The 57671-nt window shown below is 38.3% G+C and carries 50 protein-coding genes, 2 pseudogenes and 2 riboswitches (1 of these 54 only partly in view); of the genes and pseudogenes, 8 read left to right on the top strand and 44 right to left on the bottom strand.

Features of this window, described 5'->3' with window-relative positions; translation table 11 throughout:
- Positions 1-490: 490 nt before the first annotated feature.
- The 3 genes from KI343_RS06980 to KI343_RS06970 all read right to left on the bottom strand — a co-directional run bounded on the left by KI343_RS06980 (position 491) and on the right by KI343_RS06970 (position 3479).
- Entirely contained in the window at positions 491-1018 is a 528-nt protein-coding gene (locus tag KI343_RS06980) for a hypothetical protein (protein ID WP_212925716.1), read from the bottom strand.
- Between the two features lie 1010 nt (positions 1019-2028).
- Entirely contained in the window at positions 2029-2811 is a 783-nt protein-coding gene (locus KI343_RS06975) for a FixH family protein (RefSeq protein ID WP_244856785.1), read from the bottom strand.
- 80 nt (positions 2812-2891) lie between these two features.
- Positions 2892-3479 carry a DeoR family transcriptional regulator gene (locus KI343_RS06970; RefSeq protein ID WP_212925715.1) on the bottom strand — a complete coding sequence of 196 codons (588 nt, stop codon included), beginning with the start codon at positions 3477-3479 and terminating at the stop codon, positions 2892-2894.
- A gap of 241 nt (positions 3480-3720) precedes the next feature.
- Here KI343_RS06970 and KI343_RS20540 point away from each other — a divergent pair.
- Positions 3721-3915 (top strand): annotated as a pseudogene (locus KI343_RS20540) (DNA/RNA non-specific endonuclease); the annotation flags it as partial.
- Positions 3916-4017: 102 nt separating this feature from the next.
- Here the strand turns inward: KI343_RS20540 and KI343_RS06965 are convergent.
- The gene (locus KI343_RS06965) at positions 4018-5109 is read right to left on the bottom strand and encodes a flavin-containing monooxygenase (protein WP_212925714.1); all 1092 of its coding nucleotides are present in this window, start codon (positions 5107-5109) and stop codon (positions 4018-4020) included.
- 117 nt (positions 5110-5226) lie between these two features.
- Here KI343_RS06965 and KI343_RS06960 point away from each other — a divergent pair.
- Positions 5227-6383, top strand: a protein-coding gene (locus KI343_RS06960; protein ID WP_212925713.1) for an IS3 family transposase whose coding sequence is annotated in 2 segments (ribosomal slippage) — positions 5227-5485 and positions 5485-6383 — 1158 coding nt in all. Because the reading frame shifts where the segments join, the coding sequence is not laid out codon by codon here.
- Positions 6384-6776: 393 nt separating this feature from the next.
- Here the strand turns inward: KI343_RS06960 and KI343_RS06955 are convergent.
- Positions 6777-9452 (bottom strand): heavy metal translocating P-type ATPase, encoded by a 2676-nt coding sequence (locus KI343_RS06955; protein WP_212925712.1) that lies wholly within the window; start codon positions 9450-9452, stop codon positions 6777-6779.
- 13 nt (positions 9453-9465) lie between these two features.
- Positions 9466-9786: an ArsR/SmtB family transcription factor gene (locus tag KI343_RS06950; protein WP_212925711.1), complete on the bottom strand. Its 321-nt coding sequence runs from the start codon at positions 9784-9786 to the stop codon at positions 9466-9468.
- Between the two features lie 180 nt (positions 9787-9966).
- Here KI343_RS06950 and KI343_RS06945 point away from each other — a divergent pair, with 180 nt between their 5' ends.
- Both KI343_RS06945 and KI343_RS06940 read left to right on the top strand, forming a co-directional pair.
- Positions 9967-10638 (top strand): DsbA family protein, encoded by a 672-nt coding sequence (locus KI343_RS06945; RefSeq protein ID WP_212925710.1) that lies wholly within the window; start codon positions 9967-9969, stop codon positions 10636-10638.
- A 12-nt stretch (positions 10639-10650) separates the two neighbouring features.
- The gene (locus tag KI343_RS06940; protein WP_212925780.1) at positions 10651-11070 is read left to right on the top strand and encodes a disulfide oxidoreductase; all 420 of its coding nucleotides are present in this window, start codon (positions 10651-10653) and stop codon (positions 11068-11070) included.
- Positions 11071-12088: 1018 nt separating this feature from the next.
- Here KI343_RS06940 and rlmD read toward each other — a convergent pair.
- From rlmD to KI343_RS06790, 31 genes are all read right to left on the bottom strand, one after another.
- The gene (rlmD, locus tag KI343_RS06935) at positions 12089-13471 is read right to left on the bottom strand and encodes a 23S rRNA (uracil(1939)-C(5))-methyltransferase RlmD (protein WP_212925709.1); all 1383 of its coding nucleotides are present in this window, start codon (positions 13469-13471) and stop codon (positions 12089-12091) included.
- A 199-nt stretch (positions 13472-13670) separates the two neighbouring features.
- Positions 13671-14285: a ribonuclease H1 domain-containing protein gene (locus KI343_RS06930; RefSeq protein WP_212925708.1), complete on the bottom strand. Its 615-nt coding sequence runs from the start codon at positions 14283-14285 to the stop codon at positions 13671-13673.
- A gap of 135 nt (positions 14286-14420) precedes the next feature.
- Positions 14421-15335, bottom strand: coding sequence for a diacylglycerol kinase (locus KI343_RS06925; RefSeq protein WP_212925707.1), 915 nt, complete (start codon positions 15333-15335; stop codon positions 14421-14423).
- 558 nt (positions 15336-15893) lie between these two features.
- Positions 15894-17324 (bottom strand): Asp-tRNA(Asn)/Glu-tRNA(Gln) amidotransferase subunit GatB, encoded by a 1431-nt coding sequence (gene gatB / locus KI343_RS06920; RefSeq protein WP_212925706.1) that lies wholly within the window; start codon positions 17322-17324, stop codon positions 15894-15896.
- Entirely contained in the window at positions 17324-18790 is a 1467-nt protein-coding gene (gene gatA / locus KI343_RS06915; RefSeq protein ID WP_212925705.1) for an Asp-tRNA(Asn)/Glu-tRNA(Gln) amidotransferase subunit GatA, read from the bottom strand. The genes gatB and gatA overlap by 1 nt, the downstream gene beginning before the upstream one ends.
- An 18-nt stretch (positions 18791-18808) precedes the next feature.
- Positions 18809-19099, bottom strand: coding sequence for an Asp-tRNA(Asn)/Glu-tRNA(Gln) amidotransferase subunit GatC (gene gatC, locus KI343_RS06910; protein ID WP_212925704.1), 291 nt, complete (start codon positions 19097-19099; stop codon positions 18809-18811).
- Between the two features lie 676 nt (positions 19100-19775).
- Entirely contained in the window at positions 19776-20507 is a 732-nt protein-coding gene (locus tag KI343_RS20040) for a tetratricopeptide repeat protein (RefSeq protein ID WP_244856783.1), read from the bottom strand.
- On the bottom strand, positions 20504-21040 hold the full coding sequence (locus KI343_RS20035; protein WP_244856775.1) for a helix-turn-helix domain-containing protein: 537 nt from the start codon (positions 21038-21040) through the stop codon (positions 20504-20506). Before KI343_RS20035 ends, KI343_RS20040 begins: the two co-directional genes overlap by 4 nt.
- A 319-nt stretch (positions 21041-21359) precedes the next feature.
- On the bottom strand, positions 21360-22472 hold the full coding sequence (locus tag KI343_RS06900; RefSeq protein WP_244856774.1) for a CamS family sex pheromone protein: 1113 nt from the start codon (positions 22470-22472) through the stop codon (positions 21360-21362).
- 6 nt (positions 22473-22478) lie between these two features.
- Entirely contained in the window at positions 22479-24488 is a 2010-nt protein-coding gene (gene ligA / locus KI343_RS06895) for an NAD-dependent DNA ligase LigA (RefSeq protein ID WP_212925703.1), read from the bottom strand.
- A gap of 6 nt (positions 24489-24494) precedes the next feature.
- Positions 24495-26732 carry a DNA helicase PcrA gene (gene pcrA, locus KI343_RS06890; protein ID WP_212925702.1) on the bottom strand — a complete coding sequence of 746 codons (2238 nt, stop codon included), beginning with the start codon at positions 26730-26732 and terminating at the stop codon, positions 24495-24497.
- A gap of 22 nt (positions 26733-26754) precedes the next feature.
- On the bottom strand, positions 26755-27444 hold the full coding sequence (gene pcrB / locus KI343_RS06885; RefSeq protein WP_212925778.1) for a heptaprenylglyceryl phosphate synthase: 690 nt from the start codon (positions 27442-27444) through the stop codon (positions 26755-26757).
- Positions 27445-28088: 644 nt separating this feature from the next.
- A complete protein-coding gene (locus KI343_RS06880) occupies positions 28089-28382 on the bottom strand; it encodes a YerC/YecD family TrpR-related protein (RefSeq protein ID WP_212925701.1) in 294 nt (97 codons plus the stop codon).
- Positions 28383-28489: 107 nt separating this feature from the next.
- Positions 28490-30217, bottom strand: a complete 1728-nt coding sequence (locus KI343_RS06875; RefSeq protein WP_212925700.1) for an adenine deaminase C-terminal domain-containing protein — start codon at positions 30215-30217, stop codon at positions 28490-28492.
- Between the two features lie 137 nt (positions 30218-30354).
- A complete protein-coding gene (locus KI343_RS06870) occupies positions 30355-31113 on the bottom strand; it encodes a hypothetical protein (RefSeq protein ID WP_212925699.1) in 759 nt (252 codons plus the stop codon).
- Between the two features lie 479 nt (positions 31114-31592).
- On the bottom strand, positions 31593-32684 hold the full coding sequence (locus tag KI343_RS06865) for a glycerol dehydrogenase (protein ID WP_212925698.1): 1092 nt from the start codon (positions 32682-32684) through the stop codon (positions 31593-31595).
- A 244-nt stretch (positions 32685-32928) separates the two neighbouring features.
- Positions 32929-34173: a phosphoribosylamine--glycine ligase gene (purD, locus tag KI343_RS06860; RefSeq protein ID WP_212925697.1), complete on the bottom strand. Its 1245-nt coding sequence runs from the start codon at positions 34171-34173 to the stop codon at positions 32929-32931.
- A 115-nt stretch (positions 34174-34288) separates the two neighbouring features.
- Positions 34289-35821 (bottom strand): bifunctional phosphoribosylaminoimidazolecarboxamide formyltransferase/IMP cyclohydrolase, encoded by a 1533-nt coding sequence (gene purH, locus KI343_RS06855; protein WP_212925696.1) that lies wholly within the window; start codon positions 35819-35821, stop codon positions 34289-34291.
- Positions 35821-36441, bottom strand: coding sequence for a phosphoribosylglycinamide formyltransferase (gene purN, locus KI343_RS06850; protein WP_212925695.1), 621 nt, complete (start codon positions 36439-36441; stop codon positions 35821-35823). Before purN ends, purH begins: the two co-directional genes overlap by 1 nt.
- Positions 36438-37457 (bottom strand): phosphoribosylformylglycinamidine cyclo-ligase, encoded by a 1020-nt coding sequence (gene purM / locus KI343_RS06845; protein ID WP_212925694.1) that lies wholly within the window; start codon positions 37455-37457, stop codon positions 36438-36440. The genes purN and purM overlap by 4 nt, the downstream gene beginning before the upstream one ends.
- A gap of 32 nt (positions 37458-37489) precedes the next feature.
- Positions 37490-38896, bottom strand: a complete 1407-nt coding sequence (purF, locus tag KI343_RS06840) for an amidophosphoribosyltransferase (RefSeq protein WP_212925693.1) — start codon at positions 38894-38896, stop codon at positions 37490-37492.
- Positions 38872-41100: a phosphoribosylformylglycinamidine synthase subunit PurL gene (purL, locus tag KI343_RS06835; protein WP_212925692.1), complete on the bottom strand. Its 2229-nt coding sequence runs from the start codon at positions 41098-41100 to the stop codon at positions 38872-38874. Before purL ends, purF begins: the two co-directional genes overlap by 25 nt.
- Positions 41084-41770: a phosphoribosylformylglycinamidine synthase subunit PurQ gene (gene purQ, locus KI343_RS06830; RefSeq protein ID WP_212925691.1), complete on the bottom strand. Its 687-nt coding sequence runs from the start codon at positions 41768-41770 to the stop codon at positions 41084-41086. The genes purL and purQ overlap by 17 nt, the downstream gene beginning before the upstream one ends.
- A 2-nt stretch (positions 41771-41772) precedes the next feature.
- A complete protein-coding gene (gene purS, locus KI343_RS06825; protein ID WP_212925690.1) occupies positions 41773-42018 on the bottom strand; it encodes a phosphoribosylformylglycinamidine synthase subunit PurS in 246 nt (81 codons plus the stop codon).
- Positions 42015-42728, bottom strand: a complete 714-nt coding sequence (purC, locus tag KI343_RS06820) for a phosphoribosylaminoimidazolesuccinocarboxamide synthase (protein WP_212925689.1) — start codon at positions 42726-42728, stop codon at positions 42015-42017. Before purC ends, purS begins: the two co-directional genes overlap by 4 nt.
- Before the next feature lie 13 nt (positions 42729-42741).
- A complete protein-coding gene (gene purB / locus KI343_RS06815) occupies positions 42742-44037 on the bottom strand; it encodes an adenylosuccinate lyase (protein ID WP_212925688.1) in 1296 nt (431 codons plus the stop codon).
- Entirely contained in the window at positions 44034-45167 is a 1134-nt protein-coding gene (gene purK / locus KI343_RS06810) for a 5-(carboxyamino)imidazole ribonucleotide synthase (protein ID WP_212925687.1), read from the bottom strand. Before purK ends, purB begins: the two co-directional genes overlap by 4 nt.
- Entirely contained in the window at positions 45154-45645 is a 492-nt protein-coding gene (gene purE, locus KI343_RS06805; RefSeq protein ID WP_212925686.1) for a 5-(carboxyamino)imidazole ribonucleotide mutase, read from the bottom strand. Before purE ends, purK begins: the two co-directional genes overlap by 14 nt.
- A gap of 410 nt (positions 45646-46055) precedes the next feature.
- Positions 46056-46156: riboswitch (purine riboswitch) on the bottom strand.
- 64 nt (positions 46157-46220) lie between these two features.
- The gene (locus KI343_RS06800; RefSeq protein WP_212925685.1) at positions 46221-46835 is read right to left on the bottom strand and encodes a DUF2179 domain-containing protein; all 615 of its coding nucleotides are present in this window, start codon (positions 46833-46835) and stop codon (positions 46221-46223) included.
- 408 nt (positions 46836-47243) lie between these two features.
- Complete coding sequence (locus tag KI343_RS06795; RefSeq protein WP_212925684.1) at positions 47244-47489, bottom strand: hypothetical protein; 246 nt, start codon at positions 47487-47489, stop codon at positions 47244-47246.
- 75 nt (positions 47490-47564) lie between these two features.
- A complete protein-coding gene (locus KI343_RS06790) occupies positions 47565-48107 on the bottom strand; it encodes an MOSC domain-containing protein (protein WP_244856772.1) in 543 nt (180 codons plus the stop codon).
- Positions 48108-48217: 110 nt separating this feature from the next.
- Between KI343_RS06790 and msrA the strand changes: the two genes are divergently transcribed.
- The 3 genes from msrA to KI343_RS20025 are packed head-to-tail and all read left to right on the top strand — an operon-like array spanning position 48218 to position 49203.
- Positions 48218-48742, top strand: coding sequence for a peptide-methionine (S)-S-oxide reductase MsrA (gene msrA, locus KI343_RS06785; RefSeq protein WP_212925683.1), 525 nt, complete (start codon positions 48218-48220; stop codon positions 48740-48742).
- A gap of 24 nt (positions 48743-48766) precedes the next feature.
- Entirely contained in the window at positions 48767-48991 is a 225-nt protein-coding gene (locus KI343_RS20030) for an SRPBCC family protein (RefSeq protein WP_244856770.1), read from the top strand.
- Positions 48988-49203, top strand: coding sequence for a hypothetical protein (locus KI343_RS20025; RefSeq protein ID WP_244856768.1), 216 nt, complete (start codon positions 48988-48990; stop codon positions 49201-49203). The genes KI343_RS20030 and KI343_RS20025 overlap by 4 nt, the downstream gene beginning before the upstream one ends.
- 226 nt (positions 49204-49429) lie before the next feature.
- Here KI343_RS20025 and KI343_RS06775 read toward each other — a convergent pair whose 3' ends face one another.
- The 6 genes from KI343_RS06775 to KI343_RS06750 form a co-directional block, all read right to left on the bottom strand.
- On the bottom strand, positions 49430-50437 hold the full coding sequence (locus tag KI343_RS06775) for an aliphatic sulfonate ABC transporter substrate-binding protein (RefSeq protein ID WP_212925682.1): 1008 nt from the start codon (positions 50435-50437) through the stop codon (positions 49430-49432).
- Between the two features lie 18 nt (positions 50438-50455).
- Positions 50456-51223 (bottom strand): ABC transporter permease, encoded by a 768-nt coding sequence (locus tag KI343_RS06770; protein WP_212925681.1) that lies wholly within the window; start codon positions 51221-51223, stop codon positions 50456-50458.
- The gene (locus tag KI343_RS06765) at positions 51156-52001 is read right to left on the bottom strand and encodes an ABC transporter ATP-binding protein (RefSeq protein WP_212925680.1); all 846 of its coding nucleotides are present in this window, start codon (positions 51999-52001) and stop codon (positions 51156-51158) included. The genes KI343_RS06770 and KI343_RS06765 overlap by 68 nt, the downstream gene beginning before the upstream one ends.
- A gap of 201 nt (positions 52002-52202) precedes the next feature.
- Entirely contained in the window at positions 52203-52910 is a 708-nt protein-coding gene (locus tag KI343_RS06760; RefSeq protein WP_212925679.1) for a gamma-glutamyl-gamma-aminobutyrate hydrolase family protein, read from the bottom strand.
- 253 nt (positions 52911-53163) lie between these two features.
- A complete protein-coding gene (locus KI343_RS06755; RefSeq protein WP_212925678.1) occupies positions 53164-53859 on the bottom strand; it encodes a YehR family lipoprotein in 696 nt (231 codons plus the stop codon).
- 354 nt (positions 53860-54213) lie between these two features.
- Entirely contained in the window at positions 54214-55518 is a 1305-nt protein-coding gene (locus KI343_RS06750) for an NCS2 family permease (protein WP_212925677.1), read from the bottom strand.
- Between the two features lie 175 nt (positions 55519-55693).
- Positions 55694-55794: riboswitch (purine riboswitch) on the bottom strand.
- A gap of 212 nt (positions 55795-56006) precedes the next feature.
- Here KI343_RS06750 and KI343_RS06745 point away from each other — a divergent pair.
- Positions 56007-56131 (top strand): annotated as a pseudogene (locus KI343_RS06745) (spermidine acetyltransferase); the annotation flags it as partial.
- A gap of 105 nt (positions 56132-56236) precedes the next feature.
- Here the strand turns inward: KI343_RS06745 and KI343_RS06740 are convergent.
- Positions 56237-57671, bottom strand: partial view of an IS200/IS605 family accessory protein TnpB-related protein gene (locus tag KI343_RS06740; protein WP_244856767.1) — the 3' portion only. 269 nt of this gene lie beyond the right edge of the window; only the last 1435 of its 1704 coding nucleotides appear in the window; the start codon falls outside the window, past its right edge — the gene reads right to left on this strand; the stop codon is at positions 56237-56239.

Raw genomic sequence — 57671 nt, 5'->3', positions numbered from 1 at the left:
CCCGTTAGCGTAAGTACATTACTTCACAATATATCTGAATCCAACTCCATTTTACCATGTATTCTAACTATAAAACGGAAGGATCTTCTCAATTTTATTAAAGAAATCCGAAGGTCCACCGGCATAGTGTCGGAAAACAATCGGATTGGAAATGTTAATTTTATTTAATGTAGAGAAAGCAAGATAAACGATATCTTTAATGATATTTTCTAGCCATTACCTCTTTCTGTTCTTATAGTCCGAAAAAGAAACAACATTACTTGAAGGTGTTTCATCACTTTTGTCTGTATTGTATCCGCCGAAATAATTAGGTTATTCTCCAACTTATCTTCGATTAATCCTTTAATTAAGTTCATATTTACCCCTCCATTCTATTTTATTAATTTTGTATCCCACTTATTTTTTACTCACCTGCATGTTCTAGCCCGTCTACAATAGATATTTTTTTAGTCCAACATTTTAATTTCACCTTAATGAAACCATACAGGAATTATATATCTTTTAAAAGTAGATATTGTTCCTTCCATTTGTCATAAAGTTCATTATGATGATCCAAAAAATACTCTCTTTCAAACAGTTCTAAAAAACCGAGGTCCTGTTTAGTAGTAGATGGAAAATTAATCTTATAAAACGGAGTTTTATCCATTACGCCTGGTGTTTCAAAATCTGAAAAGAAGTACATATCAACCATATTGGTTAAGATAGCAACTTTAACTGATTCTTCAGTTGAGTAATACTCACTGGTTTGTTTGATATGAGTATCTATGTTTTCTTTGATTCCTTTTGTCTCGAAAAGGATAATTGGTTTTAATTTATGATCTAAGTAGACCCCAGTTGCAGCATTTTCTCCAATATTTGGGCGTTCAAAACGACTTTGACATGGATGAGTATAATCCCAACCTAATTCTTCAAACAAATTGCAGAAGAGTTGAATTTTAACATGTGATTTATGTTCAAAAAGGAGTTCAAAGGAATCCCTTGTTTTGTTAATCTGGTTTACTTTATTGTTAAGTTTCATAATATCGCTCCTTCTTTAAATTTAAAATATTTATTTTGAATCTGTATGTTTGATGTCTTGCCGTTCCTGATTTTAATCCATTTAAGTTCCTCCTCTTGGTCGTATATTTTGTTGATTCCTTAACTCTATATATTTATTTTATCTGTAGAAAAGATTAAAAGGGTTGCCTAGCAAGTCACATTTTGATTGTTTAACATAAAAAGAGACTAATTCACTGGATTAGCCTATGTAAAAGAGTATTGTAACTTTGGAAAAACAGAATTTAAACAGAACCTTTAATTGAATTCATTCATTTCTTTCTCTTATCTCCCCTTTGATTCTGGATGAAATATTACAAGCCTAACTAAATTCTTTCTTCTAACTATGTACAATAAGAATAAACATCTGCTAAAACCACACCCTCCAACCCGCATTCCACCGTTCCAGTCATAATAAAGTTTTCCTACAGAACCCTCATTTTGTGCAATTTCTGATTCAAAAACGACCCATTTTCGTAGTTTTTCTGGCTGCTTTTTCACCTTTTTTTCGAAGTTAAAATAAAGTTCACCGATATAATGGAGAGAAGAATAAGAGAAAGAATAGTTGATGAGAAAAGATAAACATATTGAATCGGTAATGATTTATTATTGAAATTAATATTGAGTGGAATATTGAACAAAACCCAGTATTGACTATGGATAAGGCCATAATATATTTATGAAAAAACTATGGAAAGAATATTGATTTGTACTGAAAAAGGCATTAAAAATCCCGGGATTCTATTGAAGAATACCCGAGAAATTATTGGAATTCGGTAATGTTTATTTTAACGAAATCGAGGGTGGAATCGGAAATGTTTATTTTAACTGAGTGAATTAATTTTTAACTGGACATAGTAGACTAAAGAGTTAAGAAAAAAGAGAAATCCAGTAACAGTCTACAATATACGATTATTGAATAGTCTATTAAACGAGCCATTCTGTTAAAATTCCTATCCTATATCTTTTTAAAGTTTATTTCCATTAAATCCTTTAGCCATTTACTAAAACTTCATACTCTTTATGCTCATGTAATCCATCATCATTTTCAACATGAACTTGAATATTGTAAGTACCGGCTTCTGTGAATTGATGCGTGCCTGTATATTCTCCAGGAGCAACTTCCTCTGCATTTACCCATTCATGTTTATCAGACAGATCATCATTCCAGATTTCATAACGTACATTAGCTTCTTCTAATGGATTACCATCCATTTGCAAATGAACGATAAGCTCTGTTTCAGTATCTGTATCTACGTTCTCTGGTTTAACAAAATGCAGTTCAAACCCATCTGCATGGTGGTTATGTTCATGGGACTCGTGGTCATGCCCTTCAGATTCATCATCCTGGTTTTCTGCTTCCGCATTACTTTCTCCTGTACCAACCGTAATTGACTTTTTAGGCATAGTATGAAGACTCTTAGCTGTTGTGTGTGCGTAAATTTCATACACTCCATCTTTATCAAATGACACTTCGGCAGTGTACGTTCCATCCCCATTGTTATTTCCTTCAATAAATGTACTATCCTCTTCTTTTCCTTTCTCCCAGTATTCAAATTCAACTTCATCGGCATCTGTTACTTTCTCATCTCCGTATGTAACGATAGCCAATAATTCGATTGTTTCTCCTACATCAGCCTTTTCAGGAAGGTTAAATTCAACTTCAAGCATTTTTAGTTCTTCGGATTCATCTTGTTCCTCCTCAGTCCCGTTATTACATGCAGCTAATACTCCTACTATTATGACAAACAAAAACATAAGAAGTTTATTTTTCACTTTTAAATCCTCCATTTCTATTATTGGTGTTAACTCAATCACTATTTAAAAATCTTTTGTAAATCTTCTTCTCTCTTTAATTAATGATGCTCTTTATGGCATGGACTATGTTCATTCCATTTTAGAAAGTTTATTTCAATGGCCTTATTAAAACTAAATACTTCCCCACCAAAGCCCTTCACAAATTTATCTGCATGCTCTTTCCATTCAAATGTTAAAACCTGTGGGTGACAACACCCCATATGTATTGACGTATCCATAACAAACCAAGCTAAAGAAGCACTTATCGTCGTTTGCTTTAAAAAATCAGGACAAATAGCTTGAATAACACTTTCTCCTAATTGACGTTGACGAAGTAATCCACAATGGGCACAACAGGCCACTTCAATTTTGTTATTTGCTAAAATTAGTCGATATGCTAACCTTTCGTTTATTTCCCTACTACAAATTATACATTGCGTAGAATGGTGATGTTCACTTTTCTCATTATTTGCTAAAGTAACTCCACCGAATGTTTTCATTACGAACCCTTCATCTATCAAAGGTTTTATATCTCGATGTATAGTCATTTCTGAAACGTTAAGTTCGTTACTTAATTCTGAAATTTTCATCGTTTGATTTCTCTTTATTAACTCTTTAATTCGCTTTTGGCGTTCCAATGGTAACAATTCTTCACCCCACCTCCTGATGATTTCTAACAAACTATAACATTTTTTAACATTACTTTACTAAAAGGATAGCAATACATCAATGAAAATTGTGTGAAGGTTTAGTGAAAGTTGAAATAAAAAACTAATTCGTGAGGTTTAACTCTTTTTCAAGAAGATGAAAAACCATACATACATTTCATTTGTTATTAGTATGATTAATTAAGTATAGCAAAATAATCAAATTGCTAAAGGTGGTGAAAAAGAAGAAAAGTCGGATGAATCAGAGGAAAAATCCGAATTTGAAAAAGTAGTGAAAGAAGAAACTGCAACTGTTGATGAACAATTTTCAGGATACAAACTCATTGAAGTTGATGGTGGTGACTTGTCTGGTCATCGTGAACCTAACGTTGTCGTTGACATCGGTTTTGGAGATAGGGAATATTGGGCATTTACATTTATTCCCTGAGTATCGTGGGGATTTTGGGGACTTATATTCTACGGTATCTTTACTTACCCTATTAAACTTATCCTACGTCTAAAAATGTTTTACAGACAGCTAAAGAAATTCTGGATAAAATGAGTTTCTATTAGCTGGTTTAGTTGAAAATAGTTGATCTCTAACTATTTGCCTTACAATATATTCTGCATCATAACCTACACCTTGTAGTATGGCTGAACCACGTCGATACTGCCAAGGCAAACCAATAAAATATAATCCCTGAATAGTTGATATACCTCGATAATGTATTACTTTTCCTTCCACATTTATAACGTCATCTATCTTTAACCAAGAAAAGTCCGATTTAAAACCTGTAGCCCATATGATATTGTTAACTTCTAAAGTTGATGAATCTTCAAATATTACTTTGTTTTGTTCACTACCAGTTACTCTTTTTTTTGTGATTACTTCTTTATTATTAATTGCATTTTTTAATTCAAAACCAAATATAGGATCTCCAATTCTTTGAATCAATTTTCCCATCCGTGATTTATGATTTGCTTTTAAAATCCCTAACTTGTCAAACCACCAGTAGATGCTTTTTCTTCCCACTGACAAAGGTAAGAATTTTAATTTCCTACTATAAGCCAAATATGTTTCTCTTTGTTTAGATAATTCGACGGCAATTTGAGCACCACTATTGCCCGCACATACTACAAGAACACTTCCATCGATCAGCTGTATAGGATTCTTATATTCAGAAGAATGAAGTTGTTTTATGTTATTTGGTAAAAATTTCGAGAACGGAGGAATATTTGGTATTTGAAAAGGTCCAGTTGCAATTACAACATTTTTAGACTGGTATTTTTCGCTATTTGTCTTTATGATGTAATTTCCATTCATCTTGAATATATTTACAACTTCTGTATTCAATTTTATAGGAATTTCATAACGATCAGCATATTTTTCTAGGTAAGTAGCAATCTCATCTTTGGTCGGAAAGCCTTGTTCCTCTCCCACAAGAGGCATACCAGGTAATGAGCTATACATTCGAGGCGTAAATAAAGTTAAGGTATCGTATCTTGCTTTCCAACTTTCCCCGACCTCTGTTCCTTTATCAATGAGAATAAAATTTTGTTTAGATTGCTTTAAATAGTAACCTACGGAAAGACCCGCTTGTCCAGCTCCTATCACAATTGTATCGTACATTCTTATCCCCATCCTTAAATAAGAAACGCTCATTATTCATTTGATGATAGTCTAATAATTGGACATACCAAATGGGGATTTTTATACTAAATATAATAATCTCTAGGAGTGTCTAAGATGGCAAAACGATATGATAAAGAATTTAAAGTTTATGCAGTGAAACTGGTAGTGGAAGACGGCAGAAAAGCAGCCGAAGTGGCGAGAGAGTTAGATTTAGTCCCGCAGACGCTGCAAAAATGGGTAACTAAATACAAGGAGGACAAAGATGATAGCTTTGTAGGAAGTGGCAATCGCAGTGCAAAAAATCAAGCTGAGTATGAAAAAGATAAACGAATTCGTGATTTAGAAGAGGAGGTAGCTATCTTAAAAAAGGCTATGGGCATCTTCGCAAAAAACCCGAGATAATCTATGCATTTATCCAAGAACACCGTCACGAATTTCGTGTAGAGAAGATGTGCCAAGTACTAGGTGTTTCCAAGAGCGGCTATTATGAGTGGAGAGATCGTCCTGTCAGCGATCGATCCAAACGCAAACAAAAACTGACAGCCCAAATAAAACGTGTATTTATCGCATCCCATAAAAGATATGGGAGCCCTAAAATCACGCAGGTTTTACGTCGTGAAGGGGTACCTGTTTCTCAAAAAACAGTATCTCGTATCATGAAGGAAAATGGTTTGCGTTCGAAAACAGTGAAAAAATATAAGGCGACAACGAACTCAAAGCATTCGCACCCTGTCTATCCGAATCTATTAAACCAAGATTTCCAGGCAGATAAACCAGGACAAGTATGGGTGAGCGATATCACGTACATTTGGACGAAAGAAGGATGGGTCTATTTAGCAACGGTTATGGATTTGTTTTCCAGACGAATTATTGGTTGGGCAATGAGTCATCGAATGACTAAAGAATTAACACTCACAGCTTTAAGGCGGGCGATTAACCAGCAAACTCCGCAGAAAGGATTAATTCATCATTCCGATAGAGGAAGCCAATATGCAGCTAAGGAGTATCAAGCACTTCTCAGAAAATACCATATCATCACGAGTATGAGCCGGAAAGGCAACTGTTATGATAATGCATGTATCGAATCGTTTCATAGTGTCATCAAGAAGGAATTGATCTTTCATGAAAATTATCAAACAAGAGAAGAAGCCAAGCGTAGTATCTTCTCTTACATCATGACATTTTATAATTACAAGCGAATTCACTCGACTATTGGATATATGTCACCAATAGCATATGAAAAAATGTATCTAAGTAAAATAGCTTCATAGAAAAAAGATAACTAGCCTCTTGGTTAAAAGAAGGGTCGAACTTCCCCTTCTTTTAACCAAGAGGGAAGCAAGCAGAGCGCGGTAGGTATTTGAAAAAATTCACCATTTCTAGTGTCCAATTTCTTGACATAAATCCAACTCAAAGTTTGCCACTTTCTCTGACATATTTGTTTCTATTTCTTTCCCATTTCTTTCCCACAGGCAACAAGAAGTATAGATAGAATAACCATTAGAAAAATTAAACGTTTCATAGAATGTATCCCTTCTTAAAATTCAAAATTCATCGTTTAGCACCCAACTATTACAAACTGAGCACTATATTTTTCTACCATGTAAGTATATAAGAATTAAAATAGAGAGCTATCCAATTTTATTGGACAACTCTCTATGAGTTTATCCTTTGACTCTTAATAGACGTAAGGAATTCAATATTACAATGACAGCAGCCCCTGTATCACTTAGTACAGCCATCCAAAGCGTTAACCATCCTGGAATGATAAGAACTAATGCAATCAATTTAATTATTATAGAAAACCATATATTTTGTTTAATAATTGTTAATGCTTTCCTACTAAGTTTAACTGTATGTGGGAGTTTTTCTAAGTTATCTGCCATTAATACGATATCAGCGGTTTCCATTGCGGTATCGGTTCCTGCTCCACCCATTGCAATCCCTAAATCAGAAGTCGCAAGTGCTGGAGCATCGTTAATACCATCACCAACCATCGCAACCTTGTGACCCTCTTTTTGTAATTGTTTAATCGCATCTACTTTATCTTCTGGCATGAGTTCTGCAAAATAGCGATTTACATTTGTTTCTTTAGAAATCATTTTAGCTGTTCCTTCATTATCACCTGTAAGCATTACTAACTGTTTGACTCCCACTTGCTTCAGACCATTTAATGCCTTAACAGTTGTTGATCGAATCATATCAGAAACAGAGATAATACCCATTACTTCTTGTTTTGTTCCTATGATAACTACCGTTTTTCCTTGACGTTGTATATTATCTACTTTTGGCCTTACATCATCTACATTTATATTAAGCTCTTCAAACAGTTTTAGATTCCCAGCATAATATACTTCATCATCAATGGTTGCTTGAACACCTTTACCGACAATACTCTTAAATAGCTTTCCATTCTTAGCCTGTATACCTTTGTCTTTTGCATATTCCACAATCGTTTTTGCTATTGGATGTGTGGAGTAATCTTCTAATGTAAAAGCTATAGATATTAATTCATCATTTGATGTTGTTAATGCTTCAATTGCTGAAACTTTTGGTTTTCCTTCCGTTAATGTTCCTGTCTTATCAAAAGCAATAGCATTAATAGATCCTGCTTTCTCTAAGTACGTACCACCTTTTATTAGTACACCATTTTTCGCTGCATTACCAATTGCAGATACGATTGCTACTGGAGTAGAGATAACTAATGCACAAGGACAAGCAACTACTAATAATGCAAGCCCTCGATATACCCATTCTCCCCAAGCACCAAAGCCTAAAAGTGGCGGGAAAATGATTACCGCTAATGCTAAAATAAAAACAATAGGTGTATATATGCTTGCGAATTTGTCTATAAACGCTTCGGTCGGTGCTTTTTGTTCCTGGGCTTCTTCAACCATGTGAATAATTTTTGAAAGACTTGTATCATTAACTAACTTAGTAACTTTGATTTCAATAGAACCACTGTCATTAATTGTTCCAGCATATACAGGATCTCCAATCATTTTATCTACTGGAATAGATTCACCTGTAATTGGTGCCTGATTAATACTAGTTTCCCCTTGAGTAATTTCACCGTCTAATGGAATACGATCACCAGGCTTAATTACTACTATGTCACCGACAGAAACATCATCTACTGGCTTTTTAACTAGCTCCGTTCCAGCTTTAATCCACGCTTCTGATGGAGCTAAATCCATTAGATTACGAATGGAGTCTCTAGTTTGTTCAATGGATCTGTTTTGTAGGACGTTTCCAAGAGCAAATAACCAAACTACGGTTGCACCTTCAAACCATTCTCCAATTAATGCAGCACCAATAGCGGCCGCTGACATAAGGACATTCATATCTAATGATCGGCTTTTTATAGCGTAAAAAGCACTTTTGATAGGCTTATAGCCACTTACAGCAATTGCGATAGCATAAAGAATGGTTGATATTAATGGAGAAACTCCATAGTAAGAACCAATAAATCCCAATGCTATTAAAATACCTGAGAAGGTAATTAGCCCGTACCCTTCCTTGGTTTTCTTAATTTCTTTAGCTTTACTGTTATCTGATTGCAAAAAGGCTTTGTAACCAATTTTAGAAACTTCGGCAACAATGTCATCCACACTATTTTCATGCTCTACTTTCATTTTTCCAGTCGAGAAATTCACGCTGACACTATTAACTGCTGAAATGGTACTCAAGTGTTTTTCAATACTTTTAGCACAACCGCTACAATCCATACCGGCTACATCGTAAGTTCTAAAATTATTATTTTGTACCATCGGCTCAGCCGTAAAACCAAGTTTTTGGACTTGATCCGTCACACTGTCGAGAGCAAGAGCACTACTTCCGACTACTTGTAACTTTGCTGTATTATAATTTACTTTTACTTCCTGAATATCCTTTAAGTTACTTAATCCTTTTTCTAAGGTTAAGGCACAAGAAGGACAATCCATGCCAGAGACACGATACTCTACCTTTTCTCCCTTAGTAGTCATTGTCTTATCAGTTGACTTCTCTTCAATGTTACTACTACAGCAACTTGAATTTGACACGTGCGACTCTTCTTCGTTGTTATTGCAACAAGATGATGATTTCTCTTCTTTAGCTAAAGTTTGGCTACTACAGCAGTCGCTGGCTACTTCTTTGATGTTGATAGGTACCACTTTCTCTGATTGATTACAGAAACTTACTTCAGTCGCATTTACTTTTGTTTTTTCACCTAAAGGTTGACTACTACAACAGCTATTCGTTTCTTTAGTAGTTGTTGTTTTATCTTCTTCAGGATGGTTACTACAACAACTTTCTTGAGACAATATACTTTCATTTGAACTGCAACATTTGTCTGACATCAGCTATGCCCCCCTAGTCCAAGTGATTTTCACAACATGCAACATCCTTTTCCACGTCTTCAAGTACCACGTCAAACATTGTAAGTAATTCACGTATCTTTTGATTACGCAGACCATAATAAACGTATTTTCCTTCTTGCCGACCAACTATCAATCCACAACCTTTTAAACATGCTAAATGCTGAGAAATATTGGACTGACTGCCCTGAATATCTTCCACAATTTGTGACACAGTCTTTTCATTGTCTTTTATACATTCAAGTATTTCAACTCTAGTTTTATGCGAAAATCCATGAAGAAACTTAACCTTTGTATCTAGATCAATTTTTAACATGTAATTTCCCCCTTCATATTAGATATTTCTAATATGTTTTGTTATTATCATATTAGCAACCACTAATTTGTGTGTCAAACAAAAAATATTAAAAGTTTTTGAACATTCCATATTGAACTCAATTTAATACATGTTTTAATGATATTATTGACTTCAAACAAAAAATAAAGAGGTGTTTTTATGAAAGGATCCCCAATTAAAATTGTAGTAATAATTACATTGGCTATTGTTGCACTTATCGTTGCTTTGATTGTATTAAATAACAATAATTCCGAATACGGTGAAGAACAGTCATTTGAAAGGCAACCATCAATTGATGGACAGCCCACTATAGGTGATTCAGATGCCCCTGTAACAGTCGTTGAATTTGGAGATTTTAAATGTCCTGCATGTAAAGCGTGGGGAGAAACTGTATATCCACAATTAGTTAGTGATTATGTAGATACAGGAAAGATACAGTTTGCATTTATAAACGTATTGTTTCATGGAGAAGAGTCAAAATTAGGCTCACTAGCTGCAGAGTCTGTTTATAAACAAAATTCAGACGCATATTGGGATTTTCATAACGCACTTTTTGCGGAACAGCCAAGTGATGATCACCATAGCGTGTGGATTACAACGGACAAAACACTTGAAGTTGCAGGCGGTATACCAAATATTGATGTAGAGCAACTAAAGGTAGATGTTGAATCCAATACTGCTATAGAAGAAGTAAACAAAGATACCGAATTAGTAACCGAATTCGAAGTGCAACTTACTCCAACTATTATGGTGAATAATACAGTGATTGAAGATCCATTCGATTATGAATCAATTAAACAAGCTATAGATAATGCTTTAAAAGGTAACTAAGCTATGAGTAGAATAGATAATAGACAGTTATTTCTTTATCTGGCTTGGTTAGTAGCTGTGGTTGCAACACTTGGAAGTCTTTACTTTAGTGAAATAAGAGGTTTTGTTCCATGTGAACTTTGTTGGTATCAACGAATTTTGATGTACCCTTTAGCTGTAATTCTTGGAATAGCGACATTCCAAAATGAACTAACTGTTAAAAAGTATGTACTACCATTATCAATCATCGGCTGGTTCATTTCACTCTATCACTATTTGTTACAGAATGTTCCTGGTTTTGCAGAAATTAAACCCTGTGCTAATGGTGTTCCATGTAGTGGACAATATATTGACTTGCTTGGATTTATTACAATCCCGTTTTTAGCATTGACCGCTTTTACTTTAATAATTTTATTCATGTTATTGATCAAAAAGCCAAAGAATAATCAATAGGAAGAGAGGTGCTATTCTATAAAAGAATTTGCACCTCTTTTACTAATGTTGAAATTAGTATTGGAATTGTTCGAATTCCTATTAATTTGAAACATTGACCTTTTTCCTATTTTCTAAAGAAGTACATTAAAAGACATACCCAAGGTGTAAATTAAATTCTCCCACTTATATCTACTTCCTTAATCTGGTTGAAATATTACAAACCAAGCTAAATTTCTTTTCTCTAATATGTACAACCATTTTATACACCTGATTTTTCCCACCCCTCAAACCCGCATTCTACCGTTGGCGTTAAAATATAGTTTTGCTACAGACCCCTCATTTTTATCCAATTTTGGATTAAAATCGGTCGCTTTTCGGGCTATTTTCGGCTGTTTTTTCATGGTTTTTTCGGAGTTGGAATAAAGTTCTGCCATAATAGAGGGAAGAAAAAGAACTCTTTTCTCCCCCATTCATTCATCTATTATCCGAGTAATTGTTGAGTTTTAGATTGAAAAAGCAAATGTTTATTCTTACAGAATTGTGGTGAAGTTAGCAAGAGTTTATTATGACAAGAAATTGTTTATTCGAGATCTACAACTTGATTTAAGTGTTGAACTTAATCAAATACGGTTTAATGATAAATAGCCTTCCTATTTGCGATTTTAAAAAATCGAATAGCAAGGCTACTTGATATGATGATGTAGTTGTGAGAACGAGATAATTGTCTTATTTAATAAACGCATAAATACTCACCTCTAATTTTCACTTAATGTATCATTTTTCGATGTAGTTTTCAATAACTTTTTTGGTCTATACTGCTTTGTTAGCTAAATAAAATTTCATTATCCCTTTACAAGGGGACAATGTGCTATAAAGGAAACCTCTTCACGAATCTGCTTATGTAATCCTCCCCTGCTTTATAAGGGCAGGAGTGCCGAGAAATTGTTGGATTCACCCGGAAATTGGAAATGTTTATTTTAACGAAATTGGGTCGGAATCAGAAACGTTTATTTTTATTCGGCGATGTTAGTTTTAACTAGACATCAGCTAGTTCAAGCCATGTTATAGTCTCCACGTGCCCCGTATTCGGAAACATATCCACCGGCTGCACTTCTTTCGTCTCATAACCGCCATCTTCCAAAATGCGTAAATCCCGTGCCAGGGTCGATGGATTACAAGAAACATAAACAATACGCTTCGGTTCCATCGCAATCATCGCCTCCAGGAAATCTGGATCACAGCCTTTTCTTGGTGGATCTACGACAATTACATCTGGATTTAAGCCTTCTTGTTTCCAGACAGGCATGACTTTCTCCGCTTGGCCTACTGTAAACTCTACATTATCTATTCCATTACGTTCTGCATTTTTCTTTGCATCTTCAATCGCTTCTGGAACAACTTCAATTCCGTAGACTTTTTTTGCTTTTTGAGCAAGGAAAAGGGAAATGGTTCCGATACCGCAGTAAGCATCAATAACAATATCATCTTCATCAATCTTTGCATATTCTAATGCTTTATCATAAAGTATTTTCGTCTGAACGGGATTGACTTGATAAAAAGACTTGGGTGAGATTGCAAATGTAAGGTCCCCTATTTTATCATGAATATAAGCAGTTCCCCATAACACGTTTGTCTTTTTACCTAGTATCACATTGGTACGCTGGTCATTGATATTTTGCACAATGGAACGGATAAACGGAAACTTATTGGTTAGCTCTTCAATGATTTGCTCTTTTCCGGGGAGCTTTGCTGTACGTGTAACGAAAACAACCATCATTTCATTGGTATAATGTCCTGTGCGAATCATAATATGCCGTAATTGACCTCGATGCGATGTTTCATCATAGGCAGTCACACCATACTTATTCATCAGCTGACGAATAAAAGGAAGCACTTCATTCGTAGCGTGATCATGGATTTGACAGGTATCTTGATTTTCGATGATACGGTGACTACGTTTTTGATAGTAGCCCATAATTAACTCGCCGTTTTTTTCATCAACAGGGATTTGGATTTTATTTCGATAATGAGACGGCTCTTCCATCCCGATAATTGGGTGCACAGGAACATGCTCCAGATGCGCTACTTTTTTCATAACATTATGGACTTGATCCTGTTTCATTTTTAATTGAAGCGCATAGCTCATATGTTGCAGCTGGCAGCCTCCGCAATGTACATGACAGGTTGGCTCTATACGTTCCGGGCTTGTCGTTTTTAGTTCTAACAGCTTTCCAAAACCAAATTTTTTATTGGCTTTGACCACTTTAATAACCGCTTCTTCCCCTGGCAATGTGTTTGGTATAAATAAAGGATAGCCATCTACCTTTCCTACCCCATTGCCTTCATGAGTTAAATCTTCAATGGTAATCGTTATTTGTTCATTTTTTTGGACAGGAGTATTTCCTGTTGTCTTTGCCATTTTCATCTTCCTCTATTTCCGTAATCGATTTTGAATACCTCATTTTATCATAATCATTCAGGGAAAAACAATTGTTCTTATTTATTGTTAACTATTTGAATAGCTCTTGAAGTTAGATTGGTTGATATAAAGAGATTTACTATAGAGGATGTCCAAAAACCAACTTATCTTACACTATGGCGGTAAGAAAGCAATCTACTTAACTGCCGATAAAGGCTCCTTTAGCCAGCTTATCTGCTAAATCGTTTAATTCATTACCAGAGTGGCTCTTTACTTTAACAAACCGAATATCCACATCTTTTTTTATTTCATCAAAATATTGTTTATAAGCAATCGTTCCAGGCTTTCTAGCTTGCCACGAGCCCGTACACCATTTAGCAATGCCCTCGTAATCATGATAAATAGTAAGTGATTGAGCTCCCTGTTCCACAGCAAAAGCCATTGCTCTTTCCGAACCTTTAATTTCTCCTGCTACATTTCTCATGGAGACTAGATCAGGATCATTGAATTTTTCAGCAAACCGCCATTGTTCTCCTTGGTAAAAAATAACTGCACCATAAGAAAACTCAGAACTAGCTTTATTAAAGCTACCATCCACATAGGCTACGACCTCAGATTCGCCTTCCATTTCTTTATCCGCTTTAGCAGGCATTGTGTCTTGGGAGCCAGTCAAATATTCTTCAGCTTCTGCTTTACTCGTAAAGCTTTTATATTCTGCTCCCGAGTATCCAAGTACATTTCGCTTGCATTCATCCCATGTCGTAAATATCCCTGTTTTTTTACCTTCTTTTACTGCGTAGTATTTTTTAGCCAATCGTATCATCTCTCCTAGAAGTGCAAATAGCTTTGCAAGTTTGTCAGGCTTTTCCGTATTCCGATTAAATGGAAGATAGATTCATCCGTAGTCTATTATAAAAGCCTCCAAAACAATGTTTAGAGGCCTTACTGATTATTTTAATTTTCCTTGGTGTTCGATAAAATCAGCTGGCACCATAAATTCAATATGCTCCTGCAGGTTAATAAATTCTCCTGGGAGCATACCGCCGAATTCTCCATCAAGATTCAGCTGCATTTTATCCTCATTCGTAACTTTAACACGCTTTGCTTGTGTATAGATGATGTTCTTGCTTTTTAGGTGCTCACCCCGCAGCGCAAGGGAAGCAATTTGAATAAATTCTGCAAGATTCGTTTTCTTTAAAATGAGAACATCGAAGTACCCGTCATTTAGGCGCGCGTCCGGAGCAAGCTTTTCAAAGCCGCCGACGGAATTTGTATTAGAGATTAGAAAAAGCATAATATCCTCTTCCAGCACCTGATCATCGTATTCAATCTTTACCCGGGCTGCTTTCAAAGAAGGAAGCATTTCTATGCCTTTGATGTAATATGCTAATTGACCTAAAACTGTTTTTAACTTGCTGGGAACATCATACGTTAATTCAGTGAGCTTCCCACCCCCAGCAATATTGATAAAATAATGCTCGTTGACTTTTCCGATATCTAATTTCATCGAATTTCCTTGTAAAATAACGTCTACAGCTTTATCAATATTCTTAGGAATATGAAGTGCTCTGGCAAAATCATTTGTTGTCCCGGCAGGCAGTATTGCTAACTTTGGCCGGTGTTCCTGCTCTGCCACTCCATGAACGACTTCATTAATCGTACCATCCCCGCCAGCAGCGACAATTAAGTCATAACCTCTTTCTACTGCAATTTTTGCTGCATCGATTGCATCACCTTCACACGTTGTCGCATGTGTGGAAGTTTCATAGCCGGCTGTTTCCAACTTTTCTAAAATATTGGGTAATGCTTTTTTGATTGCTTCACGTCCCGAAGTTGGGTTATAAATGATTCGGGCCTTTTCCATGTTCTTTCCTCCCCATACGGTCTGCGGACTTATATTAAAAAATGGTTCACGTTAGAATCTTTTTGCAGACACGTACAATATAAAATGAAACTTCAACGATGGTATTTCTTTTATCCATTCAGATAATAAAAAATCAGACATACCAGTATCCTTCCTTATATCGAAAGCATCAAAGGACGACAGTATTTCTATACATTTCAGATGGTTTTACGGAATCCATCACTGCATGTTAAAAATACAAAGGTGAATTGTCCATCAACTGCCACCAAAGGATAACATTGAATTTTCTTTATGTTGAAATAATAAACGTAAATAAATAAACTCATCTAGTCCATATCATAGACCTTTTTTATATATTTGGAAAGTAATAAGAACAGAAAGATGACAAAGTTCGATAAAAAGTAACATTTGGATAGCTTTAACGAAATGAAATCATCTTATCCCTTTTATTTTCAAACCGATTTTTGCCCATTGGATAGGCTGCCACATTAATTACTGCGACAGCCCTCCTGTATATTTCTTATTCTTTTCCTTCAGCTAAGACTAAGAAACGAAAGCTTACCGCTTCTCAAGCTCTTCTGCTAGAATTTGATTCACAAGCGGCGGGTTAGCTTGACCTTTCGTTGCTTTCATAATTTGCCCGACAAGGTAACCTTTTGCTTTTTTCTTTCCGTCCTTAAAGTCAATAATAGATTGTTCATTTTGATCAAGAATCTCATTAACAATCTGTTTTAATTGATCTGGATCAGAAATTTGGACCAAACCTTTTTCTTCAACGATTTTTTCTGGGTCGCCGCCATTTTCAACCAGTTCGGCAAATACTTTTTTCGCGATTTTAGAAGAAATCGTGCCGTCTTCAATCAATTTAACCATTTTTGCTAAAGCAACTGGTGTAATCGCAAGCTCTTCAATTTCTTTATAGTGCTTATTCATATAGGCAGAAACTTCTCCCATTAACCAGTTGGATACTTGCTTCATATCCGCACCATGTTTCACTGCTTCTTCAAAGAAATCGGACATTTGTTTGGAAGCAGTTAATATATTTGCATCATATTCAGATAATCCTAATTCGTTCACATAGCGTGCCCTTCTTGCATCCGGAAGCTCAGGGATTTCACTGCGGATGCGTTCCTTCCATGCTTCATCAATGTAAAGCGGTACAAGGTCTGGTTCTGGGAAGTAACGATAATCATCCGAACCCTCTTTTACACGCATCAGAATAGTTTCTTTTGTTTTTTCATCATAGCGGCGTGTTTCTTGAAGAATTTCCCCGCCAGATAATAATACTTTTTCTTGACGTTTTTCTTCAAATTCTAATCCTTTTTGAACAAAGGAGAAGGAGTTTAGGTTCTTTAATTCTGCTTTCGTACCAAATTCTTCTTGTCCAATTGGACGCAGGGAAATGTTCGCATCACAACGCAAAGAGCCTTCCTGCATCTTCACATCCGATACGCCTGTATATTGAATTATATTTTTTAGCTTCTCTAAGTATGCATAAGCTTCCTCTGGGGAGCGCATATCCGGCTCAGATACAATTTCAATTAATGGGGTACCTTGACGATTGTAATCAACATAAGAGTAACCATCTTCCCCGTGTGTTAATTTTCCTGCATCCTCTTCTAAATGCAAACGGGTGATACCAATTTTTTTCTTTTTACCGTTTACCTCTATTTCAATCCAGCCATGCTCACCGATTGGCTTGTCAAATTGAGAGATTTGATAAGCTTTCGGATTATCTGGGTAAAAATAGTTTTTACGGTCAAATTTTGTATCTGTTGCAATTTCACAATTCAGTGCCATTGCAGCCTTCATAGCAAAGTTTACCGCTTCTTCATTTAATACAGGCAGTGTACCTGGGTAGCCTAAGTCAATTGGATTGACATTCGTGTTTGGAAGCGAGCCGAATTCGTTTGTACTCGGGCTAAAGATTTTTGATGCTGTTTTTAATTCTACGTGTACCTCAAGTCCAATAATTGTTTCGAAATTCATTACTTGGCACCTCCTAGTTGAGGTCGTTTTTTATGGTGATCTGTTGCTTGTTCAAATGCATATGCTGTACGATAAACCGTGCTTTCATCAAAATAGTTTCCAATGATTTGTAAGCCGATTGGTAAACCTTCTGACGAGAAACCACAAGGAATCGAGATACCAGGTACTCCCGCTAAGTTAACCGGAATTGTCAAGATATCATTCACATACATGGTCAGTGGATCACTTGTTTTTTCACCGACTTTAAATGCAGGTGTCGGCGTTGTTGGTCCAACAATCACATCGTACTCTTCTAAAATTTTATCAAAGTCATTCTTAATTAATGTACGTACTTTTTGTGCTTTTTTGTAATACGCATCATAGTAACCAGAGCTGAGTGCAAAGGTTCCTAGCATAATACGGCGTTTTACTTCATTTCCAAATCCTTCACTGCGGGACTTAATAAACATGTCCAGCATATTTTTCGCATTCTCTGAACGAACCCCGTAGCGTACGCCGTCAAAACGCGCTAAGTTAGCAGAAGCTTCAGAGGACGATAGTAAGTAATACGTTGCCAGTGCGTATTTAGAGTGTGGCAAAGATACTTCTTCCCATGTTGCACCAAGTGATTCATACACTTTTAATGCTTCTAAAATAGAATTTTTAACTTCTTCAGAAACACCCTCTGCTAAGTACTCTTTTGGCACTGCAATTTTTAAGCCTTCGACGCCGCCAGTTAATGCTTCTGTATAAGACGGTACATCGACATTTGCGCTTGTGGAATCCATTTTGTCATGACCAGAAATAACTTCCAGCACCCGCGCATTATCTTCTACAGTACGTGTCAGAGGCCCAATCTGATCTAGAGACGATGCGAACGCAACAAGACCAAAACGAGATACACGTCCGTAAGTTGGTTTCATTCCAACAACGCCACAGAATGCTGCTGGCTGACGAATGGAACCACCTGTATCAGAGCCAAGTGAGAATAACACTTCTCCTGCCGCTACTGCTGCTGCTGATCCGCCACTGGATCCCCCGGGAACGTGGTTGGTATTCCATGGGTTACGGGTTGGCTCGTAGCCTGAATTTTCATTGGAAGATCCCATTGCAAATTCATCCATATTTAGCTTTCCAACAGCAACCATATTCTCTTTATGCAGTTTTTCAACGACCGTCGCATCATATAACGGGTCTGTAAAGTTATCTAGAAATTGACTTGCACACGTTGTACGTAGTCCTTTCGTTACGATATTATCCTTGATACCTGCAGGAATACCGAATAAGACCCCTGACTTATCCTCAAGCTTGTCCAATTCTCTTGCTTTTTCTAATGCTTTTTCTTTATCCAGTGTTAAGAACGCATGCACATCCCCATCCACTTGTTCAATTTGCTCGTAAGATTCTTTCACTAAATCTTCTACAGTAATCTCTTGATTATGTAATTTTTCTTCTAACTCTTTAATCGTATAGTCAAATAAAGACATCGTTCTAGTTCCCTCCTTTTACTCTAAAATAGATGGTACGCGAATTTGTCCATCTTTTTGATCTGGAGCATTTTTTAACGCTTCTTCTTGTGTAATCCATTTTCTAGGTTCATCTTTACGCATGACATTTTTTAAATCCAATACGTGTGTTGTCGGCTCTACATTCTCTGTATCTAACTCATTTAGCTGCTCAGCAAATTCAATGATTGCACTAAGTTCGTCAGCCATTTGCTCTACAGCATCATCATCAAATTCTAAGCGGGCAAGATTGGCTACATGCTTCACTTGCTCTTTTGAAATTTCTGCCATTCATTTAACCTCCAATAATAAACGTTTGTATTTTTTCACGTTGTACCCATCCGTAGAATTCCTGGCCAAAGCAAAAAATCTGTAAGCGGGAATTAGCGGACATAACAACCTGATGCATTCAACCATTATTCCATGGCAAAAAATAAAAAAGCCACCACAGAATAAAGTTTCATTTTATCATACATTACCTCTTCAGATAATTAATCCCTATGTCATAAATAGGTATGTACATATTATGGCTCGATTTTATTATTATAACACGAATGATAATAGCAAAGAAAGCTATTAAAAGGCAAGTTTTCAGGCTAGGATAGATAATGTCCTATGAATGAAAAACCAAATCATTGCTTATTTATCGAATAACTTGGTTATTAGTGCGTGTTCAAAAAGGAGGATAAACAGGACCGAGAAGTTCGAGACGGCGTAGCTTTGAGCAACGGTTTTAATAGGCCGAGTAATCGCAGGCCTCAACGGAACGTATGTCATTAATACGTGAGTAACGGTTTTGGTGGGGCGAGTAATCGCAGTCCCAGCGGAAAAGCAAGCCAACGAGCTTCCTCAGGATGAGGTGATTTCTACGTTGCCCACACGACGTGGGCGGTTTTAGTAGAAGTTCCTTTTCCCGAAGTGTCATTTTTACCGGAGTTTTTGAACAACCTCTATTAGTTATTAACAGCTAAATATGCGCAATATATTTATAAACTTGACTCGCTTCTCTGTAACACCGTGTGGCATCTTTATAATTATTGTTTTTTTCAAAATGCTTTGCTAAAAGCTCGGAATAGATAATAAAATTGCCATAATCTTTCTGTTTCTTTAAAAGCGGCAGAAGGTCATTTATTAATAGCTGCTCAAAAAGATCTAATTGCCCCCCCAGCAAGTAACTGTAGGTTCGTAAAATATATTTATATACTAAATAGGGCTGTTTTTCCTCCAAATCATTGAATATACGTAATCCATAATCAATATATTTTTCTGCTTCCTCATAATAATTAGAATGATAGTACTCTCGCACAAGCGAGGCAGTTACTTCTACTCTATTATTTCCGGGTACATCCTGGTTATTTAAAACCTTTTTATAAAATTCAATTGCTTTTGTCGAATCACCTTTGGAAGAATACAGATAACCAAAGTTTTGATAAATCAATGGAATGATTTTTTTATCATGGAGCGTTTGCGCTAACTGTAAAGCAAGGGTGAAATTCTTTATTGCTTTTTCATATAATTTCATACGTCGATAACATATCCCTAAAATATGATGGCATCGTGCACAACGGAAGAAATTATAATGCCTCATATATATTGCCAGTGCTTCATGTGTGTATTCAATTGCTTCCAAAGAATTTCTTAGCCTCGAATGCGTGATAGAAATAAGATACTTTAAGTCTGCTTCCGCTTCTTCATTCAATCGATAGCTTTCCGTAATTCTGCCCGTTTATATTGATACATGGAATGATAATAATTCTTTACTACAAAGCTATAAATACCATTAAACTTATACCAGTAATATTGTCCTTCTATATTGAATGTATTTATAATCTCCTTCAGCTGTTGAATTTTCTGGGATGCAAGGTCCTTTCTCTGGAGTAATAAAAAATATTTTATTTTATGAATCTCAAACATAATAAGGTGGTTGGAGTAGTTCTTATCCACCAACTGCTGAATTTCCTTATATACCGCTTCCATCGATTCCTGATTACTTGTCTCATCAAGCATGGCATACCATTGCTTACATAACTCTCCAATTTTCTCATCTTGACTGCGATCTACTGTAATACTTAGCCGTTCACATAGTTTCCTAATAATCTCTTCATTCGGTTCTGTTTTTTGATTCTCAATCTTAGATAAATAGGATAAGGAAACAATTCCCTCCGACAGTTCTCCTAAAGTCATTTTCTGCTTCGTGCGTTGAATTTTAATATATGTCCCAATTGCTATCATGTCTTTTCACCCCACGATTCTAAACTTTTATAGCGTATCCTATCTCCACTTTTCATAAATAAAGAATATCCGTTCAAAGGCTCTTGATAAGCATTTCATGAATACAGGCTATTTTACGCATTTCCCCTCCTACCTATCATTTTTCTATCGTTATTGTACCATACTCTCACCATCTATAATTTGGGAAAATAGCAAATAGAAAGCTTGCTTAAACTACTGCTTCGTGAAAAGTTTCTTAAAAAAAGAAAATTTACTGCCACCCGCCGATAATTCGGCAAATAACAGTAAATTTTTGAGTGTTTAAACTAACTATTTTATGTTAGTCAAAAATATGAACATTAATGTCTTCTTCCCCAGCCCCGCGATAGAGCAGACTTTCATTCTTCTGACTGGAAGAAATATTAATTTCTATATCATAGTAGTTAGGAAACATATCTTGCACAAGACCGTAGACATACTGTGTAAATCCAATAATTTCTCCCTTACCATAAAACTCGATCGGAATATCAATACGTAATTTTTGAAGTTCTCCCCCCATGTAGAAGCCTTCTCCGACCATTCCCACATAATTCGGGAAGAAATCTCGAATTTCATTTCCGAAGCTTGTTACAAGTTCTTGATCATCAAAGTATTTCTTTTGTCCTTCTTCTGATGGGAAAAGAATATTTTCTTCATCTACGTCTTCCCAGCCATCAAAGGAACTGCTGCCGCCTGGGATATTTGTTTTTGCAACGAAATTTCCCGGTACAGGAGAAGATTGCTCTGCTTCTCGATAAACAGCAATCATAATAGGTATATCACTTAATTCTTCGTCATTTTCACGAATATCTTTAATAATATTTTGAGCTACATCTGTTGCTACTTCCATCATTTCTTTTTCTGAGATGTTTTCATATAAATAAGGCTCTCCGACATCTGTCTGGAACTGGTAGACAGATTTCATCGCAAGCCCTATGGAAATGCCTTCCAAATTCACGTTCCCATCTTCCGTTTGTTTTAAATAATTTTGCTCCAATATATGTGTTAAATAACGTGGATTATCTCGATATGTTTTTTCGTCTGATCCTAGTTCTACTTCGGGATTTAACGCGTCTATCCACTCATAAACACGGTCGGAATTAAAATATTGTCCTTCTTGGAAATAATACTCTTCTGGGTCATATACTTCCTTCGATAGGCGCCGCAACCCTTGTTCCATTTCATCAATATCTACACGGTTCGCTACCTGACTCGTAATGACACCTCTTGCCTCACTTGCCTTATATGGTAATATCATCCGATAATTTTCTTCAGATAGTTTATGACTTGGCACAATAGAGGTTTCTTGTTGTTCAGAATCTTCCTGAACAACTTCTTCTTCCGTCGTTGTTCGCTGCATACACCCGCTTAAAATAAGCGCAATCGCTGCAAAAAATACAATCCATCTTTTCAATGCTGATCACTCCTCTCCCCCGGCTACTTCTTTTAATTGCGCTTCACTCCATACTTCTATACCGAGTTTTGCCGCTTTTTCCAGCTTTGAACCAGCATCTGCTCCAGCAATAACTAAATCTGTTTTTTTGCTTACACTTCCTGTAACTGACCCGCCTAAAGATTCAATGAGCTCTTTCGCTTCTTTCCTAGAATACTCTTCCATTTTCCCAGTCAATACAATGGTTTTCCCTGAAAATATGCTATCCGTTGCGATATCTGATTTTCGTTGTCCGGTATAAGTCATATTGATGCCGAGTTCGGTCAAATCTTCCAATAACTGAGTCACTTTTTCTTCTTCAAAATAACGGACAATCGAATCGGCCATCTTATCGCCAATTTCTTCAATCGCTACAATTTCTTCAAAGGAAGCTTTTTGAAGTCGCTCCATCGTTTCAAATTCCATCGCCAGCGTCTGCGCTGCTTTCGACCCGATAAATCGAATTCCTAATCCAAATAACAATCTTTCCAAAGAATTTTCCTTGGAAGCTTCAATTGCATTAAGGAGATTAGTAACAGATTTTTCACCCATTCGCTCTAATTTCAAAAGATCTTCTTTTTGCAAACGATATAAATCAGCAATCGTATGAACAAGATCCTCGCGGAAAAGCTGGATAATTACTTTTTCTCCTAAGCCATCTATATTCATCGCATTTCGAGATACAAAATGAATAAGCCCCTCCATCAATTGCGCCGGACAATTCGGGTTGATACAGCGCAATGCAACTTCCCCTTCCAGGCGTACAAGTTCATTGCCGCATGCTGGACACTCTTTTGGCATATAAAATTCTTTCTCTTCGCCAGTTCGCTGCTCCGTAATCGAGCGGACGACTTTTGGAATAATATCTCCCGCTTTTTTGATAACAACCCGGTCACCAATACGAATATCCTGCTCGCGGATTAAATCTTCATTATGCAAAGATGCCCTCTGTACAGTAGAACCTGCAATACGAACCGGTTCAAGAATGGCTGTCGGTGTAACGACACCTGTTCTGCCGATGCTTAATTCAATATCCTTTAATGTTGTTACAACTTCTTCAGCTGGAAATTTATAAGCAATTGCCCAACGTGGACTTTTTGCAGTAAAGCCTAACTCGTCCCGCTGGTCAAGGTTATCGACTTTAATGACAATACCATCAATTTCATAGTTTAAATCTTTTCGATGCTCTGTCCAGTAGGCAACATATTCGAGAACTTCTTCAATGCTTTTCGCTCTTCTCCACTCTTTATTTGTTTTAAAGCCAAGTTTGCTTAAACCTTCCAGGCTTTCGCTATGGCTTGTTATATCACTATTTTCCCATTCGCCGACTCCATATAAAAAAATATCTAAGTTCCGTTTAGCCGCTATCTTAGGGTCTAGTTGTCTGAGTGAGCCAGCAGCTGCATTTCTCGGGTTTGCAAAAGGTTCTTCCCCTTTTTCTTCTCGTTCTTCATTTAGTGCTAAAAAGGACTTATGCGGCATAAAAGCTTCGCCACGGACTTCTAAGGTGCCAGGTTCTTTTATGCTTAATGGAATACTGCGTATCGTGCGCAAGTTCGAGGTAATATCTTCTCCGACTCTTCCATCCCCGCGGGTAGAGCCCAGAATAAATTTCCCGTCACGATACTTCAAAGAGATGGCTAAACCATCAATTTTCAATTCACACACAAACGTAACGTCACCGGATACACCCTCCATTGCCCGTCTGGCAAAGTCTCTCAAATCCTGTTCATTAAACGCATTGGCAAGACTCATCATAGGGGTTTCATGAGTTACCTTCTGGAAAGCATCCAGCGGTTCGCCGCCAATACGCTGTGTCGGAGAATCCTCCCTTGCAAATTCAGGGTATTCTTTTTCTAATTTTTCCAGTTCACGTATTTTTTCATCATATTCTGAGTCAGGTACTATTGGGTTATCTAGCACATAATAGGAATAGCCATATTGGTTAAGGACCTCAACAAGTGAGTCCATGCGTTCTTTTATTTCTTGTTTGTTCATTCCTCTTTACTCCTTTGTTATTGGGGCAAATTTTGCAAGAAGACGCTTGATACCAGTTGGTGCAGGAAATGCTACATCTAACTCTAACTTATCTCCTTCACCCTGTACCCTCACAACGGTACCGACTCCCCATTTTTTATGTTTTGCTTTTTCACCAACAGACCAAGCTTCGGATTCTGCACCGCTCGACGCGGGGCCTGTGATTTTCTCCGCACGCCTTTTTGGGGCTGCTTCCTGTTTTGACCCAATCCTATTCTTCCTATTCCTGTTTTCGAAAAACGGTCCTTTATTATCTGTATCCATCCCTTCCATGAGTTCTTCAGGGATTTCATTAATAAAGCGGCTGACTGGGTTCATATTGGTTCGTCCGTATAATGTACGCATTTGTGCATGGGTTAAGTAGAGTTCTTTCTCCGCTCTCGTAATCCCGACATATGCAAGCCGGCGCTCTTCTTCCATTTCTTCCTCATCCATCATGGAGCGACTATGCGGAAAGACGTTTTCTTCCATACCGATTAAGAAAACGACAGGAAATTCTAACCCTTTAGCAGCGTGAAGTGTCATCAGTGTAATTTTTTGTGTCTGGTCTGGATCCTCTTCGTCTACACGGTCAATATCCGCAATTAATGCCAAATCAGTTAAAAAGGCAATCAATGTTTTATCTTCATTTGCCTTTTCAAATTCCTGCGTTACGGTTTTAAATTCCTCTAAGTTTTCCAGTCTAGATTGAGCTTCTATGGAACGTTCATTATTTAACATTTTTTCATAGCCTGTCCGTTCAAGCACAGCCTCCACCATATCGGTAGCTGTTAAAAATTCCTGTTGTTGGGTAAGTGAACGAATAAGATCCCCGAATCCAGCTAATGCATTTGCGGCTTTTTTGGTAACACCCGTAAAGTCAACCTCTTTAACAGCTTCGTAGAGCGAAATATCATGCTCTGCCGCATAAGCCTGCAAGCGTTCTATGGATGTTTTTCCAATTCCTCTTTTCGGTTCATTCACGACACGTTGAAAGCTGATATCATCGTCTGGATTGGTAATTAACCTTAAATAAGCAATCATGTCCTTAATTTCTTTTCGATCATAGAATCTGGTACCGCCGACCATTTGATAGCTAATAGCCGATTTTACAAATGTATCCTCAATTGCACGGGACTGCGCATTGGTACGATATAATATCGCTATATCACTTGGCTGATATTTGTTGCTGCGTGTCAATTGTTGAATAGTATCTGCAACATATAAAGCTTCTTCTTGTTCTGTGGCTCCTTTATAATAGGATATCTTTTTCCCATCATCATTATCCGTCCAAAGATTTTTCGGCTTTCGTCCAGAATTATTCCCAATGACTTTGTTCGCTGCTTGTAAAATAGACTTTGTAGAACGATAATTTTGTTCTAATAATACTGTTTTAGCGGATGGATAGTCTTTTTCAAATGATAATATATTTGTAATATCGGCCCCGCGCCAGCGATAAATAGACTGATCTGAATCCCCAACCACACATAGATTCTGATATTTTTTAGCGAGTTGTTTTACAAGATAATATTGTGCATGGTTTGTATCCTGATACTCATCCACATGAATATATTGGAATCGTCTTTGATAATATTCCAAGACTTCTGGTACACGATCAAATAAATGAATGGTTTGCATAATCAGGTCGTCAAAATCCAGGGATTGATTTTTACGCAACATCTTCTGATACCCTTCGTAAACTTGCGCCACTTGGCGATCATAGAAGTTCCCTGCATTTTTTGCGTATTCTTCTGCTGTTATTAATTCATTTTTCGCTGCACTGATTTGTCCGAGCATTGCACGAGGATCAAATTTCTTGGGGTCAATATTTAAGTTTTTAAGAACTTGTTTTACAACAGATAATTGGTCCCCGCTGTCTAAAATAGAGAAGTTAGAGGTATATCCGATTCGGTCGATATCCCGGCGTAAAATACGAACACACATCGAGTGAAATGTAGACACCCACATATTCGCGCCTTGAGACCCAACGAGTTTTGATACCCGTTCTTTCATTTCTCTTGCTGCTTTATTGGTAAACGTAATCGCCAAAATATTTCGCGGCGAAACTTCTTTTTCTCCCATTAAATAGGCAATACGATGGGTTAGTACGCGTGTTTTACCACTGCCTGCCCCTGCCATAATTAAGAGCGGTCCTTCTGTATGTCGCACAGCTTTTTGCTGTTCCGGGTTTAATGTATTTATCCTAGCTTCAAGCGATTGCTCCATGTTTACATCTTCCTTCCTGAGCTTATTCTCCTTTAACAGCTTCTACTGTCTTGAGCGCTTGTTTTAAATTCGTATAAATGCTATTGCCAACTATAATTGCATCCGCATGTTCTTTCATTTCTTCTGCTTGCTCGGGTGTTTCTATCCCGCCGCCGTAGAAAAGCTTTGTCTTATCAAGCTCTGCTTTTACATCTTGGACGACAGCTGGGTCACCATAGACACCGCTATATTCCACATAAAAGATAGGCAGATGAAAAACATGTTCTGCCATATATGCATATGCTTTCACATCATCTGTTTCTGGCAGCTCACAATTCGTATGCTGGAAGGCTTTTGCTTCTGGGTTTAGTATACAATAACCTTCAAAGTATACCTCACTATACTCCATCATGTCGATATATTCCTTAATGGCTTTTTGCTGAATATCCATAACATACTTTTTCTCTTTCGAATTCAACACCATTGGTACAAAATAATAATCAAAGCCTGGTGTCAATGCCTCTTCATTAGAAATTTCCAGAATAACGGGAACCGTGTGAGCTCTGCGAATTCTCGATAATAAATCTAGAACACCGTCCAATGTTATATCATCTGTACCACCGACAATAATCGCGTCCGTTCCAGACTCACATACTTTATCTAAATCTTCATCAGATATTTCTTTTGCTGGGTCTAATTTAAACATATGTTTCCAATCGTTTATATTCATAATTAGCAATTAATCCTCCATTATTATTACGTGTTCAAAAAGTTCGATAAAAGGGATCGAGAAGTTCGAGGGAGCGCAGCTTCGATGTGTCGTTTTTGGCGGGCTTTTTGAACATCCTCTAATTACATTCATTTCTTTATTATAACAAAAACCGGCACAAGATTAGAACGGATAAGGTAAAGATTTTCTGTGTTTGTTGAAATGAGAGGAGAGGAATTAAGATCGGGTGGAGCGGGGTGGAGCTTGGGCGGAGCGGATAGCTTCATTTCTGAGCGGTTTGAGCCTTGGCTGGAGCGCTTTCCTTATTTTTCGAGCGGATTCCACCTGGGCGGAGCGCATTTCTTCATTTCCGAGCGCGTTGGCCTTGACTTGGAGCGCGTTTAGCTTTTTTCGAGCGGGCAGAGCCTTGGCTGGAGCGCTCCCCTTATTTTTCAAGCGGATTCCACCTGGGCGGAGCGCATTTCTTCATTTCTGAGCGCGTTGGGCTTCGGGCGCGTTGAGCCTCGAGTGGAGCGCATTCCTCCTTTTTCGAGCGCGTTGGACCCTAGTTGGAGCGCGCAACTCGATTTTCGAGCGCCATTAGATTTGGAGCGAATACAATAATAAAAAATAAGCATCCACTAGAATGAGTGAATACTTATTTTTTATTATTTCACATTTAATCTCTCTAAAACTAGGTTATAGCCATCACTTCCGTAGTTGATGCAACGTCTTACTCGTGAGATTGTGGCGGTGGAGGCTTTAGTTTCTTGTTCGATGGCGCTATATGTTTTTCCTTCTGTCAGCATTTTTGCGACTTGCAATCGTTGTGATAAGGATTGTATCTCTGACATAGTTGCAATATCATCGAAAAATTGATAGCACTCCTCACGCGTATTTAATGATAATATGGCATCAAATAACTGATCAAGCTGCTCTCCTCGTAACTTATCTATTTGCACTTGTTTTCCCCCTTTCTTCCTGTGGCTCTAACTTTCTCAGAGATAGGAATAGCATTGACATAGCCCGCTATAAATTAAATATTTTCTGAGCTTGCCATTACGTTCTGCTATCGCATCGTTGCCGGAATAATGATGTCTCTCTTTTTCACATCTAGTAATCCTTGCTGTGTGATACGGAAGAAAGGCAGATGAAAGGCTGAAAGAAATAATAGGCTGTATATTGGATCTTGATAAGCATATCCATACTCCGCCAATATTTTCTTCAATTCCTCGTTCATTTGAATTAATTCTTCCATTCTATTATCTGACATGACGCCGCCAAGAGGGAGCGGCATTTCAGTTAAAATCTTTCCTTTGTCTACTAGGACGATACCTCCTCCCAGCTCTTTCATACGCTGTTCGGCAATTCTTATATCTTTTTTAGAATTACCAATAAGAATAATATCTCCTGTAGCAGAAAAGCTGCTGACTATTGCTCCAAGCTTTGGCGCAAATCCACGAATAATTGTGTTTACACGCCATTCACCTTTCTTATCAATTAATGTAATAAACTGCTCCATTTTTTCAGCTGGAATTTCTTCCGCGCTGACATCTGAAACAATCGTATAAGGCTGGATGATAACATCGTTGACCATATCCATACCTATTGGACTTGAAAACTGCAAGTCCTCTTCTTGCAATTCCCAATCAAATTCAAGCGGTGTAATATCGTATTTTTCCCAATCGATTACCGATGGAAAAGAAATTTCTTCTCCGTCCTTTTTAATCCATTTCCCTTTACCAATAACACTCTCAGGATGCGGCTTTTGTTTGTCCGATAAAATATTCACATGTGCTACCCGGCCTGGTGTTATGCTGCCGAACTCTTCTTCCATATTAAAATGTCTGGCAGGGTGATAGCTTGCCATCCGATAGGCAGTCTCTACAGGAAGCCCTTGTTCAATAGCTTTCTCAATACAAACATTAATCATGCCGTCCTTCATAAAGGCAGGTGTTGGCCCATCCATTGTAAAACTCATATTATCAAATTGCGTTAATCCTTTTTTTAACAGTCCTCGGATAATATCTGGTAAATCTGGACGGATTGGCGAATAACGAAGGCTGACACGATAACCAAGCTCCAATCTTTTTAAAACATCCCCCGCAGTCATGGATTCATGATCACTTGTGATTCCAAAAAGCTTCATTTTCGTTAAAGTACGGGAAGAAGCTCCAGGCAAGTGACCTTCTATTGGCTTTCCTAACTTTTTCATCTCCTGCATCCAGTAAAGTAAACGATCTCCGCCTGTTAATAAACTCGGCCAGTCGGTAAGCTCTCCACCTTGAATTACAAGCGGATGTTCTGCCCAATCTAATACATCTCTTGTATTAAAAATACGATCATCCTTCAGTGTTGTTTGACCGTCAAATCGATTCCACCAGAACATACTTACAGGCAAATTGGAGAAAGCACCTATTATAGAGAACGTTTTCTTTTTATTAAGAAGTAAATGCCAAGTTAAGTTATCATTCACCATTGTGGTTGTTCCAGTTTTCGCAGCGTGCATCGCCGTTACTTCTGGATTTGCAGCTTGAAAGGGATGGGAATGCGGTTCAATATACCCCGGCACAACGAACTTTCCTTGGCAATCATAAAATTCTGTTTCAGTTGTCTCTTGCGGCAATTTTTCACCAACGTATACAATCCGGTCCTCGTAAATCCAAATATTTGCCTCTATCCATTGGTTTGTATATACATTTAGGTAGGTTGCATTGGTTAAGACAATACTTGGTGCAACCGACCCATCAATCACTCTGATATGCTGTCGCAATTCGCGATTTCTCCATAATGTCATTAAGCAACTCTCCACTATATTATTTTCCTTTATTCTAACATACTTAACGCTTTAAGGCAGTAAAGTTTGCCTCATTCTTTATTTGTTTCAATATTTATGCAAAAAATAAAAACTACCAAAAGGCAGTCTTCACATTTTTATTTATAAGTTATTTTTTTCTGATAATATATACCAATCGGTTTTTTAGCTGTCCCTTCCTTTCCGCTTGGGTATTCGGGACTTACAACAGTATAAGAACATCTTTGATAGATCAATTTTGAGTTAATTGTAGCTGTTTTTACTTTTTTCTTGTCTACTGTGCTAGGTACTTTATAAGACCCAGCAGATGAAACAGAATAAGAACCTGTTACGTTAAAACCAACTGCCATTGAAATAATAGATGACGTTAAACCATAATCACCAGAATAAGTAGCTGCATGACTCTTACTATACGGAAGGTCCATCGTTATCCCTGGATCACCAGCTGCGCTATTTATTGTTGGGCCATACGCGTCACTTAATTTTAAATACTTTATTCTTGCTCTACCTTGCTTATACCATTGTCCTGGTAATCGAGTGGCTTGCGACCCTACCGTACGCTCTTCTGTTTTAGATATAACTTGAACTCCTGAAACCAATTCGTCATTAAGCAGTTCCGTTACTTTTGCTTCTAACTCTTTTTCACCTTCAAAATCTTCAGCATACAATACAACTGGGTCGATATATTCGTCCAGAACTACTTCCTTCCCATCGTATAAACCTTCATCATGCTTAATTTCTTCACCTTCGAATATCGGATTTTCAATTAAGAGTTCTTCATCCTCATCCAATTTTCCAGCACTTACTGAACTAAAAGGAGGGGTTGCCAGGCAAAGACAAAGAAGGATAACAAAAAATTTTAATGATTTCTGATTCATTGGTATTTTTCCCTCTCTCCCTATTTATATAAACAAGCTTTTCGTGTATAACATTATTATTATATATCGTAGGGAGGGAACTGCAACCATTATTTTCAAATAAATGAAGAAGCAATCTCATTTATTAATCGAAGAAGAGGCAACAATACCTCTAGCTTCATAGAGAATAAAGAGCCGGAGACAAAAGTGTTTTATCAAACAGCTTTCAAACACAATTTGTGCGCATCCTCGTTTCTTCAGCAATACGCTGCTTTCCGTGTGCTTGTCCCCGGCCTCCCGCGCTCTATAAGCATGTTGTTCGGTTTCTTGACGATACACTTTCTTTTGGTTTCGTCCTTATTTTAATTCATTCTTCTTGGTCAGTCTTTACAAGGAGATGATTTGAGCCTTATCTGCTGAACAACAAGTTTGCATTCTGGACTTACCTTTGCTTCTTCATGTTAAGATAAAACGCAATTAAAAAAGGCTTCGTAATCATTTTATTTCTTACTTAACTGATCAACGGCTAAAATCGCATCCGCAATATCATCTGCCTTAATTTCTTCAGAAAGATTGCTCATTGTTTCGCCTTCTTGGGTTGCTGCTTCTCCAACTTTTCGTAAATCTTCGTAAGAAACTTCGTCTAAGTGCATTTCTTTCAATGTTGTTGGCAAGCCTAAGGAACGGTAGAATTCAATATATTTTTGAATTTCTTCTTCTGGATGAAGTTCAAGTACCAGCTGCGTCAGTGTTCCGTATGCAACTTTCTCTCCATGTGTTAAGTGATGAATATCCCCATCAAGTACAGTGAAACCATTATGAATTGCATGCGCACCAGCTAGCCCGCCACTTTCAAAGCCTAGTCCTGATAAAAGGGTATTCGCTTCCACAACAGCTTCAACCTGCTTTGTCACCAGGCCTTTTTCGACCGCTTTATATGCTGCTTTCCCATAAGCAAACAATGTTTTCTCACATGCTTCTGCAATGGCACGGGCAGCAATACTTGTCTTCCCTCCTGCCATAGCGTCTCCATTACTTTTAATCGTTGCTCGAACTTCCACCCATGTGGCAAGGGCATCCGCAATTCCAGAAGCAAATAAACGAGGAGGTGCACCAGCAACTACTTTTGTGTCTACAAGCACGAGCTCCGGATTTTTATTATAGAATTTATAGGATTCAAACACGCCCTCATCATTGTAAATAACAGATAAAGCGCTTGTTGGCGCATCTGTTGAAGCAGTGGAAGGGACAATAACAACACTGACCTCAAGCTCATCAGCAACAGCTTTTGCAGTATCGAGTGTTTTTCCTCCCCCAACACCAATTACAAAATCAACATCACCCTGTTTTCCTTCATCCGCAATGCGCTTTACTTCATTTAAGGAAGCTTCCCCATTAAATTGGACAAAATGAAAATCTAATTCTTCAGACTTTAAACTGTTTTGAATGGTATCTCCAGTGATATCCCAAACTACTTCATCGGAAATAACTAATGGCTTCTTACCGATGGCGTTTACATGTTTGCCTAGATCATTCAAAGCTCCTTTTCCTTGAATATATTTGCTTGGTGAGGTAAAAATAATGGTTGACATGTGATCACTCCATTTCTAAGATTTGATTTTATTGTAACATAGCGTTCACAATTTGTGAAACATTTCACAAATTAAAATATACGAAATTTCATTGAACATCTGAGCATCCTACTTTTTCTTATTTTAACGAACAAACCTTCAATTAATTATGAGCATATTACTTAATGAAGCTTTCAAAATCAAATTTTTGAAAGGCAAAATAAAAATACAAAAGATTTATAATATCTTTTGCATTTTTATTTCTTTATTTAGCGATATCACTCCGATAATAAAAGTTATTCTTTAATTCTACTTGATCAAGCTGAGCATATACTTTCCTTGCAGCTTCTGAAAGAGTTTCTGCACGACCACCGACGAGAAGTACTCTTCCGCTATCTGACACAAGGCTTTCATTGTCTTTTTTCGTTCCTGCATGAATAATATAGGTATCTTTTTTATCATCAAATTTGGGAACTCTTTCCCCTATCTTATAAGTCCCCGGGTATCCTTTCGAAGCAAGAACAACGCCGACGCAGGCTTCTTCATGCCATTCTAAATTCGGCTCCTTCTTCTCAAGTACATCCTGTATTACCTGGACTAAATCATTCTTTAATAATGGAAGGACTACCTGTGTTTCTGGATCCCCGAAACGGGTGTTGAACTCAATAACTTTTGGTCCGTACTTTGTCAGAATTAAGCCTGCATAAAGGATCCCAGTAAAAGATCTTCCTTCACTCATCATGCCCTCTGCTGTTTTCTTAAGAATTTGCTCTACAGAAAACTGATAAGCTTCCTTCGTTAAATCTGGGATTGGCGCAAATGCTCCCATTCCTCCCGTATTTGGCCCCTCATCATTGTCATATGCTCGTTTATAATCTCTTGCAGCCATCATCGGGTAGACCTTATCTTCATGGACAAATGCCATTAAAGAGAATTCAGCTCCTTCTAAATACGCTTCAATAACAATCGTGGAGCCAGCCTGATCAAATGCCTTACAAATGAGCATATCATCAATCGCTTGATATGCCTCTTCTTCAGTCATTGCTACTATTACACCTTTTCCGGCTGCCAAACCGTCTGCTTTAATCACAATAGGAGCACCCATTTCAGCGACGTGTTTTTTTGCTTCGTCCGCATCTTGAAAAACGCCGTAGGAAGCAGTAGGAATAGCATATTTTTTCATAAAATCCTTTGCGTAACTTTTACTGCCTTCTAGCCAGGATGCTTCTTGGGTTGGCGCAAAAATAGTCAAATTTTCCGTTTGGAATCTATTTGCGATTCCAGCGTTTAATGAATTCTCAGGACCAACAATAGTTAGATCAACTGCTGCTTCTTTGACAAAAGACACTAGATCTTCTATGTTCATTTCATCAATGGAAATACATTCTGCGTCTTCTTCCATCCCAGCATTTCCAGGTGCGACATAAATTTTTTGGATTTGTTTGTTTTCCTTTAGCTTTTTAACAATGCTGTGCTCTCTGCCGCCACGTCCTACCACTAATATTTTCAAGTCCAACCCCTCCGATTCCAGTATCTCAAAATAAAATGGTACTTCGACCTTTGGCTTCCTATCCATATCGCTTTATTACTAAATCAATCAATAAACTTATCCAGAAGCAATACGGTTAATGTTTAAAATGACGGACAGATGTGTAAACCATCGCTACACCATACTTATTACATACATCAATGGAGTCCTGGTCACGCTTTGACCCGCCAGGCTGAATGATTGCTGTTATGCCAGCTTTTGCTGCAGCTTCTACTGTATCCGGCATCGGGAAAAATGCATCTGAGGCAAGAACTGCTCCCTTTGCCTTTTCTGCAGCTTGCTTGATGGCAATTTCGGCAGCCCCAATACGATTCATTTGTCCGGCTCCAACCCCAATCGTCTGTGTATCCTTTGCAAGTACAATCGCATTAGATTTCACATGTTTGACTGCTTTCCAAGCGAATAGTAAATCGGCTATTTCTGCTTCCGTTGGTTTTTTATCCGTAACTACTTCTAATTCATCTGCTTGTACTTCTTTTCTGTCTACGTCTTGAATAAGCACGCCGCCATCAACCATTGTCAATCGTTCTTGCTGTTCTTGCTGATTCGAAACATCTAGTTCTAATAAACGGATATTTTTCTTTTCAGTCAATAAGTCAAACGCATCCTTATCAAAAGAAGGCGCAACAACAATTTCTAAAAAAATAGACCGAAGCTGCTCTGCAGTCTGTAAATCAACAGGTCGATTGCAAGCAACAATACCGCCAAAAATAGAAACAGGATCCGCTTCATAAGTTCGCTTAAATGCTTTTGCAAGTGTTTCACCGATACCAATTCCGCATGGATTCATATGCTTTACAGCAACTGCGGCAGGTTCTTTATATTCACGTAAAATTTCTAATGCCGCATTGGCATCTTGAATATTATTGTAAGATAGCCCTTTACCGTGTAATTGATTTGCTGTTGCCAAAGTAGCAGAGGACTGAATAGACGTTTTATAAAAGGCTGCCTGCTGATGCGGATTTTCCCCATAACGCAGGTCTTGTACTTTTTCATATGTAACGGTATAGATTTCCGGGAATTCTTCTTTCGTTTGTGTTTGAAAATAAGAAGCAATCATTGCATCATAGTGTGCAGTATGTCTAAAAACTTTTGCCGCTAATTGCTGACGAAAGGCATAAGAGTCCGCTTTATTTTCAATTGCTTCTAAAACTGCTTCATAATCCATAGGATCTGCGACAACTAATACGTCCACAAAATTTTTCGCAGCAGAACGAAGCATGGAAGGTCCGCCAATATCAATATTTTCAATAACTTCATCCTGTGTCACGTCTGGTTTTTGAACCGTTTCTTTAAATGGGTAAAGGTTTACTGCAACCAAATCAATCGGAGCAATCTGATGCTCCTCCATTTGTGCACGGTGATTCTCATTGGAACGTTTCCCCAAAAGTCCGCCATGAATCTTTGGATGTAATGTTTTTACTCTACCATCAAGAATTTCCGGGAAATTCGTTGTTTCCTCTACAGGAATAGCTTGAACGCCAGAATCTTTTAATAATCGAATCGTTCCTCCAGTAGATAAAATTTCATAGCCTTTCCCCTCTAATTTTTTTGCAAATTCTACAATACCTGTTTTGTCAGATACACTAATGAGCGCACGTTTTTTCATTATAATTCCTCCGTTCCATTTTTCTTAGATGAAATTTTTTCTGGGGAGTTTTGCGGACATTTATCTGTAATAAGTTGTTTAATGACTCTCGGATATAAGCAATGCTCCACCGCTTGAATTCGTAATTTTAACTGTTCTTCTGTTTCGCCTTGAATAATTGGAACTTCTTCCTGTGCAATGATGGGACCCGTATCCATTCCTTTATCTACATAGTGTATGGTTACCCCTGTCTTCGAGACAGCTCCCTGCAATGCTTGTCCAATCGCATTTTTTCCGGGAAAGCTCGGTAAAAGCGATGGGTGAATATTAACAATTCGTCCTTCATAGTGTGCCAGCAGGGTTTCCCCAATAAGACGCATATAACCGGCTAGGAATATCCATTCTACTTGAAAAGATTGCATTTTTTCATAAATAACGGCTTCATAGGCTTGCTTGGAAGGGTATTGCTTTGGATCAAACACAAGCGTCGGAACGCTTAAGCTTTTAGCTTTTTCTATTACAGATGCTCCTGGTTTATCGCAAACGAGCAAAGCAATAGAGCTCGCAATTTTTTCATCTTGCATCATCGCTTCAAAGTTACTTCCTGTTCCTGATGCAAATACACCAGCTCGCTGTTTCATGAAGAAATTTGCACCCCTTCACCTTGCATGACGTGACCAATAGCAGCTGCTTCGATATTATTCCCCTCTAAAACTTCACAGACTGCCTGCTGATCTTCTTTGGCCACGGCAATGACCATTCCAATTCCCATATTAAAAACACGATACATTTCACGAGCGTCCATTTCCCCAAGCCTTTTCAAGAATGGAAAAATCTCCGGAACACTCCAAGTCCCCTCCTGTATCACTGCACCAAGACCTGCGGTGAACATTCGTGGAATATTCTCATCAAATCCACCACCTGTAATATGCGCAATTCCTTTAATATGGACCTTTTCTTTGATAGATCGAATTGCTTTTGTATAAATTTTTGTGGGGGTCATAACAACTTCACCCAAAGGCTTCGATAATCCTTCATACGTTTTTTCTAAATCAAAACCTTCAATAAGCTTTCGAACGAGAGAATAGCCATTAGAATGAAGCCCGCTGGATGCTAAACCAATAAGGATATCTCCTTCTTTGAGGCTTTCCCCTGTAATGATTGCTTTTTTTTCTGCGATGCCAACCACAAAACCAGCTAAATCATATTCATTTGCAGCATACATGCCTGGCATCTCAGCTGTTTCTCCGCCGATTAACGAAGCATTTGCTTCCTGACATCCTGCAGCAATTCCTGATACAATCTCCTCAATCTGCGCTGGGTCATTTTCTCCACAAGCAATATAATCTAAAAAGAAAAGCGGGTCTCCTCCTTGAGCAGCAATATCATTGACACACATAGCCACTAAGTCAATACCTACCGTATCATGCTTATCCAGTTCAAAGGCAAACTTTAGTTTCGTGCCAACCCCATCTGTTCCTGAGAGCAGGACAGGCTCATCGTAAGAAAAGGAGGATAAATCAAAGACGCCAGCAAAAGACCCTAATGAGCCCAGCACCTCTTTTCGATGGGTTTTTTGAATATGTTTTTGCATTCTTTCTACCGCTTCATAGCCTTTTTCTACATCTACCCCAGCTTTTTTATAAAGATCCGACATATCATTTTTACCCTCCAACGTGATTTTTGATTTTAACACTTTGAGGTGTCCATTTCCTTCTCTCCACCTGGAGCAACAGGGTACAAGCCGGTCATACAAGCCATACATACACCTTGATTTATGGTTTTATCCTTTATAATAGCTTTTTCCAGCCCTTCTTCAGACAGGTAAGCAATACTGTCTGCTCCAATGATTTCACCAATTTCTTCAATAGTATTGTTTGCTCCAATTAACTCTTCCTTTGTAGACATATCAATACCGTAATAACATGGATTCGTAATAGTTGGAGAAGCAATACGTACGTGGACTTCACTTGCACCAGCGTCTTTTAGCATTTTCACAATTCGTCTGCTTGTTGTTCCCCGAACAATCGAATCATCAATCATAATGACACGTTTTCCCTCCACTATACTGTTAACCGGGGAAAGCTTCATCTTCACTCCTAGTTCTCTTAACTCCTGGGAGGGTTGAATAAAAGTTCTTCCCACATAACGGTTTTTGATAATACCCATTTCATAAGGAAGGTTGCTTTCTTCTGCGTAGCCAATCGCTGCTGAAATGCTGGAATCCGGCACACCAATAACTAAATCCGCTTCAATAAGTGCTTCTTTCGCCAACTCTTTTCCCATTTGTTTACGAGAGGCATGCACATTCACATAGTTTACATCACTGTCCGGCCTAGAAAGATAGACATATTCCATTGCGCACATTTGCCTCTTATCGCGTGGTGCAAATCGAAAGGCAGTAAGACCCTCTTGATTAATTTTAATTAATTCTCCTGGTAGTACTTCTCTCTCAAAAGTGGCTCCAATTTGATCAAAAGCACAAGTTTCTGAAGCAATCACATAAGCTTCTCCTATTCTACCAATGGATAGTGGCCTTATCCCGGACGGATCCAAGGCGGCATATAAGGTATCATCTTCTAGAACAAGATAGGCGTAAGCACCTTTGACACGGTTGAGAGCTTCAGAGATTGTTACCTCTGATACTTCCCCGCTTCGTTTTATCAAATGCGCTAATACTTCTGTATCGGAAGTAGTTTGAAAGATACTTCCCTCTTTTTCCAGCTCTTCACGTAATGCCGTTGCGTTCATTAAATTCCCATTATGCGCTAAAGCCATGCCACTAGTAAGTGACTGAAATAAAAGGGGCTGCACATTTTCAAGTCCTTTTCCACCCTGTGTTGCGTATCTTACATGTCCTAAGGCAATTTTCCCGCTTAAATCATCAAATTTCACATGCTTAAAGACATCATTTACCAATCCGAGTTGTTTATGTCCTTTTAACTGTTTATCTTTGCTAACAACAATTCCGGCACCTTCCTGACCACGATGTTGCAAGGAGTGCAATCCATAATAGGTTAATTCTGCTGCTTTATCATGTCCCCAAATTCCGAATACGCCACATTCTTCGTTTATGCCTTTGATTTCAGCAAGCATGGAATAGCTCCTTTCCAAAGCGTTTCTAATTCTGCCACATCTTCTTGAAGAATTGTTTCATTATTCGATGTTACAATTAGTTGATTTTCTGCTGTTACTTGACCAAGTTTTGCTGCATCTGTAAATACTTCTTCAAAAGCTGCTTGATTATGCGGCTTTACCGTAACAAGGAAACGTGATTGTGTTTCACTAAACAGCTCAATAGTTGCATCGCCAGAAATGACCACCTCTGCACCAAGTTTTTTGTTTTGGAATAAAGATTCTGCTAGGGCAACGCCCAATCCGCCCTCTGCAAGGTCGTGCGCAGATTGAAGCGCACCTTTTTGAATTAAATGGAGTAATTTTTCCTGACGCTCTGCTTCCAGATTTAAATCGAGCTGCGGGGCTTTCCCTTCATACTTTCCGTTTTGGATAAACTGCAATTCACTGCCACCAAAATCATTCCGTGCTTCTCCAATCAGATAAATCATATCCCCTGCTTCTTGGAAGAAGCTTGGCGTAATATGCGCTGTCGACTCATGCAATCCGACCATGCCAACAACCGGCGTAGGATAAATAGACTTTCCTTTAGATTGATTATATAAGGAAACATTTCCGCTGATAACTGGTGTATTCAGTGCTTTACATGCAGCACTCATACCTTCTACACTTTTTTCCATTTGCCAGAAAATTTCTGGATTCGTTGGATTTCCAAAATTTAATCCGTCTGTTATTCCTAGCGGCTTGGCTCCAGAGCAGACAATGTTACGGGCAGCTTCTGCAACAGCAATTTTCCCGCCTTCCGCTGGATCTAAATAAATATAACGAGAATTGCAGTCGGTTGTAATTGCTAAAGCTTTATCCGTTCCTTTTATACGGACTATTGCCGCATCAGATCCTGGTGTAACTACCGTATTGGTTTGCACCATCGAATCATACTGGTCATACACCCATTCTTTGCTTGCGATGGTCGGCTGTTGTAATAATTGTTTTAAGGTGCCCCCATAATTACTTACAAATGGTGTGTCCACTTCCATTTGCTGAAAAGCTTGATAATATTCCGCTTCTCTCGATGGCATATGGTAGACAGGTGCATCATCCGCCAAAGAATCCACCGGAATGTCTACAACGACCTCACCATAATGTTTAATGCGAAACACTTTTTCCTGGATAACTCTTCCAATCGGAACAGATTTCAGACCATATTTTTCAAAAATATCTATAATTTCCTGCTCACGTCCGGCCTTCACGCAAAGCAACATTCTCTCCTGCGATTCAGAGAGCATCATTTCATAGGCTGTCATATTTTGCTCTCGCTGCGGAACAAGGTCTAAATTCATTTCCAATCCGGTTCCTGCTTTACTCGCCATCTCACTCGCAGAAGAAGTTAATCCAGCAGCACCCATATCCTGCATTCCAACGAGCGCGTCCGAATGAATCACTTCCAAGCAAGCTTCAATTAATAATTTTTCCATAAATGGATCACCGACTTGAACAGCAGGTCGGTCTTTATTAGAATCCGCTGCTAAATCATCAGAAGCAAACGTAGCCCCATGGATACCATCTCTTCCTGTTGGCGGCCCTGCATACAGAATGGTGTTGCCAATTCCGGCAGCAATTCCTTTTTGTATGTCTTTATGATTAATGATACCTACGCACATTGCGTTCACTAGCGGGTTATCTTCATAGCTGTCATCAAATTGTACCTCCCCGCCAACTGTAGGAACACCAACACAATTTCCGTAGCCAGCAATACCAGCTACAACCTCAGAAAACAGGTAGCTTGTACGATTGGTTGTTAAAGGACCAAAACGTAAAGAATTCATTAATGCAATTGGACGGGCTCCCATCGAAAACACATCACGAATAATTCCACCCACGCCTGTTGCCGCACCTTGATACGGCTCTACAGCAGATGGATGATTATGACTTTCGACTTTGAAAACAACTGCCTGCTCATCACCAATATCAATAATTCCGGCTCCTTCTCCCGGACCTTGTAAAACATACGGACCTTCCGTAGGGAACTTTCTTAATAGCGGTTTAGATGTTTTGTAGCTGCAATGCTCCGACCACATGACAGAGAAGATCCCAGTCTCTGTAAAATTAGGACGGCGACCGAGGATTGCTTTGATTTTCTCAAACTCCTCGTCACTTAAACCCATATCTCGATATATTCGATCTTGTTCCATTTTCTCTGGATCCATATTATGCGTTAACTGCATTGCTGCTCCTCCAATTCGCAATCATAGATTGAAATAGGCTTAGCCCGTCTTCACTTCTTAATAATGCTTCTACAGCCCGTTCTGGATGCGGCATCATGCCAAGCACATTGCCAGCCTTATTGCGAATACCGGCAATATCCGCAACCGAACCATTCGGATTATTTTTATAAGTAAATACAATTTGATTATTATCTTTTAATTCTTTTAACGTTGCCTCATCACAGAAATAGTTGCCTTCTCCATGCGCAATCGGAAAGCGGACGATTTGCTTTTTCTCATACAATTTAGTAAAAATTGTCTCATTATCCTCGACAATCAATTCCTCCTGATGACACATAAAAGAAAGATTTTTATTGCGCATTAACGCACCTGGTAAAAGTCCTGCTTCGGTCAGTATTTGAAATCCATTACAGACACCTAATACTGGCTTCCCTTTTTCTGCATGCTCCTGAATTTTATGCATCATATTCGATGTAGACGCCATCGAACCAGAACGCAGGTAATCTCCATACGAGAAGCCGCCTGGGATAAGAATGCCATCTACACTATCTAGTAAATGCGTTTCGGTATACCAAACAAGACTGGCTTCAGCGCCTGCAATCTCTCCCGCTGCATGGAACATATCCCTGTCACAATTAGAACCTGGAAAAACAATAACAGCTACCTTCACAATCACCGGGCCCCCTCTAGCTCAATCTGATAATCTTCAATAACCGGATTTGCCAATAACTGCTCACACATCTGAGCCACTCTTCCCTTTAAGTCAGCCCCTTCCTTTACTTGAAGTTCAATATATTTCCCGACACGAACATCTTCTACTTCTGGATAATCTAAAGAATGAAGCGAAGTTTGAATTGCTTTCCCCTCTGGATCTAACACACCTTGTTTTAATGTAATGTATACCCTGACCTTTCTCATAACTTAGCCTCCAAACGATTTAGTATTTCTTCATATACGGAAATTAAGTCTCCTGTACCTTGTCGAAAAACATCTTTATCAAGCTTTTCATTCGTTCTAGCATCCCATAGTCTGCAAGTATCTGGTGATACCTCATCAGATAGCAGAATCTTTCCTGCTCGGTTTCTGCCGAATTCCAATTTAAAATCAACAAGGCGAACACCAATAGAAGCAAAGATCTCCATTAAGGCTTGGTTGATTTTTCTTGCCTCTTCTTTGATACCATTTAATTCTTCCATGGTTATACCTGTTAAGTACATCGCATGCTCATCATTAATCAATGGATCTCCTAAACTGTCATCCTTATAAAATAGTTCTGCAAGAGCAGGTTCAAAAAGTGTTTTCTCAGCGATTCCCAATCGTTTTGTAATACTTCCTGTCGCAATATTCCGAATTATCACTTCTAGCGGAATAATATCTGTTTTCTGAACTATTTGCGTAGACGAATCCAATCGTTTAATAAAATGCGACTGAATTCCTTTGTCTTCTAATGCCTTAAAGAGGAGGGAAGAGATCTCATTATTGAGTCTCCCCTTCCCATAAAACTGGGCTTTCTTCTCTCCATTAAAAGCTGTTGCATCATTCTTATACGATAGTATCAAGTGATTCACATTCGTGTCGGATTGATAGACCTTCTTTGCTTTCCCTTCATATAATAGCTCCAGTTCCATGTTGGAATTCCTCCTAAGCCAGTCCAATTTTCGTAAAGATTTGATCGACATTCTTTAAATGATACGTGTAGTCAAAGCAGTCATTGATTTCTTCTCTTGTTAATTTATTGGTAATACGGTCATCTCGTTTCACTAATTCTTTGAAATGCGTGCCCGTTTCCCAAGCTTCCATTGCTTTTGGCTGAACGATATCATAAGCTTCCTCACGTGCCATCCCTTTATCAATTAAGGATAACAACACACGTTGAGAGAAAATAACACCGTGTGTACGGTCAATATTCCGCTTCATATTTTCAGGGAATACCGTTAAATTCTTTACGATATTACCAAATCGATGCAGCATGTAATCTAGAGCAATGGTTGCATCAGGCAAGATGATACGTTCTGCAGAGGAATGCGAAATATCACGCTCATGCCACAAGGCAACATTTTCATATGCCGTCACCATATAACCGCGGATAACTCGTGCCATCCCTGTCATATTCTCTGAACCAATTGGATTACGCTTATGCGGCATTGCTGAGGAACCTTTTTGTCCCTTTGCAAAACGCTCCTCTACTTCTCTTGTTTCGGTCTTTTGCAAACCACGGATTTCTGTTGCAAATTTTTCAATCGATGTTGCAATCAAAGCTAGTGTGGATAAATAAGCTGCATGGCGATCACGCTGTAATGTTTGTGTAGAAACCGGTGCAGGTGATGTACCTAGCTCCTTACAAACATATTGTTCTACAAATGGATCGATATTGGCATAAGTTCCAACTGCTCCAGAAAGCTTACCGAATTCCACATTCTTGGCAGCAAGTTCAAAACGCTCCAAATTACGCTTCATTTCCTCATACCATAAAGCCATTTTTAAACCAAAGGTCGTTGGCTCTGCATGGACACCATGTGTACGTCCCATCATCACGGTATGTTTATGCTCTTTTGCTTTTTCTTCTAAAATACGGATAAAGCGGTGCAAGCCATCTCTTAAAATTTCATTTGCTTGTTTCAACAGATAAGAAAGGGCTGTATCTACGACGTCTGTGGAGGTTAAACCGTAATGAACCCATTTTCTTTCCTCACCTAATGTTTCGGAAACTGCACGGGTAAATGCTACTACATCATGGCGTGTCTCCTGTTCAATTTCATAAATACGATTGATATCAAAGGAAGCTTTCTCACGCAGCTTTTTAACGTCTTCTTTTGGAATAAATCCGAGTTCACTCCATGCTTCACAAGCTAGAATTTCTACCTCTAGCCACGCTTTAAATTTATTTTCTTCCGTCCAAATTTTGCCCATTTCTTCTCTTGTATAACGCTCGATCATGATTGTGTTGCCTCCTTGAAATTATCCAATTGTTTCCGTAAAGCTTCCATTGTTTCCGCTGTAAAAGTAGCATGTCCCATTTTACGCTTTTTTTTCGGTTCATCTTTTCCATAAAGATGAAGAAAACCAAAGTTATGATTAACGGTAAACTTGATCGCTTTTGGAAGGGATTCCCCTAAAATATTAATCATTGCGGTTGGCTGGTGCAGACTGACAGGAATTAATGGTAAGCCACAGATCGCCCGAATATGCTGCGCGAATTGCGATACATTACACCCCTCAATCGTATAATGCCCTGAATTATGTGGTCTTGGAGCCATTTCATTCATGTAAATCATATCCTCATCGACAAACATCTCAATCGCAAATGTCCCGACAATATTCATTTGTTCAGCAACTTTCGCCGTCATAGCACACGCCTTGTCTCTCAAAGCAGCATCTATGGTTGCTGGAACAGTGGTCTGATATAGGATATGATCACGATGTTCATTCTCTGCAATCGGAAAAAAGGTGATATTGCCTTCTTGTGATCGGCTAAAGACAACCGAGATTTCTTTATCAAAAGGAATCCATCGCTCTATTATACAATAACCATGCTCCCCGAAAAATACTAAAGCATCTTTTTTATCTTCTTCCGTTGTGAGTTTCAGCTGTCCTTTTCCATCATAACCTCCCCGACAAGTTTTAATCACCGCTGGAAGTGGAATTGCTGCTAATGCTTCCTTACATGCTTCTTCTGTTTTCACAATACGAAATTCGGGAACAGGAAGGTCTAAATCAGTAATAAGCTGCTTTTCTTTTTCCCGGGTTTGTGTAACCTCTAAAGCTAATGCTCCTTGTGGAAGTTTTCCTGCATTCTGGATAAGTTCTGCAGCATCTAAATCTACATTTTCAAATTCATATGTAATCACATCTGCTTGTTCGATTAATTGTTTTACGGCTGACAAATCCGCATAATCTGCGGTAATTTGCCCATCCGCAACTTGCGCCGCAGGACAGTTTGGTGCAGGATCTAAAACAACAATTCGATATCCCATATATCTCGCAGCAATGGCCATCATTCGCCCAAGCTGGCCACCGCCAATAATCCCAATCGTCTGTGGAGGTAAAATCGTTTTAATAGGTTGCAAGCTTATCCCTCATTTCTTGGACAGCACCCTTCATTGCTGTACGATATTCCGTTAACGCTTTTTCTGCTTCTCCATCAAATGTGCTAATAATTTGTGTTGCTAAGATAGCAGCATTCTTCGCACCTGCTTTGCCAATCGCTACGGTTGCAGTCGGTACACCACTGGGCATTTGAACAATAGACAAGAGAGAATCGATTCCTTGGAGTGCTTTGCTTTCCACAGGAACTCCAATCACCGGCAATGTTGTCTGCGAAGCAATCATTCCCGGCAAATGCGCTGCCCCTCCAGCTCCGGCAATAATGACTTTCAACCCTTTTTTCCGTGCACCCTGCGCATAGGTAAACATATCATCTGGTGTCCGGTGAGCTGAAATGATTTCCTTTTCATAGCTGATATGTAATGCTTCGAGCTCTGCACAGGTATGCTGCATCGTCTCCCAATCTGAGATACTTCCCATAATGACACCGACTTGAGCCATCGAATCCCTCTTTCTGTTTTTTATTGTTTTCTACGAATTTTAGTAGGTAGTTATTACAATAACGTTCGGCTTTTGATTGATTCAATAAAATTTATGGAGTTGTTGCTACCGTTCCAGAAATACACTACGCTTTTCACAGGCTTGCGTTTAGCCTCTTCACACTGGGACTGGGCCTGCGATTACTCACCCCGCCGAAGACCGCTGTTTATTCCTTCATATCCCAAACATCTTAAAAGCTCCAACTGAGTGAAAAATAGATAATAAACTAAAATAGAAACCATTAAAAAAGTCCATTCACCTTCCATAAGAGAAGATGCATAGACTTGGTTTAAATACTGTTCAAATTTGATTTGTTGGACTTTTGAACAGTATTTTTATAAGTATCATTCAACATTCGCTGTTTGCACAAACAGCGACTCATCCTCCCTCATAGTCCAGTCATTTACGGTGCTGGGTAGAAACTTTTGAGCCATATTCTCAAGTATATATGAGGTATTTTCAATTGTTGACTTTAGCATACCAAATAAAAAAGAAAAAATCAAGGGAATGTCGAACGATTTCGTGTTAGAAATTAATTAATGTTCGGTTTTTGTCGGCGTGCTCTTTGGCTGAATTTCATTTTGTGTCTTTTCTTTCTTTTTATTTTCTTTCTTCAATAATTTTCCCTTACGAACCTGTTTGACCCAGAATCCGCCGTGAATTCGTTTTGGTTCATAAGAGATAATAAATGCCTTTGGATCGATTTCATGAATCGCTTGATATAAATTTAATTCATATTTTCTCGGAGTTAAAATTTGAACGGAAAGTCTATCCCCTTCCATACCATAGGAAGACCAGCTTGTTACACCATAACCTTTTTCACGCAAGCGCTGCGTAAATTTCAAATCTGGATTTGCGGAAACAACATTAACTGTAATGTACCCAAGAGCAAGCTTTTCTTCAATTTTGGAACCAATAATTAAACCTATTGCAAAACCAACGGCATAAGCAATCACGTTTTGGAATTGATCAAGGTTATCTAACACCAACCCTAATCCAATAACGTAGATGACCATTTCAAACATACTGACAAATGCAGCAGTATATGTCCTTCCTTTTAATGTCAGAATCATACGGATTGTCATCAGCGATACGTATAATACATTGACGATAAAAATAATTGCAACCATAATGAGCACATTCTCTAACATATTGATTCCCCCTCGTACTTAAATGAGATTTAACTTCATATTGAAGAAAAATGTAGTTTATAATAGTGGTTTTAAAAAGTATCTAAATTTAGAAGCAAGAAGGTAAGTTAAGATAGAGGGACTTTTTGAACGTCCTCTTAAAAGACACTACACCTTTTTATTGATTCCCTTTATTCACTTAATTAAAACACTAGCAATATGAAATTGAATTCTAACTTATCACAACTTTAATGTGTTACGCCATCAGAAAATGGTTGAAAAAGATTTTTCTTCATTCGTATGATATTGTACAAACAGCTAGACCATATTTCTCCTTTATTTTGAATGGTTATTTTGGTATTTTTTAAACGCTGCCGTTTCTACTCGAGAATATATAAAAAAGAAGGAGAATCTGATTTCCCCTTCCATCTAGATTATACTATTATTCTTTAATAACTTCGTTGTACTAAAAGTGATAACCAATGCGATGACAGCCATCAAAAGCGGTGAAAAAGAACTTGTTCCAACTAATGTAGTTTCTGATGACAAAGCTGCCTGCTCCCATGCAGCGTTAACATCAGGTGTGTAGAACATAGTGAGTAACATCCCTGTACCGATTTGAAGCACTAAAAAAGAAACGCAAAAAATTCCTGTAAAGACGAGATATTTTTTCAATATGTTCTCCTCCTTTAAAAGTTCTACGATACAATACAGTTCAAAGTTTCAAAAACAGCGCTAGTAATCTGATATTTAAAACCCTCTTAATCTCTTTCGCAATGTTTTTCTCCACACAATGCCCAAATCCGTACAATGGAACAACTCATCCGCACTCCATAAATTATCACGGTCTAAATACATGACTTCATTACACGCTGCAATAGACCACTGCGGGTTTGGACGTTCTATCAACTGTAAATCTTTCTGCGGTTGAATTTTACCTTCTTCCAGTACTCGGAAATACCAGCCCGTTTTTAATCCATTTTCCATTTCTCTCTGCGATAACATTCCAGGCTGCGATACTTGGATGGTTGCTTCTCCTACACGATAAATGTCACCAATAAAAACGGAATGCTCCTCCATTTCTAACACAGAAAAGTTTTCTTTCCTTTCGCCAGCACGTTCTGTAAATAACTTATCTGTACCGGCCTCATTATAGTGCTTAATTGGAAAAGCAAAAATACTTTTATCAAATATCGCTTTCTTTTTTTCTGGGTTTTCTTTAGCAAATCCTAATCTCGATAAAAACATACTATTTTTTATCTCATTCTGCCTGTTGTTAAAAATCCTATGCACAAACGGTTCTTCCATGATGTCACCTATTTCTAAAAATACTGAAGTATGATATATTAATTTCATTCTACTAAATTTTCGTGACTTTTGAAAAGCCTTAAGGGGGAGTTAACATGACAATACAAAAAGCAACATTTGCCGGTGGGTGCTTCTGGTGCATGGTAAAGCCGTTTGATCAATGGGACGGAGTGCATCAAGTTATATCTGGTTACACAGGCGGACATTTAGAAAATCCTACTTATGAACAAGTTAAACAAGGGAATACTGGACATTACGAAGCTGTGGAAATTACTTATGATGATGCCCTAATAAACTATCAAACAATTCTCGATGTATATTGGCCGCAAATTGATCCGACTGATCCAGATGGACAATTTCAAGATAGAGGGGAGCAATATCGAACTGCTATCTTTTATCATAATGAAGAACAGAAAGAATTAGCAGAAAAATCAAAGCAGGCTCTTGCTGAGAGCGGTCGATTCGCCAAGCCGATTGTTACTGAGATTAAAGAAGCGTCTGTCTTTTACCCTGCCGAAGATTATCACCAGGATTTTTATAAAAAAAGTAAAGCAGAATACGAAGAAGACCGTGCCAAATCGGGCAGGGATGAATTTATCGCAGAAAACTGGCGTCCATAAGCTCACTAACTTGGAGGAATTCAATTGAAAAACCAACTTATCGTAAAAGAAGAAATAACAATAAACGCCTCTTCAGAAAACGTTTGGGACGTGCTAACACTCCCTAAATATGTAGCCCAATGGGACGAACTCCCCGAAGATTATCCCGAAGAGCCGATGACTGTAGGTAGTCAGGTAGTCTGGGATTTACCAAATGGCGAGCAATCCATTACTACTATCATTAAAGCTGAAAAGAAAAAGAACTTGTGATTGATTTACACGGAACAGGATGGAAAATCAAACCTAAGCAAGGAGAAGTTGCTTACCGTTACTTGCTAGAGGAGATAGATGGTAACACGAAATTATATATTAAAATTGGCGACTTTTCTCTTTTAGAGCAAGGGGAAGACTATTACGAAGCTTCTGTGGAATTTGCTAAAACGTCTTCTAAAGTGATTAAATCTTTAGCTGAAAACAAGTAAGCCGGATTCAAATTTATGGAGGGACCTGATAACTAGTATGTTGGAAGGTCTCTCTTCTTAATTTAAACGAAATGAGATGTTGAAAATCAGAGCTTATAAACCAGCTTGAAAACCCTTGAACCACTTTCTGATAGTAAAAGAAGCTATCATTGTGCCTGCTATATCTTCGGTTTCGCTTCATTATGAAACCCTGCAAAGCTTATGCTGCAGGGTTTTATAATGAAGTTTATTCTTCTAAAATAGCATCCAAACGACTCGTATCAACTAACCCATCTAAATCAGGCTCTTGCTCCATAAAGCCTAATTCATAAGAGGCATCAGCCCATTCCTGCAGAGCATCTGCATGCGTTTCTGTCGTAATTGTCATTCGTGTCCATGCCTTTTCCAATACGGTTTCTGGAAGTTTCGTCTGCGTCAGTTCATAGATGGTATCATTTACTGCGGTTAAAGTATCTTCTGTATTTTCTTGCGTAAACGCGACGGATTCTTTATGAGCACGAAGAACCTGGTCCACTATTTCCGGGTTTTCTTCTAAAAACGCATTTGATGTCACCAGTACAACACTCGGCAAGGTTTCTCCTAAAAATACATCATCCCATTCCGTAACAACATGGGCATCAAGTTCTTCTACTAGATAAGTACCCCATGGTTCCGGAGCAGCCGTTGCATCAATCTGCCCTTGTTCAAACATTCCAATCATGCTGGCAGGTGCTACACGGGACTGGTGTTCTACCGTTCCACCGACACGATTAGACTCTAGTCCAAGCTCCTTCAGCATAATCTCTAATTGAACATTATGCGTACAGCCATTTCCCGGGGTACAAAAAGATTTGCCTCCAAAATCGTCTAAATCCTCAATGCCGGAACCTTCACGGGAAACAATTAAAGTAGCTCCATTGGCTGCTGTACCTAAAATAACAATATCCCCGCCGGAAAGAAAATAATTAATTGCAGGTCCCGGTCCAACATAACCGATATCCACTAACCCCGTATCCAGCGCATCGATGAAATCATTTCCATTTGGAAAGTTCTGAAACTCCGCCTTCACGTCGCCCAGTTCATCCTGAAAAAAATTTAATTCCTTCCCTACAATGCCTGCTGCATGATCTAAGTTCGGAAAGTATCCAATATTCACTTCCTCTAAATCACCTTCATTGCTCCCAGAATCCGATCCACAAGCTGCCAAAACAAGTGTAAGCAATCCAATTGTAAAAAGTGTTCCTATCTTTTTCATTCCTCTTCCCCCCATTATTTATTTCGCATATCCCCAGCGAGCTAAAACGCGATTTTCGATTTTATTAAAAACGAGATATTCAATAATCAGACCAGTTGTAGCAATAATAATGATAATAGCAACAACTAAATCCATATTGTAAAAATCCTTTGCATCCATTAATGTCCGACCTAATCCGCCTGTTCCCAGCAGTTCCCCAGCCATCAGCGCTCGCCAGCCAAATGCCCAAGCAAGCCTCGCTCCCGTTAAAGCAGAGGGAATAGATGCAGGAATCATTACCTTCCAAACCAGCTCTGAACCCTTGTAGCCCATTGTTTTTGCAGCCTGTAAATATAAAGGCGATACATTTTTTAATCCCATTCGCATATTCATTGTCATGGACCACGTGCCACCAAGGACAATAATGAAAATAATTGCTGTTCCGCCACCTTGAAAAATAAGTAGAGCGATTGGCAGCCAGACGATACTAGGAACAGATTGAAGAGCAATCACGAGGGAACCCAGCGTTTCATCTGCAAATTTGGAACGGGCTAGAATAATCCCGAGAATGGTACCAATAATCAACGCAAGAATAAATCCAAGTGCAATTCGAAATAAACTTGTAAACAAAGCGCTGGTTAAAATCCCTGTGTCAAAGAACCCTTTATACAGCTGAACAACGGCGCCAATTGGAGATGGAAAAAGGGTTGTCGAACGAAACTCAAATGCCAAATTTAATCTATATATGCCCTCCCATATCACGATTAGAACTGTAAAGAAGAGAAGCCTTCTGAGAATTGTAGTCATCACCCATTTCCTCCCTCATAACTTTCTCAATTTCTCCTGCAAGCTGACCCATTATTTTCTCTTCAAGTGCAATAAATTCTGCACTTGCCTGCTTTCTAGGTCTTGGCAAATCTACTTTAAATTCTCCGATGATTCCGCCTGGCCTTGTTCCCATTAAAATAATCCGGTCGGAAAGCAAAATAGATTCTCGAATATTATGGGTAACGAAGAGTACTGTTTTTCTGCTAGTTGCCCAAATATATTGAACCTCTTTATGAAGGTTAGAACGTGTTTGTTCATCTAGCGCTCCAAAGGGTTCATCCATTAATAAAATAGCTGGATCCATTGCAAATGCACGAGCAATCGCCACTCTTTGTTTCATTCCTCCCGATAATTCATGTGGATAGGAATCAATAAATTTACTTAAATGAACTAATTTTAAAAATTCAACAGCTCTTTTTTTCGCCTCCTCCTTACGCATTTTCTTTTTTAATGCGAATATGACATTATCCAGGACTGTCATCCATGGCATCAACGCAGCTTCTTGAAAAACAACACCTCGATCCGTACCCGGCGAATCAATTTTCTTACCATCTACCTTTACTGTTCCTTCCGTTGCCTGTTCCAGCCCTGCAACAATATTTAACAGTGTTGATTTTCCACATCCAGAAGGCCCTAATAAGGAAACAAATTCCCCAGAACTAATATGTAGATTTAGGTTTTCAAAAACGGTATGGCTCTTCTTTTCTTTTTTGTTTTCAAACGTCTTCCGTACATTTTCTATTTGAATTCCAGCCATATCTATGCCTCCTTTTGTTTTACTTCAAAATCAACTTATTCTTATACTTTTACTATGATTTAAAATTATAGTTTAGTATATAGTTGAAACCATTGAGTGTCAACAGACTTTTTCGTTTATTTTATATTTTACAAAAAGGGTTTTACAAAGAATATTTTTAAAAAGGGCCTAGCTTAAGCCCTCTCAAAAAGGATTGCTTTCTTATTTGCACGCTTGAATAAAACCTTGATAAATAGCCAGAGACCGATCATCCGAAAGGTTAACTAACCCCTCTGGATGCCACTGCACTCCTAAAACAAATCGATGTATCTTACTTTCAAAAGCTTCCATAACACCATCGGCCGCCACAGCAGAAATCATAAAATCTTTACCAAGAGTGCGATTTGCCTGGTGGTGAAAGCTGTTTACTTTGATTTCTGTAGCTTGAACTAAATTACCCAATAAGGAAGACGGTGTTATGTTGACAGAGTGAGAGCGATGATGAAAAGCTGCTTTTTGGGTATGCTGAATCAGTTGTCCTGTATATTGCGTATCCAAATCCTGATACATGGTGCCACCCGTAACAACATTTAAAATTTGGCAACCTCTACACACTCCCAGGATCGGCTTATCCTTATCTAAAAAATAAGAGATTACCTCGTTTTCTAATCGGTCTCGTTCCGGAATGATGATGCCGAGCTTCGGATGAGGACTATCTCCAAATAAGGAAGGATCAATATCATAGCCTCCTGGAAGATAGAGACCGTCTATTTTATCAAGCAGTGCTTCGATATCCTGATAATCATGATAATACGGGAGAATAACAGGAATCCCGCCAGTTTGTTCAATGGCTCTTATATTTCGCAAGTTCATTTTATATTCCATTCCGTCTACTTCCATGGATGCTGTTACTCCAATAATCGGCTTCATCACGTTGCCCCCTCACGATATGTTTTAATTTGTATTTATTATATCGTTCTTCCATACTTTTGGTGTCTTCTATACGCAGGCATTTCATTTTGTGATTCCTTTTCTTCTGACTAAGCTGCGTACTAAAAGAATTACTACATTAAAATACTGCTTTCTTGTTTAAGCAAAAAACCAAGACTCTTTGCTAAATCTGAACACAAAGAGTCTTGGTTTTTATCTTGATGATTTCTATTCCGTTATTTTCTTTTAAAATTTATTCCTCAACAATTTCATACCCTTGGTCGAGCAACATCTGAACAGATTGTTGCAGACTGATGCCATTACTTACATTCCCTTCAAATTCAGATCCGGTCAATTGGCCTACTTCGTTCAAATCAGCTTCCTCGAAATTTACCGTTAAAGATTCAACCATTTTATCTTCCAGATATTCTATATTATGAGTTACTCCCTCTACCTCTTGATATTCTGCGGTAACGTCTGCCATTATCTCTTCCGCTTCCTCTGGCGTCGTTACTCCAATGGCTGAGTAAAGCATTTCATTATCTGCCGTCTGTTCATAAACCATATCGCCATCAGCTTTATAAGTAAGTTTTACAATAACACCAGCCTGCTCTAGTTGAAGCGTGACTGTATTTTCACCGTTTGGATCAAAGTTAAATTCCGGGGTCTCTGCAGCAGCTTCATTATCTGCATTTTCTTCTGAATCAGTATCTGATTCTTCTTCTGTATCATTTTCTTCTACAGCAGCTTCATCACCATTTGAGCTTTCTTCAGTATCATTCTCTTTAGAACTTTCTTCTGTGTCATCGTCAGCGGCAGCATCATTTGCTGTATCTTCTGTCGTATCATTATCTTTGGCAGATTCATCGTCCTTTGAATCACCGGAACCGCAAGCAACTAGCGCAATACTAAGAAGAAATACAATACACAACAATAGCCATTTTTTCAACTTTAATCTCCCTCTCTCATACAATAGAAATTTTCACACTATTCCATAATCATATATAATCCCGAGAAACTTTACAATAGGGCCATGGCTACAAACTTACCACTTATCCATTCACGTCACTTTTTAGAATTGCATCATTTTTCCTATTAATCAGTCTTCTAACCCCTAACCCCCTTATTTTGCTGGCAGAAAGGAATACAAAAACACTTCTTTGTACCTAGATATGCAACTTGTAAAAAAGTCCGAAAAATACAATGGCTACTTTCCATCCTTATTAAAAAAAGATATAGCTTCATATAATAAGAGGAGAGTGAACACAACCACACTCTCCCTGCATATTTCTAATATTTATATTTACGTTAAAAAGATAAAGTACAATGCAAAGATAACAAACAGCACATACATAATCGGATGAATTTCTTTCGCCCTGCCTTTTACCAGCATCGTAATTGGATAGAAGATAAATCCAATCGCAATTCCTGTTGCAATACTAGCCGTTAATGGCATCATCAATACGGTAAAGAAAGCTGGTACGGCAATTTCAAATTTATCCCACGGAATTTCTTTCAAACTGCTTGCCATTAAAACACCGACAATAATCAAGGCTGGGGCTGTCACTTCATTTGTCACAACGCTTAATAAAGGAGAGAAAAATAATGCTAATAAGAAGAAGCATCCTGTTACAACTGCTGTGAATCCTGAGCGCCCTCCTACACTTACTCCAGAAGTCGATTCTACAAAAGAAGTGGTAGTCGAAGTACCTACAGCTGCCCCGACCACACTGGCAGATGCATCTGCAAACAATGCTTTACCTGCTCTCGGCAATTTATTATCTTTCATTATTCCTGCTTTTGTCGCAACAGCAACAAGTGTCCCTGCGGTATCAAAGAAATTCACAAATAAGAATGTCAAAATAACAACAAGCATTTGCATGGAAAAAATTTGATCAAAATGGATGAATGCTTGCCCAAATGTCGGTGCTAAACTAGGCGCATTGCTGATCACACCGCTAATACCAGATGGTACAGGGATTAAACCAAAAATCATGCCAGCAATAGAACTAATAATCATTCCATAAAAGATACCAGCTTTAACACCTAAGGTCATTAAAATAACCGAGATAATAACCCCAAAAATTGCTAATAAAACGGTAGGAGATGTCAAATCTCCAAGTGCGATAATTGTAGCTGGATCCTCTTGGACAATCTGCGCATTCTTTAAACCGATAAATGCAATAAATAAGCCGATACCTGCTCCAACTGCCTGCTTTAAACTTGGTGGAATAGCATTAATAATAATTTCGCGAATTCCCGTTAAAGTTAAAACAATAAATATAATTCCTGAAGCTAAAACACCTGCAAGTGCGGTCTCCCAAGGAATACCAAAACCAATAACTACGGTATAGGTGAAGAATGCATTTAATCCCATACCTGGAGCAAGAGCCACTGGATATTTAGCTAGAACCCCCATTACGATTGAACCGAAAGCAGCTGCAATTGCCGTCGCAGCAAATACCGCTTCCTGATTCATCCCCGTTTCTCCTAAAATACTCGGGTTAACGAATAAAATATAGGCCATCGCTAAAAAGGTCGTTAAGCCGGCTATAAACTCTGTTCGAAAATTCGTACCTAGCTTTTCAAATTCAAAAAATTTGCTCATGCATTTTCTTCCTCCATTTTTCTATAGAAAATCTCGCAACCCCATGAAGCCAGCCCGATTACGTACGTTCTATCAAAATCATGCTTATCCAAGAAAAAAAACTCTCAACTTAATTTGAGAGTTTCTATCGGACCAGCACAATATAACTTTTCATTCTCCAATTATGTTGAAGAAATCAAAGCTATCTACGCTGCGTAGTCAGACTATTTACGGCAGTCTGGTAGAAACTCTGGGCCATATCCCCGGGATTATACGCATTTCTATTAAATTCATATTATTATATTACTAATATACATGATATTTGTCAATAAACACGAACAAAAATATATCATTAAACATTTAATATTCGTTTTTCGCAGCATAAACATGAGTTAGACTGGGTTGAAACAGTAGACACGGATAATAAGCTAATGATGCACAGCTACTTATTATTTAAATGGTTCCTTATGTTATAATTGTCTTGATAAACGTTATGAAGGAGAACAATGATGAGATTACGTGCACTAGAAGAAAAGGATTTACCCTTTATCCATGAGCTAAAAACGAAAATTCCATTATGTCTTATTGGTTTGAAGAGCCTTATGAATCTTTGACGGAGTTAAAATACCTCTATATTGAACGCTCCCTCCACTTAATAATCATTGCTGATTTATTTGAAGTGGGGGTATTCCGATTAAAAAATCGGACCATACACATCGTATGACCATATCCCGTTCAACTAGGATATGGGTTTTCTACTTTTCGATTTCGACAAACTGTTTTGTTCCATGCCTGTTAAAGCGCCTGCAACAAAGCATTCACCTGTTTGGTCAAACCTATCTACATCGAAAAGTTCTGAAAGATAGAATGCGTGTGTGCGAATCTCTTTCAGGTGTTGAGAAACATACTTCCACTGCGCCCAGTGGTGCGCACCCATCATCTTCTCCGGTAATAGTGCACGCAACACTGGTGGAAGTTTTTCTTTGAATCCCATCGCTCTTCTGGCAATGACAAAACTTGCTGCCTCATGAATGGATATGCCGAAGCGTTTCATGTATTTCATTTTGCCAATTTGACTGGTAAAAGCAGGGTTGACTTCAAATACGGCCACTCCAATCTTTTCTGCTCTGGCTTTTATTGCTTGCATCATTTTACGGTAGGCAAACATGGATATTTTGCGGTTTGACTTTTTGTTGCCATATGGATTGATCACTTTGGATGGGGTGATAGCCAATTTTTCCATTGCAATTGGTTTCTTTTCTGCATGCGCAATATCTACCACTTGAATAGCTGCTGCTTCTATGATTTTAACAGCTTGTCCCGTTGTTTTTTTCTCTAGGTCAAAGGGAATCGTACAAGATGCCACCAGTTGTCCTTTTTCGTTCATGTTGGAAACGGCAAAATGGTCAACATTTAAGTCCACTCCAATGATACCGGACGATTTGGCATAGTTAGTATGCGGATTTGGTGCCACATCGACCAGACACTTGACGATATAGTACATACCATGGTCTTCCAATGACCAGGCGATGGGTTTGCCATGTTTCTTTTTGTCCTTGCAAGCACGCTGCGTTTGGATAGCCTCGTCTATGATTTCCTGCCCATAAGCAAACACGACATTTTCCAGGCGCACTTGTCCATTTGGTGTCTTCATATGCAAGAGATGGTTGTCCGGATTATATCGGAAAACGAAATTGCCGTAAGCAGCATCTTTTCTCCCGGAAAGTGTCATTTTACTATAGCGGGACTTGCGCCACCCTTCTAGCCATGCATCATGATCTTCGGTATAACATGCCTTGGTGTGTTGCGCTTTGAAATATTTTCTTGTACCAAATACAGCACTTGGAATGCGGGACTTTAACTGTCTTAATGCTTCTTCTTTGCGGTTGAGTCTGGATGTCAGAATGCCTAATTTATGTTGGATTCCCTTTATTTTTGGGTCTAGATACAAATGTTCAAATGCATACGCATGCGAATAGATATCTGTATAATTTTTGTAGCTTACCGTATAGTAATGGCCTTTCTTTTGTTCTCTAGCGTTCTTTGGAAACTTGGGTTTGTCTTGGATGAAGGATTTTTTAATCTTTTTTAGGGAGGTTAATTTGCTGCGTTCCTTTTTTATTTTTTTCTTGATTGTACTGATCTGTGCTTTTGTATCTGTTAAGTAAAGCGTT

The sequence above is a fragment of the Oceanobacillus sp. J11TS1 genome (assembly GCF_018333215.1).
GTDB lineage: Bacteria > Bacillota > Bacilli > Bacillales > Amphibacillaceae > Oceanobacillus.
This window is presented reverse-complemented; position numbering and strand designations above follow the sequence as displayed.

What these genes read in the sequence shown, in the direction of transcription:
- pcrA (WP_212925702.1), bottom strand. Translation starts at nt 26,732, where the DNA reads ATGGAGCAATCGCTTGAAGCTAGGATAAATACATTAAACCCGGAACAG.
- purE (WP_212925686.1), bottom strand. Translation starts at nt 45,645, where the DNA reads ATGGCTCAAGTCGGTGTCATTATGGGAAGTATCTCAGATTGGGAGACG.
- KI343_RS06875 (WP_212925700.1), bottom strand. Translation starts at nt 30,217, where the DNA reads ATGACATTATGGAGAAATCGCGAATTGCGACAGCATATCAGAGTGATT.
- KI343_RS06750 (WP_212925677.1), bottom strand. Translation starts at nt 55,518, where the DNA reads ATGAGCAAATTTTTTGAATTTGAAAAGCTAGGTACGAATTTTCGAACA.
- purB (WP_212925688.1), bottom strand. Translation starts at nt 44,037, where the DNA reads ATGATCGAGCGTTATACAAGAGAAGAAATGGGCAAAATTTGGACGGAA.
- KI343_RS06865 (WP_212925698.1), bottom strand. Translation starts at nt 32,684, where the DNA reads ATGTCAACCATTATTTTTACCTCACCAAGCAAATATATTCAAGGAAAA.
- KI343_RS06945 (WP_212925710.1), top strand. Translation starts at nt 9,967, where the DNA reads ATGAAAGGATCCCCAATTAAAATTGTAGTAATAATTACATTGGCTATT.
- gatC (WP_212925704.1), bottom strand. Translation starts at nt 19,099, where the DNA reads ATGGCAGAAATTTCAAAAGAGCAAGTGAAGCATGTAGCCAATCTTGCC.
- KI343_RS06800 (WP_212925685.1), bottom strand. Translation starts at nt 46,835, where the DNA reads ATGTTAGAGAATGTGCTCATTATGGTTGCAATTATTTTTATCGTCAAT.
- purS (WP_212925690.1), bottom strand. Translation starts at nt 42,018, where the DNA reads ATGAGAAAGGTCAGGGTATACATTACATTAAAACAAGGTGTGTTAGAT.
- KI343_RS06870 (WP_212925699.1), bottom strand. Translation starts at nt 31,113, where the DNA reads ATGAATCAGAAATCATTAAAATTTTTTGTTATCCTTCTTTGTCTTTGC.
- KI343_RS06765 (WP_212925680.1), bottom strand. Translation starts at nt 52,001, where the DNA reads ATGGCTGGAATTCAAATAGAAAATGTACGGAAGACGTTTGAAAACAAA.
- KI343_RS06980 (WP_212925716.1), bottom strand. Translation starts at nt 1,018, where the DNA reads ATGAAACTTAACAATAAAGTAAACCAGATTAACAAAACAAGGGATTCC.
- KI343_RS06955 (WP_212925712.1), bottom strand. Translation starts at nt 9,452, where the DNA reads ATGTCAGACAAATGTTGCAGTTCAAATGAAAGTATATTGTCTCAAGAA.
- rlmD (WP_212925709.1), bottom strand. Translation starts at nt 13,471, where the DNA reads ATGGCAAAGACAACAGGAAATACTCCTGTCCAAAAAAATGAACAAATA.
- purM (WP_212925694.1), bottom strand. Translation starts at nt 37,457, where the DNA reads ATGTCGGATCTTTATAAAAAAGCTGGGGTAGATGTAGAAAAAGGCTAT.
- KI343_RS06775 (WP_212925682.1), bottom strand. Translation starts at nt 50,437, where the DNA reads ATGAAAAAGATAGGAACACTTTTTACAATTGGATTGCTTACACTTGTT.
- msrA (WP_212925683.1), top strand. Translation starts at nt 48,218, where the DNA reads ATGACAATACAAAAAGCAACATTTGCCGGTGGGTGCTTCTGGTGCATG.
- purH (WP_212925696.1), bottom strand. Translation starts at nt 35,821, where the DNA reads ATGAAAAAACGTGCGCTCATTAGTGTATCTGACAAAACAGGTATTGTA.
- KI343_RS20035 (WP_244856775.1), bottom strand. Translation starts at nt 21,040, where the DNA reads ATGATAGCAATTGGGACATATATTAAAATTCAACGCACGAAGCAGAAA.
- purN (WP_212925695.1), bottom strand. Translation starts at nt 36,441, where the DNA reads ATGAAACAGCGAGCTGGTGTATTTGCATCAGGAACAGGAAGTAACTTT.
- gatA (WP_212925705.1), bottom strand. Translation starts at nt 18,790, where the DNA reads ATGTCTTTATTTGACTATACGATTAAAGAGTTAGAAGAAAAATTACAT.
- ligA (WP_212925703.1), bottom strand. Translation starts at nt 24,488, where the DNA reads ATGAACAAACAAGAAATAAAAGAACGCATGGACTCACTTGTTGAGGTC.
- purL (WP_212925692.1), bottom strand. Translation starts at nt 41,100, where the DNA reads ATGCAGTTAACGCATAATATGGATCCAGAGAAAATGGAACAAGATCGA.
- KI343_RS06950 (WP_212925711.1), bottom strand. Translation starts at nt 9,786, where the DNA reads ATGTTAAAAATTGATCTAGATACAAAGGTTAAGTTTCTTCATGGATTT.
- KI343_RS06965 (WP_212925714.1), bottom strand. Translation starts at nt 5,109, where the DNA reads ATGTACGATACAATTGTGATAGGAGCTGGACAAGCGGGTCTTTCCGTA.
- KI343_RS06925 (WP_212925707.1), bottom strand. Translation starts at nt 15,335, where the DNA reads ATGGAAAAGGCCCGAATCATTTATAACCCAACTTCGGGACGTGAAGCA.
- KI343_RS06760 (WP_212925679.1), bottom strand. Translation starts at nt 52,910, where the DNA reads ATGAAGCCGATTATTGGAGTAACAGCATCCATGGAAGTAGACGGAATG.
- gatB (WP_212925706.1), bottom strand. Translation starts at nt 17,324, where the DNA reads ATGAATTTCGAAACAATTATTGGACTTGAGGTACACGTAGAATTAAAA.
- KI343_RS06770 (WP_212925681.1), bottom strand. Translation starts at nt 51,223, where the DNA reads ATGACTACAATTCTCAGAAGGCTTCTCTTCTTTACAGTTCTAATCGTG.
- purF (WP_212925693.1), bottom strand. Translation starts at nt 38,896, where the DNA reads ATGCTTGCTGAAATCAAAGGCATAAACGAAGAATGTGGCGTATTCGGA.
- purC (WP_212925689.1), bottom strand. Translation starts at nt 42,728, where the DNA reads ATGGAACTGGAGCTATTATATGAAGGGAAAGCAAAGAAGGTCTATCAA.